60 protein-coding genes and 1 pseudogene (1 of these 61 only partly in view) are annotated in these 54177 nt (G+C 63.5%); 28 read left to right on the forward strand and 33 right to left on the reverse strand.

The features are described from left to right. The first annotated feature begins 222 nt into the window (after nt 1–222). Nucleotides 223–534 carry a hypothetical protein gene (locus tag EOA13_RS24545; protein ID WP_164780301.1) on the forward strand — a complete coding sequence of 104 codons (312 nt, stop codon included), beginning with the start codon at nt 223–225 and terminating at the stop codon, nt 532–534. Between the two features lie 308 nt (nt 535–842). Here the strand turns inward: EOA13_RS24545 and EOA13_RS24550 are convergent, their stop codons facing one another. Further along, the gene (locus EOA13_RS24550) at nt 843–1442 is read right to left on the reverse strand and encodes a YdeI/OmpD-associated family protein (RefSeq protein WP_127296246.1); all 600 of its coding nucleotides are present in this window, start codon (nt 1440–1442) and stop codon (nt 843–845) included. Nucleotides 1443–1694: 252 nt separating this feature from the next. On the opposite strand from EOA13_RS24550, the gene EOA13_RS24555 reads away from it, so the two are divergent. Further along, on the forward strand, nt 1695–2309 hold the full coding sequence (locus EOA13_RS24555) for a hypothetical protein (RefSeq protein ID WP_127296247.1): 615 nt from the start codon (nt 1695–1697) through the stop codon (nt 2307–2309). A gap of 21 nt (nt 2310–2330) precedes the next feature. On the opposite strand, the gene EOA13_RS24560 is transcribed toward EOA13_RS24555, so the two are convergent. Next, nucleotides 2331–2804: a cupin domain-containing protein gene (locus tag EOA13_RS24560; protein ID WP_127296248.1), complete on the reverse strand. Its 474-nt coding sequence runs from the start codon at nt 2802–2804 to the stop codon at nt 2331–2333. A 65-nt stretch (nt 2805–2869) separates the two neighbouring features. Between EOA13_RS24560 and EOA13_RS24565 the strand changes: the two genes are divergently transcribed. Both EOA13_RS24565 and EOA13_RS24570 read left to right on the forward strand, forming a co-directional pair. Then, entirely contained in the window at nt 2870–3331 is a 462-nt protein-coding gene (locus EOA13_RS24565; RefSeq protein ID WP_127296249.1) for a MarR family winged helix-turn-helix transcriptional regulator, read from the forward strand. Between the two features lie 129 nt (nt 3332–3460). Then, nucleotides 3461–4189, forward strand: coding sequence for an SDR family oxidoreductase (locus EOA13_RS24570; RefSeq protein ID WP_127296250.1), 729 nt, complete (start codon nt 3461–3463; stop codon nt 4187–4189). On the opposite strand, the gene EOA13_RS24575 is transcribed toward EOA13_RS24570, so the two are convergent. Further along, nucleotides 4186–5178, reverse strand: coding sequence for a LysR family transcriptional regulator (locus EOA13_RS24575; protein ID WP_164780303.1), 993 nt, complete (start codon nt 5176–5178; stop codon nt 4186–4188). The genes EOA13_RS24570 and EOA13_RS24575 overlap by 4 nt on opposite strands. A 16-nt stretch (nt 5179–5194) precedes the next feature. Beyond that, nucleotides 5195–6100 (reverse strand): S1C family serine protease, encoded by a 906-nt coding sequence (locus EOA13_RS24580; protein WP_127296251.1) that lies wholly within the window; start codon nt 6098–6100, stop codon nt 5195–5197. Nucleotides 6101–6295: 195 nt separating this feature from the next. Here EOA13_RS24580 and yghU point away from each other — a divergent pair, with 195 nt between their 5' ends. Next, a complete protein-coding gene (gene yghU / locus EOA13_RS24585) occupies nt 6296–7162 on the forward strand; it encodes a glutathione-dependent disulfide-bond oxidoreductase (protein ID WP_127296252.1) in 867 nt (288 codons plus the stop codon). Nucleotides 7163–7247: 85 nt separating this feature from the next. Here the strand turns inward: yghU and EOA13_RS24590 are convergent, their stop codons facing one another. From EOA13_RS24590 to EOA13_RS24600, 3 genes are all read right to left on the reverse strand, one after another. Next, nucleotides 7248–7550: a DUF1236 domain-containing protein gene (locus tag EOA13_RS24590; protein ID WP_127296253.1), complete on the reverse strand. Its 303-nt coding sequence runs from the start codon at nt 7548–7550 to the stop codon at nt 7248–7250. A 613-nt stretch (nt 7551–8163) separates the two neighbouring features. Next, the gene (locus EOA13_RS24595; protein ID WP_348629764.1) at nt 8164–8382 is read right to left on the reverse strand and encodes an exopolysaccharide production repressor protein; all 219 of its coding nucleotides are present in this window, start codon (nt 8380–8382) and stop codon (nt 8164–8166) included. A gap of 105 nt (nt 8383–8487) precedes the next feature. Further along, on the reverse strand, nt 8488–8703 hold the full coding sequence (locus EOA13_RS24600) for a hypothetical protein (protein ID WP_127296255.1): 216 nt from the start codon (nt 8701–8703) through the stop codon (nt 8488–8490). Between the two features lie 15 nt (nt 8704–8718). Here EOA13_RS24600 and EOA13_RS24605 point away from each other — a divergent pair, with 15 nt between their 5' ends. Further along, complete coding sequence (locus EOA13_RS24605; RefSeq protein WP_127296256.1) at nt 8719–9006, forward strand: hypothetical protein; 288 nt, start codon at nt 8719–8721, stop codon at nt 9004–9006. 467 nt (nt 9007–9473) lie between these two features. On the opposite strand, the gene EOA13_RS38010 is transcribed toward EOA13_RS24605, so the two are convergent. Continuing rightward, a complete protein-coding gene (locus tag EOA13_RS38010) occupies nt 9474–9692 on the reverse strand; it encodes a hypothetical protein (RefSeq protein WP_164780305.1) in 219 nt (72 codons plus the stop codon). A gap of 1031 nt (nt 9693–10723) precedes the next feature. Between EOA13_RS38010 and EOA13_RS24620 the strand changes: the two genes are divergently transcribed. Next, nucleotides 10724–11023 carry a DUF1236 domain-containing protein gene (locus EOA13_RS24620; RefSeq protein ID WP_031213630.1) on the forward strand — a complete coding sequence of 100 codons (300 nt, stop codon included), beginning with the start codon at nt 10724–10726 and terminating at the stop codon, nt 11021–11023. Nucleotides 11024–11093: 70 nt separating this feature from the next. Further along, on the forward strand, nt 11094–11339 hold the full coding sequence (locus tag EOA13_RS24625; protein ID WP_127296312.1) for a hypothetical protein: 246 nt from the start codon (nt 11094–11096) through the stop codon (nt 11337–11339). Between the two features lie 265 nt (nt 11340–11604). Here EOA13_RS24625 and EOA13_RS24630 read toward each other — a convergent pair whose 3' ends face one another. Both EOA13_RS24630 and EOA13_RS24635 read right to left on the reverse strand, forming a co-directional pair. Then, the gene (locus EOA13_RS24630; RefSeq protein WP_127296258.1) at nt 11605–12156 is read right to left on the reverse strand and encodes an isochorismatase family protein; all 552 of its coding nucleotides are present in this window, start codon (nt 12154–12156) and stop codon (nt 11605–11607) included. A 6-nt stretch (nt 12157–12162) separates the two neighbouring features. Next, nucleotides 12163–12369, reverse strand: coding sequence for a WD40 repeat domain-containing protein (locus EOA13_RS24635; protein ID WP_245490471.1), 207 nt, complete (start codon nt 12367–12369; stop codon nt 12163–12165). Between the two features lie 191 nt (nt 12370–12560). Here EOA13_RS24635 and EOA13_RS24640 point away from each other — a divergent pair, with 191 nt between their 5' ends. Together EOA13_RS24640 and EOA13_RS24645 are read left to right on the forward strand one after the other, a co-directional pair. Further along, a complete protein-coding gene (locus EOA13_RS24640) occupies nt 12561–12650 on the forward strand; it encodes a putative RiPP precursor (protein WP_127296259.1) in 90 nt (29 codons plus the stop codon). 215 nt (nt 12651–12865) lie between these two features. Then, nucleotides 12866–12961: a putative RiPP precursor gene (locus tag EOA13_RS24645; RefSeq protein WP_127296260.1), complete on the forward strand. Its 96-nt coding sequence runs from the start codon at nt 12866–12868 to the stop codon at nt 12959–12961. A gap of 34 nt (nt 12962–12995) precedes the next feature. Here the strand turns inward: EOA13_RS24645 and EOA13_RS24650 are convergent, their stop codons facing one another. From EOA13_RS24650 to EOA13_RS24710, 12 genes are all read right to left on the reverse strand, one after another. After that, nucleotides 12996–14192, reverse strand: a complete 1197-nt coding sequence (locus tag EOA13_RS24650) for a hypothetical protein (protein ID WP_127296261.1) — start codon at nt 14190–14192, stop codon at nt 12996–12998. 193 nt (nt 14193–14385) lie between these two features. Further along, a complete protein-coding gene (locus tag EOA13_RS24655) occupies nt 14386–15156 on the reverse strand; it encodes an exodeoxyribonuclease III (protein ID WP_127296262.1) in 771 nt (256 codons plus the stop codon). 4 nt (nt 15157–15160) lie between these two features. Next, nucleotides 15161–15805, reverse strand: coding sequence for an alpha/beta fold hydrolase (locus EOA13_RS24660; protein WP_127296263.1), 645 nt, complete (start codon nt 15803–15805; stop codon nt 15161–15163). Between the two features lie 209 nt (nt 15806–16014). Beyond that, nucleotides 16015–17130 (reverse strand): tetratricopeptide repeat protein, encoded by a 1116-nt coding sequence (locus EOA13_RS24670; RefSeq protein WP_127296264.1) that lies wholly within the window; start codon nt 17128–17130, stop codon nt 16015–16017. Continuing rightward, nucleotides 17127–18032: a Ku protein gene (locus EOA13_RS24675; RefSeq protein WP_024501732.1), complete on the reverse strand. Its 906-nt coding sequence runs from the start codon at nt 18030–18032 to the stop codon at nt 17127–17129. The genes EOA13_RS24670 and EOA13_RS24675 overlap by 4 nt, the downstream gene beginning before the upstream one ends. Before the next feature lie 236 nt (nt 18033–18268). Continuing rightward, nucleotides 18269–20752 (reverse strand): DNA ligase D, encoded by a 2484-nt coding sequence (gene ligD / locus EOA13_RS24680; protein WP_127296265.1) that lies wholly within the window; start codon nt 20750–20752, stop codon nt 18269–18271. Between the two features lie 45 nt (nt 20753–20797). Continuing rightward, complete coding sequence (locus tag EOA13_RS24685) at nt 20798–21022, reverse strand: hypothetical protein (RefSeq protein WP_023813316.1); 225 nt, start codon at nt 21020–21022, stop codon at nt 20798–20800. A gap of 219 nt (nt 21023–21241) precedes the next feature. Beyond that, the gene (locus EOA13_RS24690; RefSeq protein WP_127296266.1) at nt 21242–22381 is read right to left on the reverse strand and encodes a glycosyltransferase family 9 protein; all 1140 of its coding nucleotides are present in this window, start codon (nt 22379–22381) and stop codon (nt 21242–21244) included. Nucleotides 22382–22538: 157 nt separating this feature from the next. Then, nucleotides 22539–23762, reverse strand: a complete 1224-nt coding sequence (locus EOA13_RS24695; protein WP_127296267.1) for a GNAT family N-acetyltransferase — start codon at nt 23760–23762, stop codon at nt 22539–22541. 12 nt (nt 23763–23774) lie between these two features. Continuing rightward, nucleotides 23775–25004 (reverse strand): GNAT family N-acetyltransferase, encoded by a 1230-nt coding sequence (locus EOA13_RS24700; protein WP_127296268.1) that lies wholly within the window; start codon nt 25002–25004, stop codon nt 23775–23777. A gap of 8 nt (nt 25005–25012) precedes the next feature. Beyond that, nucleotides 25013–26320 (reverse strand): hypothetical protein, encoded by a 1308-nt coding sequence (locus tag EOA13_RS24705; RefSeq protein ID WP_127296269.1) that lies wholly within the window; start codon nt 26318–26320, stop codon nt 25013–25015. Further along, nucleotides 26317–27486 carry a glycosyltransferase gene (locus EOA13_RS24710; protein ID WP_127296270.1) on the reverse strand — a complete coding sequence of 390 codons (1170 nt, stop codon included), beginning with the start codon at nt 27484–27486 and terminating at the stop codon, nt 26317–26319. The genes EOA13_RS24705 and EOA13_RS24710 overlap by 4 nt, the downstream gene beginning before the upstream one ends. Before the next feature lie 355 nt (nt 27487–27841). Between EOA13_RS24710 and EOA13_RS24715 the strand changes: the two genes are divergently transcribed. Further along, the gene (locus tag EOA13_RS24715) at nt 27842–29011 is read left to right on the forward strand and encodes a DUF1972 domain-containing protein (protein WP_164780307.1); all 1170 of its coding nucleotides are present in this window, start codon (nt 27842–27844) and stop codon (nt 29009–29011) included. Continuing rightward, the gene (locus EOA13_RS24720; protein WP_127296272.1) at nt 29008–30270 is read left to right on the forward strand and encodes a cellulase family glycosylhydrolase; all 1263 of its coding nucleotides are present in this window, start codon (nt 29008–29010) and stop codon (nt 30268–30270) included. The genes EOA13_RS24715 and EOA13_RS24720 overlap by 4 nt, the downstream gene beginning before the upstream one ends. Here EOA13_RS24720 and EOA13_RS24725 read toward each other — a convergent pair. Continuing rightward, a complete protein-coding gene (locus tag EOA13_RS24725; protein ID WP_127296273.1) occupies nt 30233–31564 on the reverse strand; it encodes a VpsF family polysaccharide biosynthesis protein in 1332 nt (443 codons plus the stop codon). The genes EOA13_RS24720 and EOA13_RS24725 overlap by 38 nt on opposite strands. 1 nt (nt 31565) lies before the next feature. Next, nucleotides 31566–33668: an exopolysaccharide transport family protein gene (locus tag EOA13_RS24730; protein ID WP_127296274.1), complete on the reverse strand. Its 2103-nt coding sequence runs from the start codon at nt 33666–33668 to the stop codon at nt 31566–31568. A gap of 249 nt (nt 33669–33917) precedes the next feature. Here EOA13_RS24730 and EOA13_RS24735 point away from each other — a divergent pair, with 249 nt between their 5' ends. The 4 genes from EOA13_RS24735 (at nt 33918) to EOA13_RS24750 (ending at nt 38402) form a co-directional block, all read left to right on the forward strand. Then, entirely contained in the window at nt 33918–35414 is a 1497-nt protein-coding gene (locus EOA13_RS24735) for a formyl transferase (RefSeq protein ID WP_127296275.1), read from the forward strand. 118 nt (nt 35415–35532) lie between these two features. Continuing rightward, the gene (locus EOA13_RS24740; protein WP_127296276.1) at nt 35533–36723 is read left to right on the forward strand and encodes an NAD(P)/FAD-dependent oxidoreductase; all 1191 of its coding nucleotides are present in this window, start codon (nt 35533–35535) and stop codon (nt 36721–36723) included. Between the two features lie 427 nt (nt 36724–37150). After that, entirely contained in the window at nt 37151–38182 is a 1032-nt protein-coding gene (locus EOA13_RS24745; protein ID WP_127296277.1) for a hydroxyacid dehydrogenase, read from the forward strand. A 103-nt stretch (nt 38183–38285) separates the two neighbouring features. Continuing rightward, entirely contained in the window at nt 38286–38402 is a 117-nt protein-coding gene (locus EOA13_RS24750) for a hypothetical protein (RefSeq protein WP_023813303.1), read from the forward strand. A gap of 75 nt (nt 38403–38477) precedes the next feature. Here the strand turns inward: EOA13_RS24750 and EOA13_RS24755 are convergent, their stop codons facing one another. Then, nucleotides 38478–38687 carry a hypothetical protein gene (locus tag EOA13_RS24755; protein ID WP_023813302.1) on the reverse strand — a complete coding sequence of 70 codons (210 nt, stop codon included), beginning with the start codon at nt 38685–38687 and terminating at the stop codon, nt 38478–38480. 667 nt (nt 38688–39354) lie between these two features. Between EOA13_RS24755 and EOA13_RS24765 the strand changes: the two genes are divergently transcribed. Next, on the forward strand, nt 39355–40080 hold the full coding sequence (locus EOA13_RS24765; protein ID WP_127296279.1) for a Crp/Fnr family transcriptional regulator: 726 nt from the start codon (nt 39355–39357) through the stop codon (nt 40078–40080). On the opposite strand, the gene EOA13_RS24770 is transcribed toward EOA13_RS24765, so the two are convergent. Further along, nucleotides 40081–40365 carry a hypothetical protein gene (locus EOA13_RS24770; protein ID WP_081734951.1) on the reverse strand — a complete coding sequence of 95 codons (285 nt, stop codon included), beginning with the start codon at nt 40363–40365 and terminating at the stop codon, nt 40081–40083. Between the two features lie 229 nt (nt 40366–40594). Between EOA13_RS24770 and EOA13_RS24775 the strand changes: the two genes are divergently transcribed. The 3 genes from EOA13_RS24775 (at nt 40595) to EOA13_RS24785 (ending at nt 44070) form a co-directional block, all read left to right on the forward strand. Continuing rightward, nucleotides 40595–41341, forward strand: a complete 747-nt coding sequence (locus EOA13_RS24775; protein ID WP_127296280.1) for a helix-turn-helix transcriptional regulator — start codon at nt 40595–40597, stop codon at nt 41339–41341. A gap of 163 nt (nt 41342–41504) precedes the next feature. After that, the gene (locus tag EOA13_RS24780) at nt 41505–41810 is read left to right on the forward strand and encodes a hypothetical protein (RefSeq protein ID WP_023813297.1); all 306 of its coding nucleotides are present in this window, start codon (nt 41505–41507) and stop codon (nt 41808–41810) included. A gap of 235 nt (nt 41811–42045) precedes the next feature. After that, nucleotides 42046–44070, forward strand: coding sequence for an acyltransferase family protein (locus EOA13_RS24785; RefSeq protein WP_127296281.1), 2025 nt, complete (start codon nt 42046–42048; stop codon nt 44068–44070). A gap of 108 nt (nt 44071–44178) precedes the next feature. Here EOA13_RS24785 and EOA13_RS24790 read toward each other — a convergent pair. Then, nucleotides 44179–44771: pseudogene (locus EOA13_RS24790) on the reverse strand (DUF6456 domain-containing protein). A 243-nt stretch (nt 44772–45014) separates the two neighbouring features. Between EOA13_RS24790 and EOA13_RS24795 the strand changes: the two are divergent. Together EOA13_RS24795 and EOA13_RS24800 are read left to right on the forward strand one after the other, a co-directional pair. Continuing rightward, nucleotides 45015–45296, forward strand: a complete 282-nt coding sequence (locus EOA13_RS24795) for a DUF982 domain-containing protein (RefSeq protein ID WP_127296282.1) — start codon at nt 45015–45017, stop codon at nt 45294–45296. Between the two features lie 53 nt (nt 45297–45349). Further along, nucleotides 45350–45712, forward strand: coding sequence for a DUF982 domain-containing protein (locus tag EOA13_RS24800; protein ID WP_127296283.1), 363 nt, complete (start codon nt 45350–45352; stop codon nt 45710–45712). 250 nt (nt 45713–45962) lie between these two features. On the opposite strand, the gene EOA13_RS24805 is transcribed toward EOA13_RS24800, so the two are convergent. Both EOA13_RS24805 and EOA13_RS24810 read right to left on the reverse strand, forming a co-directional pair. Then, nucleotides 45963–46613 carry a GcrA cell cycle regulator gene (locus EOA13_RS24805; RefSeq protein WP_127296284.1) on the reverse strand — a complete coding sequence of 217 codons (651 nt, stop codon included), beginning with the start codon at nt 46611–46613 and terminating at the stop codon, nt 45963–45965. A gap of 114 nt (nt 46614–46727) precedes the next feature. After that, entirely contained in the window at nt 46728–46994 is a 267-nt protein-coding gene (locus tag EOA13_RS24810) for a hypothetical protein (RefSeq protein ID WP_245490472.1), read from the reverse strand. 212 nt (nt 46995–47206) lie between these two features. Here EOA13_RS24810 and EOA13_RS24815 point away from each other — a divergent pair, with 212 nt between their 5' ends. Together EOA13_RS24815 and EOA13_RS24820 are read left to right on the forward strand one after the other, a co-directional pair. Beyond that, the gene (locus EOA13_RS24815; RefSeq protein ID WP_127296285.1) at nt 47207–47911 is read left to right on the forward strand and encodes a helix-turn-helix transcriptional regulator; all 705 of its coding nucleotides are present in this window, start codon (nt 47207–47209) and stop codon (nt 47909–47911) included. 160 nt (nt 47912–48071) lie between these two features. Then, nucleotides 48072–48260, forward strand: coding sequence for a hypothetical protein (locus EOA13_RS24820; RefSeq protein ID WP_127296286.1), 189 nt, complete (start codon nt 48072–48074; stop codon nt 48258–48260). Nucleotides 48261–48329: 69 nt separating this feature from the next. On the opposite strand, the gene EOA13_RS24825 is transcribed toward EOA13_RS24820, so the two are convergent. Then, nucleotides 48330–48599, reverse strand: coding sequence for a hypothetical protein (locus tag EOA13_RS24825; RefSeq protein WP_127296287.1), 270 nt, complete (start codon nt 48597–48599; stop codon nt 48330–48332). 185 nt (nt 48600–48784) lie between these two features. Between EOA13_RS24825 and EOA13_RS24830 the strand changes: the two genes are divergently transcribed. The 4 genes from EOA13_RS24830 to EOA13_RS24845 all read left to right on the forward strand — a co-directional run bounded on the left by EOA13_RS24830 (nt 48785) and on the right by EOA13_RS24845 (nt 50992). Next, entirely contained in the window at nt 48785–49147 is a 363-nt protein-coding gene (locus EOA13_RS24830) for a hypothetical protein (protein ID WP_127296288.1), read from the forward strand. A gap of 89 nt (nt 49148–49236) precedes the next feature. Continuing rightward, a complete protein-coding gene (locus EOA13_RS24835; RefSeq protein ID WP_127296289.1) occupies nt 49237–49818 on the forward strand; it encodes a hypothetical protein in 582 nt (193 codons plus the stop codon). Beyond that, on the forward strand, nt 49815–50426 hold the full coding sequence (locus tag EOA13_RS24840; RefSeq protein WP_127296290.1) for a hypothetical protein: 612 nt from the start codon (nt 49815–49817) through the stop codon (nt 50424–50426). The genes EOA13_RS24835 and EOA13_RS24840 overlap by 4 nt, the downstream gene beginning before the upstream one ends. Next, on the forward strand, nt 50423–50992 hold the full coding sequence (locus tag EOA13_RS24845) for a hypothetical protein (protein ID WP_127296291.1): 570 nt from the start codon (nt 50423–50425) through the stop codon (nt 50990–50992). Before EOA13_RS24840 ends, EOA13_RS24845 begins: the two co-directional genes overlap by 4 nt. Nucleotides 50993–51028: 36 nt before the next feature. On the opposite strand, the gene EOA13_RS24850 is transcribed toward EOA13_RS24845, so the two are convergent. The 3 genes from EOA13_RS24850 to EOA13_RS24865 all read right to left on the reverse strand — a co-directional run. Next, on the reverse strand, nt 51029–52312 hold the full coding sequence (locus EOA13_RS24850; RefSeq protein WP_127296292.1) for a hypothetical protein: 1284 nt from the start codon (nt 52310–52312) through the stop codon (nt 51029–51031). Nucleotides 52313–52601: 289 nt separating this feature from the next. Then, entirely contained in the window at nt 52602–53618 is a 1017-nt protein-coding gene (locus EOA13_RS24860; protein WP_127296293.1) for an ABC transporter permease, read from the reverse strand. After that, nucleotides 53615–54177, reverse strand: the 3' end of a protein-coding gene (locus EOA13_RS24865; protein ID WP_127296294.1) for a sugar ABC transporter ATP-binding protein. It continues 1000 nt past the right edge of the window; the window shows 563 of its 1563 coding nt (coding positions 1001–1563); the start codon falls outside the window, past its right edge — the gene reads right to left on this strand; the stop codon is at nt 53615–53617. Before EOA13_RS24865 ends, EOA13_RS24860 begins: the two co-directional genes overlap by 4 nt.

A 54177-nucleotide genomic window follows, 5' to 3' on the forward strand; every position in this document is an offset into this window, starting at 1 on the left:
GGGGGGGGGGGGGGGGGGGCGCGGCGCTGCAAAAGACCCCCACCCCGCTCCGCTGCGCGGAGCGACCCTCCCCACAAGGGGGAGGGTGAAGACGCCCCGCCAGACACACTCCAGAAACAAGATTCAACATCCGGGAAAAACTCGCGAAAACATCGCCTGTCATAACCACCCTCGCGGCGGCCAAGCGGGCTGCTGCACAACGCGAAGAAATGGTCCCGAAACATGCAACGAGGTTCGACCGGATGGATCGTTGCCCTGACAGGCATTTCGCTCGCCATGCTGGCGGTCGCACAATCGGGTGCGGACGCAGCGGTCACCCGGAGCGAATATTGCAGCCAGCTCGGCCTTCAGCTCGACGGGGCCATCCAAACGAAGGCCGCCCCAGGCACCAGCGCAAGCCAGATCGCCGAGGCAACCGCGCTCCAGGACAAGGCGAACCGGTTTTGTGCCGAGCGCAAACAGGCCCAAGGCATCAGGACCTACGCCAACGCCCTGAAGCTTCTTGGCGTGACACCGGTCGACTTGAACCAGTAGTAGTATCTGCCTTTGAACCATCAAGCACGCCAAGGCTGCTTGGTCGCCCCTCCTTCCTGACTTCCTCCCGGGAAAAGGCCGCACTCGCAAAAGCGAGGGCGGCTTTTTTCTTGGCTACGCAATGCCGGAGGAAATGCGCGGCAGACACCTGTCAAATCCGCATAAAAACAGATGCTTATAACAATTCGGCGATTCAGATACTGAAGCACTTCACGCGACGCTGAGCGCCGATCACAATCTGCCCAGGAATCGGGTGGCGGGCCGCATGCGAAACGCATGCCCCTAGCCGCAGAAAGAGCCTGAGCGGCTTACTTCCTGCCTTGCGGATAGATCGTCTCGCCGCGCTTCAGCATTGCCACAAAAGCCTCGATCTTCTTCTTGCGCCCGGCCTCGGTCTTCATATTGTGGGTGCGGAAGGCGAGCGCGAAACGGTTCTGCGCACTGAGCTTTGCCAGCATCGCCTTCGCAGCGGGTTCGGCGTCTATGGCAGCCTGCAGATCATCCGGGATCTTCATCTCCTTGCCGCTGCCATAGGCGCGCGCCCAGCGCCCGTCGGCCTTCGCCGCCTCGACCTGTTTGAGCCCATGTTCGGTCATGCGGCCCTCAGCGACCAGCCGCGCGACATTGTCGATGTTGATCAGGCTCCAGATGCTCTTCCTGCCGCGCGGCGTGTAGCGCTGCAGGAAGCTCTTGTCGTCCAGCCCCTTGCGCACCGCGTCGATCCAGCCGAAGCACAACACCACGTCGATGGCTTCCTTGGGCGTGATCGACTTCAGTCCCGACCCCACCTTGTGAACCTTGATCCACACTTCGGTTTCCGTGGCGTGGTGCTTGCCGAGCCATGCGTAGAAGCTGCCCGGATCTGGGAATTCATGGACCTTGTCGGGATCAACCTTGACCGGCGCCATTAGCCGGCCTGTTTGTTCAGTGCCGCTCGCGCCACCATAGTTCCTGCTCCCACTGTGGTCTTGCCCCCCGCATTGCACCCATCGTCATTGCCCGGCATGTGGCACAGATCGCTGTCAGTTGTCGTCAGTTGCGCCACCACAAAGCAAAGGAAAGCATCGCCGCGGGACTTCGTCGGGGAGAAGAGAGGGCGCGCGATATTCCATCGCCATGCTATAGGACCGCAAGGTGTCAGTCTGGGGGAATATGCCACCATGAAATCTCTGCTGCTCGCTTTTCTATCTTTGCTGTTGCCGAGCCTCGCCCTTGCGGAGCCGATCGAAACCCGGAAAATCGTCACGGCTGTGACTGGCGACTTCAATGGCGACGGCGCCGTCGATCTTGCCATGGTGGTGGAGACCGAGCCCCGCCACCCGATGGATGTCCACTTCTTCCTCAGGGACAAGGAGCACAATTACCTCAAGCCCGTCGAGATCGTGCACGAGCAGATCCACGGGGAATGGAACGGCTACGACCGGCCGGGTTACGAGAACTCCGACACCGAGCCGGAACTGACGATGCTGCCCAACGGTTCGATCAAATTCTACCTGCCGGCGATGCCGGTCGGCAGCGAACGGACCGACATGACGCTGACCATCGCCTGGCGCGACGGTGCCTTTATCGTCGCCGGCTTCGCCTATGACCATGATGACTATTTGAAGGAGAATGCCGAAAGCGCCTGCGAGTACAATGTGCTGACCGGCAAAGGCACCGGCAGCGAAAAGCAGCCGGACGGCAGCACCAAGCACAAGACCGTCTCGGTCGAAGGCCAGGCCATCGCCTTCAAGGACTGGAACCCGGGCGCTGCCTTCACCGCTTGCGGCGAATGACCGGCGCCTCTTCGACCGACTTCAGCGTGGTGGCGGCGCTGCCGGCGTCAGCCCGTGGCGGCGCATGATGTCCATCATCCTGGCCTTGTCCGGCGGACCGCCGGCGGCGGCGTAGAACATGGCGAAGATCTCGCGGAAATAGTCGGGGCCGATCGCCGCCGGCGTGACGACGCACAGCGCCGTCGCGTCCTTGATGCCCATGTTGTCGAACCGGTGGACGGCGCCGCGTGGAATGCACAGCGCCTCGCCCGGGCCGACCTCGATCGCCTTGCCGTCGACGGTCCAGGTCAGCACCCCGTCAATGCCATAGATCGTCTCTTCGTAGTGATCATGGCTGTGCGCCGGCGCCAGCAGCCGCATTCCGCTAGCCACCTTCAACTCGAAGGCGGCGATGCTGCCGTTCGAACTGTCGCCCGTCACTAGGAAACGAATCGACAGCCCTTTGTCGCCGATGGTCTCATTGGCTGGATTGACCTGAAGATTCATGACTGACATTGCGCAAACCCCTCCGGTAAATTACATTTACTAGCTATCAGTAAACTCAATTTACCGGATCGTCAATGGCCACCTCGACGGAAGTTCTGCAGACCAAGACCGAGAACCTGCTGATCGGCGCCCTGCTGCGCGTGCCGGCACAAGCGATCCAGCGGCGGCTGATCAAGGAGCTCAACGCCGCCGGTTTCGACGAATTGCGCTTGCCGCACATGGCGGTGCTGCAGTTTCCCGGCCCGGACGGCGCGCGGCCCGGCACCATCGCCGAGCGTGCCGGCATGAGCAAACAGGCCGTCAACCAACTTCTCAGCAGTCTCGAAGGTTACGGCTATCTCATCCGCTCCGACATTCCCGGTGACGGCGGTGCGCGCGTGGTGCGGTCCACGGAACGCGGTCATGCCGCCTTCTGGAAAATGGTCGATATCCTGCGCGACATCGAGGAGGAATGGCGCATCGAACTTGGCCCGGCGCGCTTTGCCCAGCTGAAAGCTTTGCTGTTCGTCGTCTGGGAAAGTCCTCTGGTGCGCTGAGCGAAAGACGGCGCTGGTCCGCCCTGCTCCATCGGCCTTTCCGATGACGCTATCGGTTTCTTCCGTTTCCTTCTGTCACGCCGAACTGCCAATCCCTGCCCTTGTCCATCCAAGCAAAGGCAGAGTAAAATGAACATCTCGAACCAGAAAATCCTGATCGTCGGCGGCGGCTCCGGCATGGGTCTGGCGCTGGCCCGGCGCTGCGTCGAGGCCGGCGCCGAGGTGATCATCGCCGGGCGCGGCGAGAACCGGCTGCGGCAGGCGCGCCAGGCGCTTGGCAATCCCGCCGGGCTGGAGACGGCCGTCGTCGACATCGCGCGCGAAGACCAGGTCGCGGCTCTGTTCGCAGGGATCGGCAACGTCAATCACATCGTCAGCACCGCCGCCGACATCGAAGGCGCCTACCAGCTGCTGCCGGAACTTGACCTAAAGGCAGCGCAAAAAATGGTCGATAGCAAGCTCTATGGCCCGCTGCTGCTCGCCAAGCACGGCGCACCGCGGCTGGCAGCGATGGGTTCGATGACCTTCGTTTCCGGCATTGCCGCCTACCGGCCAGGCGCGCGCGGCTCGGTCGTTGCCGCTGTCAACGCAGCGCTCGGAGGCCTCGTGCGGGCGCTGGCGGTGGAGTTGGCGCCGATCCGCGTCAATGCCGTGTCACCCGGCTGGGTCGACACCACGATCTGGGCGCAGGTGGCCGGCGATCGCAAGAACGAGACCCTGGCCGCGATGGCCGAGCGGCTGCCGGTCGGGCGGATCGGCCAACCCGATGACATCGCCGACGCCATCGCCTTCCTGATCGGCAATGGCTTTACCACGGGAACGACGCTGCATGTCGAGGGCGGCCACCGCCTGGTCTAGACCGTCGTGCTTCCGTCAGGAGTTGTTTGTAAACAAGGCCTTGGAGGGTTCGCCGATTCGAGTCCTGAACCAGCCTTGGCGGACTGCGGGACCGGCACGAGCGTGTCGCGCGCGGCAGTGAGCAATTGCTTGAGTGCCGGCGGCTGGACGCGCCGGCGGCGCCAGGTCATCGCCAGCGGCGCCGTCCGCACCCGGCCGGGCCATGGCAGTTCGACGATGTCGCCACGCGCGATCGCATCGCTGACGGCCAGGCGTGGAATGAGACCGAGCCCCGCGCCGGCCGCCACCAGCCGCGCAATGGCGCCAATGCTGCCGACCTCAGCGGCAAGTTTTGGCGTGGCAACGCCCGCCTCGGCAAAGGCTGTGTCGAACATGTGTCGGTAGACGCATCCGGGCTCCGTTGCCACGAAGGAGTGTGTGGCAAGGGTGGCCAGATCACGCTCTGCACTGCCTTGCCCCGGAGCCGCGACCAGCACCAGCGGTTCGGCTGCTATGGTGCGCCTGGCGAAGCGTTCATCGGACGCGTGCTTCGCGAAATCACGGCGGTCGAAGCAGAACGCGACATCGATCTCGCCGTCCTCCAGCTGGCGCAGCAGCGCGCCGCTGCCAGCCACCTTCATCCGCACAATGATATCGGGATGGCCGGCGTGGAATCCGGGCAGCCAAGGCGCCAGCCTGGCCGACGCGATCGTCTCCAGCGCGCCGATGGTCACCTGTCCGCTTGTCGAACCTGCCGCCGCCTGCACGGCCGCGCGCGCCTCGCCATCGAGCCGCAACAAATCCTCGGCGATCGGCTTCAGCGCCAGCCCTGCCGTCGTCAGCTCGAGGCCGGACTTCGCGCGCGTGAACAGGGCCGCGCCAAGCTCCGTTTCGAGCGTCTGGATCTGATCGCTGACGCTCGATTGCGCGAGGTGGACCACTTCTGCGGCGCGCGTGACGCTGCGGCTCCGCGCCACCGCCAGGAAGGTCTTGAGCAGTCTTGGATGCATCGCGTGGCTGACGCGTCTACTGCAGTTGCGGCTTTTTCAGAAAACTGCCGCGGTCGGCCGATTTGACGCGCAGCCAGGTCTCGCGGCCGTCGCGCAGCACCCGCATCGGAATCTCGGCCCCCGCCGAGCCGCTCTCCCACAGCTTGCGATAGAAATCGGCCAGCCCGTCGACCGCGCCGTCCCGGATGTCGGAGATGATGTCGCCCTGGCGCAGGCCGGCCTTGGCCGCCGGGCCGCCCTCGGTCACGCTCATCACCACCACTCTGCCGTCGCTTTCGGCCGACAGGGCGCCGAGCCACGGGCGCGGCGGCTTGGCCACCTGGCCGCGTGTCAGGAGATCGTCGAGTATGGGCGGCAACAGATCGATCGGCACCACCATGTTGATGTCGGCGACCTCGCCGTTGCGGCTCATCTGCAGGCGCAGGGAACCGATGCCGAGCAGCGAGCCGTCAGCGCCGAACAGCCCGGCACCGCCCCAGGAGGGGTGCGCCGGCGCAATGAAGATCGCCTCGTCGAGCAGATACTCCCAATAGCCGGCGAATTCCTGCTTGGTGACGATCCTGGCCTGCACCGACTGGCCGATGCCGTCGGCCAGCACGACCGCGTCGCCGATCCTCGCCTTGCCGGCATCGCCCAGCGCCACCGCCGGCAGGCCGAGCGGCGCCAGCGCCTGCACCAGGCCGAAGCCCGATTCCTGGTCATAGGCCAGCGCATGAGCGGGGATGACGCGGCCGTCATGGCTGGTCAGCCAGACCTCTTCCGCCTCCGTGATGAGATAGCCGATGGTCAGCACCAGCCCGTCATTGCGAATGACGACGCCACTGCCTTCCCTGAGCGTGCCGAGCGCCCCGGCCGTAAAGGCGTCTTCGGGAACAATGGCCCGCACGGCAACGACCGAGCGCGGATTGGGATTGATGGTCATGCTTTTGTCCTGGATGGGCTTTGGTGACATCTTCTATAGGTATGCCACGCAGGAGAAGGCGCAAGGGTGAGGAAGTGCCCAATTGCCGATGTTGGCTCCGCGGGCATCGATAATAGTTCAACGCAAGTTGAACTTACACATCCGCAGCCCTAGTTTATGGCGACCTGCCATCCTTCCCCGACACGAGGCCACGAAATGACCGACTACACACCGCCGAAAGTATGGACCTGGAACAAGCCGAGCGGCGGAGCCTTTGCCAGCATCAACCGGCCGATCGCCGGGCCGACGCATGACAAGGAACTGCCCGTCGGCAAGCATCCGTTGCAGCTCTATTCGCTGGCGACGCCGAACGGCGTCAAGGTCACGGTCATGCTGGAAGAGCTTCTGGCGCGCGGCCACAAGGGTGCCGAATACGACGCCTGGCTGATCCGGATCAACGATGGCGACCAGTTCGGCAGCGGCTTCGTCGAGGTTAATCCAAACTCCAAGATCCCGGCCCTGATGGACCGCAGCGGCAAGACGCCGGTGCGCATCTTCGAATCCGGTTCGATCCTGGTCTATCTCGCCGAAAAGTTCGGTGAATTCCTGCCTACCGAACAGCCGGCGCGCGCCGAGGTGCTGTCCTGGCTGTTCTGGCAGATGGGCTCGGCGCCGTATCTGGGCGGCGGCTTCGGTCACTTTTATGCCTATGCGCCGGAAAAGTTCGAATATGCCATCGACCGCTTCTCGATGGAGGTGAAACGCCAGATGGATGTGCTCGACCGCCGGCTGGCCGAGACTGAATATCTCGGCGGCAAGGACTATTCCATCGCCGATATGGCGGTGTGGCCCTGGTATGGCGGGCTGGCGCTCGGCCGCATGTACAATGATTCCGCCGATTTCCTGTCCGTGCAGGAGTACAGCCATGTGCAGCGTTGGGCGAAGGCGATCGACGCCCGCCCGGCGGTCAAGCGCGGCCGCATGGTCAACCGCGCTTTCGGCGAGCCTGCCATGCAACTGCATGAGCGCCACGACGCCAGCGACTTCGAGACCAAGACGCAGGATAGACTGGCCGCCGAATAGGCCATCGCGGATCGCGAAAAGGAAACCCGCCACCGACGCGACGTCGGGGCGGGTTTTTCCCAAGGTCCAATGCTGCGGGAACGCCTTAGTGCAGCACTTCAACGATCTGGCGGGTCTCCGGGTCGACAAGGACCGTCTGGTCATTGATCACCGCGACGCGGTATTTGACGTCGGGCACCTCACGCAGTTCGACAGTGTCCGGTACCGACGAGCCGAGCTTGAGTTCGACCCCCAGAAGGTTCACCGAGGCAAGCGGTTCCCTCTTGATGTATTCGCGAACGACCGTCTCCTGCTCCGGCTGGACGACGACGACGCTCTCCGCCAGCGCCGCACCAATGCCGCCCATCAGGACGATGGCAGCCGCCGCGCTTGTAAGATAAAGTTTCATGACCGTCTCCTAGTGACAATTGAATTCCGCCCTCCATGAAAACTCCACCGTTGCCATCCGGTTCCATCGAACTTCAGAATTGAAGATGTTACGATTTCGGTCAGGATATTGATTTGTTGCTGATCAAATGTTCGGCAGGCAAGACGGAAAAGGTTGAAAACTTGCACAATATGTACGGATATTTAGGAGTGAAAAATTCTATCTGCAGTCTGACTGGCCAGCCAACCGGCCTCGCATCCCTCCATCTGGACGATGGAAAGGCTCCGGCACGAAAAAATCTCGCCCGCCGGGAGCAGAGGGGAGCCAGGATAGCATCGATGGAGGTGACAACCTCATCGGTAATGCCAGAGAACGCGAAGCATCAGCGCTTGTTCCCAACCTGACGGCCTGAGTACGACTCGAAGTCGGTCGCGCATCCATCATGTTCCCATGGCGCTGTGCCGAAATTTCCAGCAGGAATATGCTCAGAGGGTGCCGTGCCTCAGTGACCAAATACCTTGCCGTCGGTCGTGATCGCGCTGGTGGCGACGTTCGCCGAGTTTGCCCCGCCGCACACGCGAGTGGACGGCTTGGTATGGAACTCCATTCCTGATCGGCCCCGGTTACCCCGGTCTCAAAGCTGGACACCGTCGCGATGCAATGGCGGGAAGGCGTCTACCGGATCCTGGCTCGGCGCGATATCGTGTGCGCGCCTGAAGATCAGCCTCACGATGAGCACGAAGTAGCCGACCTGCAGGACAAGCAGCGTCGCTATCGTCCAGGCAAATGCCTCCCAGAAAGAGCCGGTAACCGTATAGGTCCAGACCGCGACGATGATGGCCGTGGCTGACATCCCTACGAGAAACTGTCCAAAATACATGGTTTCCCAAAACCGTCGAAACCGCGGCGGTTCCGATCGGCCCCTGCCTCATTCCCATTTCCCGCGGACAACATCCCATTATTTTAGCAACTTCGCAAGTAAGCGGCCGGTTGCCGCTACGCGCTCTCCATTCCGCGGCGACTTGGCAACGATGGCGATCCGGGGCGCGGCGGCGGTGCCGGCGGGGCTGGGCTGACGCGCCAGCCGTCGAAAATCCAGAAGCACGCCCGCTCTTTGCACTTCGAGCAGGGGAACAAATGCCGGCACGCCGAGTTTCGCCTCCAGTTTTTTCAAGGAAAGGAGGCCGGCATGGCACCGCGCAACAAACCAAGCGCCGACATCGAAGATGACGCACCGCAGGCGGACGGGCCGACCATCGAGCAGCAGGATTGGGATGCGATCAAGGGCGGCGAGATCCTGCCAGAGTCCGTGCCGGAAAACGGCGACATGCGTTACGGCATCGAAAAAGACGGCGATCTGCCCGACGAGGACGACGATAACGCGTACCAAGACAGCGACGACGCCCTCCCTGATGATGAGGAAGAAGCCTCAATCACGCGCGATCAGACCCGCGAGGGCCGATTCGACGAGACGTGAGCCATTCGTCGCCCTGACTGCCTGTTGTTGAACTTGCCAAAGCCACATTTTCTATGCCCGGTTCGCGGGCAAATGTGCTTGGCCGGCTAAGTTTTCCGCCTAGGCATTATATCAGATTTACCTAAAATAGCGGAACATCCAAGGGACATTATCGGAACTGAACAAGGCCCCTTGGACTTTTGCGCACGACGGATAAGACCTTGGTCCTACAGGAAAAAGCAAAAGCCCGACGTGACCGATTGAAGCTTCCAACGAGGGAACATCGGGGCCGTGTTCGTCGTTTGTCGAAAGCGGCCCCGCCGGGTGCCATGCCTGGAGAACAGCGCGATGCCCCACCGATCCACCATCATCAAGACAGGCCATGGCCCAGGAACGGCGATCGCCGTGCTCATGGTTGGATTAACGGCGGTGGGCATCGTGTTTCTCCTACTCGGCAGTTCGCTCTACTTCAATGAGCAGCCTGCGGATCAACGTGCCCTGTCTTCGCCGCCCGCTCGATCGATACACGCGGCCGATAGCAAAGCGGCAAACTGAACGAGCAACTGCTGAGCCATAGCGAGATTGCCGCCGCGCAGGTCCTCCAGACTTAGGCCAGGAAGATCCGCCATTGCCGCTGCCTGCAGTGCGGCGGCCGTGCTGGTGATCATGGCAGCGAAGCGGACAGCTTCGGACGGTGTTTTTTCCACCGGAGAAGTTTTGGGTTGCTTGCATTAACATTAGACATGCCTAATATAATTGTGGCCGGCGACCGCCAGAAGTCGGCTGGCCCGGCGGCCTCCCTTTGCACCTAGCTGCCGGGCCATTTCTTGTCCTCGCCTTGCCGCCTTCGCCTTTGTGGGCGCGGATTCATCTTCGCGCCGTTTCGCCACGTATAGCTTCAGCCTCGACAAACAGCCTTCAGCTCGGCAGCCGCAGGAAAGATGCGGACGCCGAGCCCATCGCACTGATCAAATCGTTAGGACGTGCAGGCTAGCTGCTAAAATCGAAGGACGACCGAAGGGCCACGTCTGCGATAGCACCGGACGCGACGGCGACCATGCCGCCAGTAACTGCGGCAGACCCGTCTCCAACGCCGCCCGTGCCGGCGCCGGCGCCAGCCCCGATCCCAGTCCCGATCCCAGCCCCGATCCCAGCGTCGATGGTCGACCGGCTGCACCTCCGCATGCGCACCTTCGTCGTCGAAGGCCTCCGTTTGTGACGCCTCAATTTCATCGAGAATGCCTTTTCCGGCGCCTGGAACACCGGCCGCTGCCTCGATCGGGCGAATTGCCCCTGCAAGGGCCGCTGCCCCGGCAATGCCAAACATCGCCGTCAAGAAGGATCGCCGATCCATAGTAACCTCCCAACGTTGCATAAGCTGAACGAAGCGCTCGGCTGCCGAATGAGCAGGCCGGCGCATGGTGAAAATAGAGGATTCGCCAACCGCCGAAGCGGCTTGCGAATCCTATCAGCGCAGGAAGGGACGTTGCTGCGCCGATCGACGACATGTCAGCCAAGGACTACACTTTTGTCCATCTGTCTCTCCGAATTCCGGGAGACAAACAGCCGTGAACAGAGAGCCGTTCCCGTCGGTAAGACCAATGCGCTCGCAGACCAGACTTAAGTCGCACGTCTCATCCGACCGAAGCCCCAGCGGAGGAACATTTTCATTTGGCTCAAGTTCAGTTGCCGTCAGCGTTGAACGATCCTGTCATGCTGACTCGCAAGGAGAAACGGTATGAAAATGCACCTAACGGGCGCCGCAGCGGCGCTATTGCTGTTGGCCGGTGTCGGCGCCGTTGCCGCTCAGGACGTTGTCATTCAGCCTGAACAGGACACGGTCATCCGCGAGTATGTGAAGAAGCAGCCCCTCGCTTCGGTCAAGGTTCCCGGTGTGGAACTGAATATTGGTAGCGCGTTGCCGGACACGGTCGAACTTCATGAGATCCCCGATGTCAAATACCGCTACGTGGTGGTCGACAACCGCACCGTCCTGGTCGATCCGGGCACCCGCAAGATCATCAAGGTCTACGATTGAATTTCGAACTGTCCAACCCGCCGCCAGCCATGGCGGCGGGTTGCCCAGCTTCCAATCAGGACGAGTGAAGATGATAAGCAAAGCTGTGACATCCCCTGTTTTGGGCGTTCGCCTGGCCGATCTCCAAGCCAGGATGCGTGATGCGCGGGTGACGGATGCCGAAATGAAAACCTTTCAAAAGGTCGCGGCCATCATGGAAGATCGTCATGGTCGGATCGATGCCGACGACCTGATTGCGGCATCGTTCCTCGCCGATCCGGTGCAGGACCCGGCAAACGCCCTGAGCGACATCCCGACAAGCCAGCAGACTTTTTGACTCCCTGACCGGGAAAGCGCGCCGAAAGTCTCAGCCGAATCCGCACTTTTGCTCCAGCCTATTCCGCTTTCGCGGAAGTTTCGAGCGGCCCGCAATGTGCAATGTTGCTAATGCGGCGGTACGAGCCGCCCTGGTTGACGCGGGCGCCCGAGCCATCCCAACAATGCGCCCCCCCGTCCGCGTCGACCACGGCAGCCGCCTGTCTTCCCTCGCGAAGTCTTCAAGCCGGCTGCCTGATAATGCGGCCTGCGGCGACGGTCGGGCTTCAGCCGCCGACAAGCGCCTTTGTGGTCACCAGATTGGCGCCGGCCTCGGCGAATTCGCCATTGTGCCTGATGATGACCTGCTCGGCACTCTCGCTGGCATTGTCCAGCGTGCTGTGCGCATCGGAGACCACGGTCACGCCGAGCCCTCTGGCGATGGCGCCCTTGACCGTCGCGGCCACGCAAAAATCGGTCTGTGCGCCCAAGAGCACGACAGCACTCGCACCTTGCCCGGCCACCCAGTCGCCGAAGGCAGGATTGCTGAAAGCATCGCGCACGGATTTGGCAAAGGTCGGCTCGTCTGCCGCTTGGCCAAGCGCGGGCCAAACCGGCCAGCCCGGTTCATCCGGTGCCAACGGATCGCCTTCGGGTCCGTCATGCCTGATAAAAGCGATCTTGCGCCCGCCGCGCCGCGCCCAATCGATCACCGCCTTGGTGCGCTCGACAATGCCTGGCGCATCATGGATCGGCGGCTCGTGCACACCGTCGAACATGCCGGTCTGTAGATCGATGACGATGAGCGGCGCATTGTCCGGGAGGCTGGGTGCTGGCATGGGTTTTTACATAGCACGGCGGACAGGGTGATCAAGGTTTCGCTCATTCCGGCGCGCCGGCAAACAGCACCACGCCGTCGCCGCCGGTGGCCGGCAGTCGCGGATGGTGCGGTCGTTGCCGCCGGTCAGCACCGCGCCGTCGGCGGCGAAGGCCACCGCAGAGATCGGGCCGGTCTGGCTGTCCAACATTGCGATCCGGTTGCCGCTGTCCATCTCCCACAGCCGCGCCGTGCCGTCGAGCGAGTCGAAGACCAGGCGCGCTGGCCGTCGGCCGGCAGCGCCAATGCGTTGCCGTGGACAGTGAACACGGCGCCAGTATCGCCAGGAGGCCCGCCGTCGGCCCCGGCTTGGTCGACACATGTCGCGCATCTGCCATCATCGCCGAGGGATCAGGAGAGATCGCTATGAAGAAGACTTACTCGAAGCCGGCTTTCGTCAAGAAGGGCAAGCTTTCAGCCGTTACGGCAAACGGCTCGACCAGCGCCACGATGTAATCAGGCACACTCTTGGCCGTATCACGCCTGGCGCGGAGCAATTCCAGGAAAAACACCGAAGGCTTCGATCCGGAATGGCGTAAAACAAAGAATTGGAGGGCGGGCGCCTTGCCGCGCCTCCTTGGATTTATTGCAGTTTGCCGATTTCAGCCCGCACAGTTGACAGATGGCCGCAGTCTGGCATCATCGGATCGGGATTTTTAGGAGAGTCTGATATGAAAAAAATCTATGTGAAGCCATCGTTCTTGAAAAAAGGCCGGTTGTCGGCGGTCACTGCGGCCAACGGCTCCTCGTTGCCGATACCGCAATAATTTCAGCACCACCTGCTCCTGGCGCGTCCAAACCTCAACGCACCAGGATCAGGTCGTCCAACACCATTTGCCAATAGTGCTTCGTCGACAGGCGAACACGCGTTACAGCTTTGAGCATCGGGGCGTAGTGCAGCGGCGTCAGCGCCGACAGCGTGACCTCGTCGCTTGCAATCAGCTGCTCGCCAAGCCAGCTTTCGATCAGCGCCACCTCCCCTTCCGACGCCAGCCAGGCGGCGCTCAGCATGACCGAGTGAAAGCCGAACGGCCGTTCGCAGCTGAATTCGGCCGGCAGCCCGCTGCTGGTGTAGAGCACATGGTCGCCGGAAACATTGCCATTGACATAGCCCTGGCTGTCCTTGGTGAAGTCGCGGGCCATCGCATTCAGGTTGCGCCACGCCAATCCGGCATGGCCAGCCGGAATTTTCCTGAGGCTGCGCGACGTCACATCGTCGAAATCGATCGTTTCGAGGGCGACATCAGTGTCGATGCCGGCGCGTTGCGGCGACAGCAGGCCGAGATCCGCCGAGTAGGGCGATAGCGTCAGCCGCCGCTTCAAGCCGCCGCCGCTGACGCTGACCGTGTCGGCTTCTTCAGCCAGGTCGAAGCTGAAGACGGCACCCGGCGCCAGTGCCCGCTTCTCCAGGACGTACCCATTGCCCGACACGGAGAGGGTCGCTGGTCCATCGCCGGCGACGCGCCCGCTGACCCGGCGCGGCGGTGCCAGACCGACCGGCAGCAGCATCTCCTGCGATACCATCCCGGCCGGCGAACCCGGCAGCGGCAGGAAGTGTCGGGACTGAATGTCATTTTCGCTTTTCGCCTGCCAGCCGGGCGGCACCGAAACCACAAAGCGCCAGTTGCCCGGCTTGCGGATCACGGCCTTTCTGCTTTTCACCGACATGGGAAAATTGGCAAAGCCGGCATTGTTGGTGCGCGCGGACGCGGCGAGCTTGCCGGCTTCGTCATACAGCCGCACCATGATCCCGGCCATCGGCCGGTCTCCGGCGCCGTATTTGCCGTCGCGATCGACGTCGAAATAGACGAAGGACGAGTAATTGAGCATACCCCCGCGGGCGTTCCAATCGGTACGGACGGCATAGTCGGCAGCCGGATTGGTTAGCCGCCGTCCCTTGCGACGGCTGCGCTTCCGCCACAGCAGCCAGGACGCGACAGCAGCCGCAAGCACCACAATGGCGGCGGCCAGTATCTGGACAGCGCCCAAGTCAGGCATGGAGCCTCGCTTCACAAATCTCGTGGGGGGTTGCGTTCACGGGCGATCCGGCTGCGTTGGAGTACTTTGCCGACAGGTTATTGCATGTCGGCCAAAAGCGAACCCCGATTGGGACAGCAACATGCATCGAGACAAAAGACTTTAAGCGCGCTGCAGGGACCCCTTCAAGCGCGACGCAATGAAAGCAGTCGCCTTACTTCAATTCCACCCACACCGGCGCATGGTCGCTGGCGCCGTCCTCGCCGCGCACGTCGCGGTCGATGCCGGCGGCGGTCAGGCGGCGTGCCAGTTTCTTCGACAGCAGGATGTGATCGAGCCGGAGGCCGGCATCGCGCGGCCATCGGTTGCGGCGATAGTCCCAGAATGTGTAAAGCGTTTCCTTCGGATGCTTCTTGCGCAGGGCATCAAGCCAACCCTGGTCGAGCAGGCGCTGGAACGACGCCCGGCTTTCCGGCTGCACCAGCGCGTTGTCGTCATAGGAGCGGGTGGCGTAGATATCGCGCGGCTCGGGCACGATGTTGTAGTCACCGGCCAGCACCACCGGCAGGCCGGTCTCGAGCAACTGTTCGGCATGCATCTCCAGCCGCGCGTGCCAGGCGAGCTTGTAGGCGAATTTCGGGCCGGGCTGAGGATTGCCGTTCGGCGCATAGAGACAAGCGACGATGATGCCGTTCACCGCCGCCTCGATATAGCGGCTCTGCCTGTCGGCATCGTCGCCGGGCAAGGCATCGCGGGTCAGCACTGGCTCGGCACCCCGCGCCAGGATGGCAACACCGTTCCACGTCGGCTCGCCCTTCCACACCGCGCCATAGCCGGCCGCCGCCAATGCCGAGCGCGGAAACTGCATGTCGCGTGCCTTCAGCTCCTGCAGGCACACGACATCGGGCTTTGCCACAGCCAGCCAAGCCAGCAAATTTTCAAGCCGGCTGTTGATGTTGTTGATGTTGAAGGAGGCGATCTTCATCGCTTCAGGAAGCGATCCGGCCCAACCACGCCTTCACCGTCTCGGCCAGCGTCTTCAGATGGTCGGCCGCCGAAAATCCCGAGATGCTCTTGCGTGGCTTGAGATCATGGTCGCCATCCTCCAGCCAGATAATCTCGATGCGATCGGAAAGGCCATAAGTCGCAACCTCGTCCCTGGTGCCGAACTCGTCGCGCGTGCCCTGGAAGATCAGCGTCGGCGTCTTAAGGTCGGCGAGGTGTTTTGTCCGCAATTGCTCGGGCTTGGCCGGCGGATGGAAGGGATAGCCGAGGCAGACCAGCCCTGAAATTTCGCCCTTGGCAAACATCTCGTCGGCGACCATGGAGGCGACGCGCCCGCCCATCGACTTGCCGCCGATGATCAGCGGCCCCGTCACGCCCTTTGCCCTGAGGTCGGCTATCGCCTTGATATATTCCGGGTTGACCGTCTCGGCCCGCGGCGGTGGCTTGCGGTGGCCGTAGCGGCGCGCGGCCATGTAGTGGAATTCAAAGCGCGCAACCTGTAAGCCGGCCGCGGCCAGCGCCTTGGTGGTGGCGGTCATCGAAGGAGAATCCATCGACGCGCCGGCGCCATGGGCGAGCAGGATGGTGGTGGGCGCGGTGTCGGGACCGTCGAAGAGGAAGGCGGTCATGGGGCGGCCTTTCCACAAAGGCCGAGTTTATTGGCACCCCCCTCTGTCCTGCCGGACATCTCCCCCTCAAGGGGGGAGATTGCGCGCTCAACCGCTTTCGCCAATCTCCCACTTTGCAAGAAGGAGGGGGACGCCCAAGCTTCCGATCTCCCCCCTTGCGGGGGAGATGGCCGGCAGGCCAGAGGGGGGTGTTCAAGCGCCAGCATCCCTCACCCCGCCGTCCGCGCCAACTGCAGATCCACGAACTGCACGCCCTTGGCTGCAACCCGTGCCCATTCGGACTCCGCGTCGAGTTCGAGATACCGCACCCATAGCCGGCGCGCCTCCAGCAGATTGCCCGCGTCGAATTCCAGCCGGGCCAGATTGAACACCGGATCGGCATAGGTCTTGTCGAGCGCGATCGCTTTCTGCAGGTGCCTTCGCGCCGAGGCTTCGCGACCTTGCTCGCTCATCAGTCCGGCCAGGTTGAACCACGCCTCGACGAAGGCTGGGTCGAGTTTTATCGCATTGATATAGTCGTGCGCGGCGTCCGCCGCGTGGCCGCCGGCGCGCAGGCAGTTGGCGCGGTTGAAGGCGGCAATCGCATCGCTCGGATCGATGGCCAGGCAGCGCTGGTAAAGCGCGGTGGCCCTATCATGGTCGCCCTGCTCCTCCGCCGCTTCCGCCTCGGCGAACAGCTCCTCCAGCGTGTCGTCACCCTCTGCCCCGGCTGTTCCGAGATCGAACAGCAACTGCCCATCGAGTTCGCTCTGGCCGCCTTCGAGATAGATGGCATCGGCGCGCCCATGCTGCGAGCCGACATTGAGCGACTTGGCAGTCAGCGACGCCACCGGGCCGGAGCGGTGGACGGAGCGCGCGATCGCCCCCCATGTCGCGCCGCCGGCGATGAGCCCGGCATATTTGCGCGCCAGGATCAGGTCGCGGAAGGAATAAGGTTCTGAGTCATGCTCGAACGCATCGAACAGCGACAAAAAATCGAGGTCGGAGCCTGATAGCCGCGACTGATCGATCAGCGATTGCCGCGACAGCGAAGACGCTTCCGGTGTCTTCATCAGTCCGAGAAGGCGCAGGAATCCGTTTTCGCTGATCAGCGTTCGACCGGCCGCGCGCTCGGCGGCGACACGGCGCTCGATCCCGGCATCGCCGTTCCTGGAGAGCCCGGCTTTGGCCAACAGTGTCCGGCCGAAGACGACATGCGTGGTGCGCCTGGTGATACCGCGCCGCAGCTGGCCGTGTCGGCGTTCCACTTCCCGCGCAGCCAGCCTGAGCGGAAAAGCCGCCAGCGCGCCTATCGTGCCGAAAACAGCGCCGGTCGGTGCCGTCATTTCTTGCTCTTGCCGACCGCCTTCAGCAGATTGGCCTTCAACGGATTTTCAGCAGCACCACCCGCTGCCGCCTTCTTCGCGGCGGGCTTGGCAACCTCGTCGGCCTTGCTTTTCGACTTGGCCGGCGGCTTCGATTGCGACAGGCTCGCCTTGAGCGCATCCATCAGATTGATGACATTACCGCGCTCGGGTGCCGCCGCGATGATCGGCTTGTGGCCTTTCAGCTTCTCGCGGATCATCGTCATGAGTGCCGCCTCGTAGCGGTCCTCATAGTTCTTCGGATCGAAGGTGGTTTCCTTCTGCTTGATCAGTGCTTCGGCGAGCTGCAGCATTTCGGGATCGGGCTTGCCGGCTGGGATGTTGCCGAAATATTCAGCCGTGCCACGCACTTCGTTCGGATTCCTCAAGGTGCACACGAACATGCCGTTCTCGCGCGCGCCGATCGTCACCACCCGCTCGCGGCTCGACAGCACCAGGCGTGCGATCGCCAGCTTGCCGGATTTGCGCATGGCTTCGCGCAGCACGGCGAAGGTCTCTTCCGCCATCGCGCCGTCAGGCGCCATGTAGTAGGGCGCGTCCTGATAGATGACGTCGACCTCGTCCTCGTCGACGAAGGCCTCGATGTTCATCGTGTGATTGGATTCGATGCGCACCGCATCGAGGTCGGCATCATCTATGATGATGTACTGCTTGTCCTCGTATTCGTAGCCCTTGACCAGATCGGCACGCTCGACGAGCCCCAATTCGGGGTCGACCGGTTTCATGTTGATGCGGTTATGGGTCTTCTTGTGCAGCTGGTTGAAGCTGATGCGCTCGCTGGCGCTGGTGGCGGGATACAACCGCACCGGACAGCTGACGAGGCTGAGTTTGAGGTAACCTTTCCAACTTGCCCTGGGCGCCATGAAACACTCCTACGCGGCCACGCACTGACATTGACTGCAGCGCTTTCGTCCGAAGGACGAACGAGGCTGCGTAAATCCTACACCGACCCCGCACAATACAGGCAAATCCCTGACGAAATCTTCCGCCACGTCTTTGAGGTCGTGGCGGAGAGAATAATTCAAATTGTCGGAAGCGTCGATGGCGTTGGGTTCCTCGCCCCGCAACGCTCTCCCCCATTTCCTGGGGGCCGAGGAACCTAGTTCTTCAAGGTCGGCAAATCCCGCGCGAACTCGTCGATCTCGGCCCACGGATCGCCCGACGTCGCCAGCAGCCCCGGCAGGGAGGAATAGTTCAGATCCTGCGGCGCATCGATGGATTCGAGGTCACTCCAACTGACCGGCGTCGAGGCCGGCAGATTGGTGCGGGCGCGCAGCGAGTAAGGTGCTGCCGAGGTGTGGCCGCGCGCATTGCGGTGATAATCGATGAAGATGCGCTTCTTGCGGTTGTCCTTGCCCATGGTGGTGGTGAAAGTATCAGGCGCCGTTGTCGCCAGATGCGTCGCGATCGCGCTGGTCGCCTGGTGCAGTTTCTTCCAGTTCTGCTTGCCCGTCACCGGCACGGTGATGTGGATGCCGCTGCCGCCGGAGGTCTTGGCGAACGGCACCAGCCCCAGGCGCTCCAGCTCGCTTCTGATATGCACCGCAGCCTCGACCACCTCGCGCCAGGTGATCCCTTCTCCCGGATCGAGGTCGAGGACGATCTGGTCGGGTCTGTCGAGGCTGGTGCGGTGGGTGCCCCAGGTGTGGAACTCGACGACGCCGAACTGCGCCAGCGCCAGATACCCTTTCGCGCCTTCGACCGAGAGATAGGATTTGGTCTCGCCCTCCGAATTTGTCGCCTCGAATGTCACCACCGAGGGCGGCATGCCGGTGAAGGCGTGGCGCTGGAAGAAGCAATCCTTCGGCAGGCCGGTCGGGCAGCGCACCAGCGACACCGGCCGGCCGAGGATGTGCGGCAGCATGAAGTCGCCGACCAGCGCATAATAGACGGCGATGTCGAGCTTGGTCGGGCCGGTCTTGCCGAACAGCCGGCGCGTCGGGTTGGTCACCCAGATGGTGGCAAGGTCGGCCTCGGCGATCAGCCGCTTGCGTTTGGACGAGACCGGCGTCGACAGGCCGACATCCCTCAAACCGCGGAAGACGCCGTGGCGCAGTGCGTTGTCCGATGTGCGGTTGGCGTAATGGATGCGCGCCGACAGCAGCGGCCGCACCCAGTTCATCTCGCGCATGATTTCGCGCGGGACGCCCTCGGGCGGGGTGGCGCCTTCCCGCAGCGGCTCCAGCCTGGCGAGCAACTCACCGGCGGTGACGGCATCGAAACCGGTGCCGACCTTGCCGCGATAATGCAATTCACCACCCTCGAACTCTGCCATGCCGAGCGCCGCCAGCCCTTCGGCCGCATCGGAGATGGTGAAGCCGGCGATGACGAAGTCGTCCGACAGCAGTGCCTTGGTCTTGGTCCAGCTTTTGCTTCGGCCGCTCTGATAGATGGCCGTGGCGCGCTTTGAGACGACACCCTCCAGCCCGAGTTCCGACACCTGGTCGTAGAGCCCCTGCCCCGAACCTTCGACATGGTCGGAGAACTGGATGGCGGAATTGGCGCCGACGCCCGACAGCATCTGCGCCAGCAGCGCCTTGCGCCGGACCAGCGGCGCCTTGGTCAGGTCCCAGCCGTCGAGGTGGAGAAGATCGAAGGCGTAGAAATGGAGCTTGTTGCCGGCGCCCTCGGCCAGCGCATCCTGCAGCAGCGCGAAGCGGCTGATGCCCCGGGCGTCGAGCACGACGATCTCGCCGTCGATGATGGCGTCGCGGCACGGCAGTTTGGCGAACGCATGCGGCAGGTCGCCATAGCGCTTCGTCCAGTCGATGCCGCCACGGGTGATCAGCTTGACCACGCCGCCAGCGAGATGCGCCATGGTGCGGTAGCCGTCGAATTTGATCTCGTGCAGCCAGACTTGTTTGGTGTCTTCGCCATCGGGCGGTTTTGGCACCTGCGTCGCCAGCTGCGGCTCTATACGGGCAAGCATGGGGGCCTTGAACGCGCCCGGCAGCGTGCCGGGCTTCAGCGATCCCTGTCTGGGCGCAGGTTTGGCAGCGGGCTTCGCCGGCGCCGCCAGTTCCTCGATGCGCAATCCGGATTTGACGCTTTCCGGCCGGGCCGTGAGGATGTCAAGCGCGGTGTCGGCGGCGAGGTCGCGCTCCTTGAACAGCAGCCAGTTCTTCTTGTTTTCGTCTTCGCCGGGTTTCGGCTTCAGCCGGGTCAGCATCCAGCCGCCATTGAGCTTGTCGCCGGCCAGCCGGAACTTGAAGGCGCCGGTTCGCAAGCTCTTTTCGACGTCGTCCATCGGCGCCCATGTGCCGGTATCCCAGACGATCATCGGCCCGCCGCCATATTCGCCCTCGGGAATGACACCCTCGAAGTCGATATATTCGAGCGGATGATCCTCGGTCTCGACCGCCAGCCTCTTGTCGGCCGGATTGAGCGAAGGCCCGCGCGGCACCGCCCAGCTCTTCAAGACATCGCCGACCTGCAGGCGCAGATCATAATGGTCAGCGGTGGCGTGGTGCTTGTGGACGACGAAGCGGTTGCCGTCGCTGCTGAGGAGCCCGCCAACCGGTTCCGGCGTCTTGGCGAATTCGCGTTTGGCGCGATAGGCTTTGAGCTTTGGTGGAGTCGTCATCGCCAGGATCGAAGCACGGCGGCCAGGAACAAGCCAGTCACGCTCTCAATCGTCAGCGGCCGGCGTCAACTCGAGCTCCGCCGGCGACAGTCCTTGCTGCAACTGGCTCAGCCGGAATTCGTCGACCCAATAGGCCTCGCCGTCGACCAGAACCCGGGCCTGGTAGGTGCCTGCCGAAAAACGCTGCGCGGTGATGTAGACCTTGTGACGATCGAGCGCCTTGCGCACCGCGGCGCGCTTGGAATTCTGACCTGTGACGGGACTGAACATGACACTGCCCTCGGTCGCCCCAGACACACAACGCGGCCGCTGCCGGCAGCCTGACGACTGGGGTCAAGGATGGCGGAGACGCGCCGTCCTGTCAATTTCGCGGACAGCGCAGGATGCGGCCCGGTTAAATTTACCAATCTTTTGAATATGCTTGGGCCTTGGCCTGAATCAAGACGTGAAGCACGCGAAGATGAACTGTGCACCACCGCGCCGCCAAAACTAGCGTCCGTCGCTGCCGCCCTGCGACGCGGCCGGCGTGCCCGAATGAGCAGATTTTTGAACTTCCGTGCCGATGAGATCGAGTGTCGCCGCCGCAACATCGGCAACCTGGAGCCGCTGGACGCAATAGACCCCACCGGCGTTGTTTTCTTTACACAAACCTGGAGCGATGCATGGGCAAGGCATGGGCGGCTGGAGCGTCCGGTTGGGGACACCGAACGGGCCCCATTGCTCAGGCGACGTCAGACCGTACAGCCCCACCGCTGGAGTTCCGACAGAGGCCGCGATGTGCATCGGGCCGCTCTCATTGCCAAGAAAGATCGACGCTTCGGCCAACAATGCCGTCAGCACCTCCAGCGAGGCCTTTCCGACGACACTTGCGACCGGCGATGCTGCCACTTCAAGGATCCTTTGCGCGGCAAGCCCTTCATCCGGCCCACCAACGAGGAGGGATCGCAGCCCGGTTTTGGCGTATACCTCATCGATGACCGCAGCAAAATGTTGCGGCGGCCAGCAACGGCCTTCAAACCTCGCGCCGGCATGCACGGCCACATAGGACTTCTTCGCCAAAGCGTTTTCCGCAAGAAGCCTGGCACACTCTTCCTGGGCAGTCCTGGTCGGCTGCAGCCGAGGCGTTGGGTCCTGATAATCCAACCCGAGGGCGCTGAGTGGAGACAGGTTCCTGTAGAGATAATGCGGTCCGCCATGTCCGAAGGTCGCGGCGAGCACGTTTGCAAGCTGGATTTCCCAGAACTTCATCGGATGCTCGGAAGGATCGAAACCGACGCGAAGTGGAGCCCCGATCAAGCGATGCATGATCCGCGAGGTTTTTGAATCGGTAAGGTCGATGCTAAGATCGAATTTCCGACGCCGCAGATCAGAGATGACGCCACGATGGTCGCTCAAACGCTTGAGCAGAGTCCTTCCTCTGCCACGGGATTCAAAGCCAACGGCAACATCGGCGATCCCTTGCGCGACGATGAACTGCTTGAGACCCGGCGCACAAAGCATGGTCACCGATGCTTGCGGATAAGAAAGACGCAGATTGCGAACCAAAGCAGATGTCAGAACGACATCTCCAATGTACTTCGTTTGAATAATGAGGATGGAACGAATCCCATCTCCTAAACTTGCATCCATCGATATGATCTGCCGAAAACGCTAACTTAAAAAATCTGCCGAGGACACTCATTTCTGAACGGCAAGCGGCGCTTTCAGATATAGAGCCAACCAACCCAGTCAACAAGCTTGCCGGCCTTGGTGCCTCTTTACATCGGTCGTCGGCAAACGCTCGTACTCAGTCCTTCAATCGCCGCAAGCGGCGCGTCAGGCCCTGGACGGCCTTGAGCAGCCGGGGACGCGACCGCGTCATGCCTTCGACCCGGCTGCGCAGCAAAATGGCTGCGTTCGCAGCCCTGCCCCGCACCGTCACCGGTTCGCAGATCTCGGCCAGTACCGAGCTCGAGGCACCGATATGTTGCTTGTAGCCCTGGCCGCCGACCGACAGGTCGAAATAGTCGAAGCCCCGCTCGCATCCCCACACGATCAGCTTGCCCATCGTCGTCAGGCCAGGTGAGACATTGGCGACCGCATTCTGGTCGATGCCGAGCAAGAGGGCGTGAAGTGTGCCTTTTCTCACCAAAACATAGATGGAGGCAAGCCAGGCTTCACCGACGCGTAGTCCGAAGAGCCGCACCGATCCGTTGGACAGCCCTTGCAGCGCCGCGGCGCGGTAGAAATCGACGACCGGGGCCTGCGTCAGGAGGTCGAAACGCCCGAGCTCACGAAAACGCTTGAGCCGCAGCTCCAGCAGTGCATCCAGGAGCTCCTCGGCCAGGTCAGGCGTATCGGCCTCGACCAGAGCGAGGCCGCCAAGCTGTTCGAAGCCGCGGCAATGCTTGCGGAAGGCCTTGGCAAAGGACGGCTTGCAAATCCGCTTGATGAGCGTCTCCGGGTCGCCATGCAGGACGAGGCCGGAGGTGACCTGGATGGAGTCGCGCGCCACCGAAAGCAATGCCAGCGGATTGGCCACGCCGTGGACCTGCTGCGGAATTCCCGCAATATGGATGCGATCCCCCGATGGCAGCACGGCACGGACCGCTGCCCACATGGCGTCGGCACTCTGCCTGGTCCACGCTCTCCCATCCGCCAGCAGCGGCACCGCGTAGTCGCACACGCGGCAGCTCAGCCATTCGATCACGTGGTGGCCGAGAGCCCGGCGCCGCATCAGCGGCAGCAGCATGGCCGGCGCGCCGGTCACGGCGTCACTCACCTCGACGAGGACCAGATCCGCGTCTTTGGGCATCAGCCGTGCGGCGATTCCTTCGACCCAGGCATAATGCTGGTGGGCAGTGCAGACGCCGTGAGCTTCAAGGAGCAGCCATAGGAGCCTTACAGTGTCGAAGCTGGTGTGCAGCCGAGCCGTGAAGTGCGCGGTTGCATCAACGTTGGCGACAGTCGGGGAAAATGGCCCACCGGGCAAATCCCTTATCGGAGTCGTTCCCGCCGCGTAGCTTGCCACATGCTTCTCCCATCATTCTGATCCCCCACGCAGGCGCCGCAAACCCCGCATCAGTCCCTGGAGCCTCTTCAGCAGCCGAGGTTTGGAGCGCACGAACACCTCCGCCCGGTTGCGGATCTCGATGGCTGCGCTCACGGCGCTGCCTCGCACCGTAATCCCGTGGCAAAGCTCGCGCAGGCCCGAACCCAAGGCACCCATATGTTCCTTATAACTCTGGTTGCCTACCGACAGGTCGAAATAATTGAAATCGCGCCCGCGCGCCCAGCTCATCAACTTGCCCATGATCAGAAGTCCCGGCGAGACATTGGGCACCGCGCCCTGATCGATTGAGATCAGCAGAGCATGAACGGTGACTTGATGGATCAGCAGGTATTGGACCGCGATAAGAGCTTCACCCACACGCAACCCGAAGAGCCGCACCGACCCATCCGACAGGCCCTCGAGAGCGGCGTTTCGATAGAAGTCGACAACCGTCGCCTGCGTCAGCAGGTCGAAGCGGCCCAGTTCGCGAAAGCGGCTCAGCCGCATCCGGACCAGGCCGGCGAAGATGACCTCCACTAGGGCCGGCGTGTTGGCTTCGACCAGTTCCACGCCGCCAAGCCGTTCGAGGCGACGCCAGTCCTTGTTGAAAGCCTTGACGAAGGATGGCCGGCATAGGCGCTTGAGGACGGTTTCCGGATCGCCGTCGATGGCGAGGCCGAAGCTGGTATGCAGGGAATCGCGCGTGGCCGCCAGCAGGGCCAGCGGATTGGCGACACCGCTGATCGATTGCGGAATTCCCCTGATCTGGATACGGTCCGCCGGTGGCAGTACGGAACGCACCGCGGCCCACGCGGCCTGCGCCGACTGCGTCGTCCACGGGCTCGCATCGGCCAGCAACGGTGCCGAATAGTCGCAAACGCCACAGCTCAGCCACTCGATCACCCGATGGCGGAAAGCCGGTCGCCGTATCAACGGCACCAGCATTCGCGGCACACCCGTCACGGCGTCGTTTACCTCCACGATGAGCAGTTCCGCACCTTCCGGCATCAGCCGCGCGACGATCCCCTCGGCCCAGGCATAATTCTGGTGGGCGGTGCACACACCGTCCGCCTGGAGGCGCAGCCAGAGCGGCCTGGCCGCTTCCAGGCTGGTGTGGAGCCGCGCCGTGTATGCATCGTTGGCGACGACGATGGCCGGATGGGAGGACTGGCCATCGGGCGAGCCGGTCACCGCAGCAATTTGCACCGCCTGGACTGCCATGTTTTTTCCTATCGCTTTGCCGTAGCGAACGGCAGCGTGCGCCGCCACGCGCCCAACCGGCTGTCGCGCGCCTCGTCGGGATGCTCGATATTCCACATGCGGTGATGCGCGAAATACCACGATGCCACGAGCACGAACATCTCGGAGACCGCGGAACCCAACAACGCCCACGGCGGAGACGCGATTGCCAGCAGGGCCGCGATCAGCGCCAGGCCGACGACCGCGCCGCCCGTGGTGATGAACGCGACGATCCGAAAATCGCCGAGTATTTCAAGCACGATGCGGGGCATGATATAGAGCATGATAGGGACAAAATTCGCGATCACGAAAAGTCCGATGAACCAGGTCGAAGCGTCTTGGAGAGCCTGGGATTTTATCATCGGCAGGACGAACATGATGGCGCATCCATAAGCAAGGCCGCCGAGCCCCATGACGAGCGCCCAGATCTTGGCCTGCGTCCAGACACGGCCTGTTTCATTGTTCCGCATCAGCCTGGCGAGATCCGGCTGCGTCATGTTGACGAAAGCAAGGCTGATGATGCGCAGCGGGGCAAACAGCACCAGAACCGCCGCCAGAGGTGCGTAGGCGGCAGGACCGGCAATGCCGGCGACCAGCAGCGCCAGACATTGACCCTGGATGTTGGTGGTGGTCGCGCTGAATGCCGACCAGCGCAGCTGGGGCCAGAGCCTGACATAGCGTCGCCGCGTCGGCATGCGGAAGCTGATGCGAAGCGAGCGCCGAGCCAGCCGGACCAGGACGAAAATGCCGAACACATTTGCCGCGGCCAGTGCATAGAACACGGTCTGCAGCGGGTCTTGGACCAACCATATCGACAGCCCGGTCAGGACACAGCCGGCGACTGTAAAAGCGCCATCGCTGACGGAGACGACAACCTGCTGGCGCCGTGCGAAGAAAGCCGTGCGCATATGGCTGCGCAACGACCAGGCACCGACGAAGCAGCCGGCGGCAATTCCGCTTGGATCGCCAAGAACATGCATCAGGACTGCCGTGCCGACGGCCATCAGCAAAGCCACGATCAGCGCCGCCGTTCCGAACGCCACGTCATAGGTGTCGACGCCGGCGCTGTTGGTGCTCTTGCTCATCCAGATGCTGGCGGGAACGGCGGTGAGCGACCTGATATAGGACAGGCCGACACCGCCCATCACCATGCCGATGGCGAAGAGGCCGTAGCCCTGCGCCGACAGCATGTGCAACAGCATGATATTGAGGGCAAAATGAAAGCCGCTCTGCATCGCCTCGCCGCCGATCATCAGCACGAGGCGTCGAACCAGATGGCTCGGAAACGTTAACTTCACGGCCGCGTCTCCGCTTCGCGGGCAGCAGGCATCCTGCCCGGCCGCGCGATGGTCGTCTTCAGCTTGCCGGCGGCGATCGCGGTGATCGCCGCGGCCGCGACCGGCTCGCTGAAGATTGCCTCGTAGCGCGCGCGCCCGGCAGCGACAAACCCGCGCCAGGCCTCAGGGGCGAGGATGATCTCCTGCAATTTCGCGCCAAGAGCTGCTGCGTCGCCGGGCGGAACATGCCAGCCGGTCTCCCCGTCGCTGACCACTTCCCCCAGCCCGCCGATCGCCGACACAAGCGGCGGCCGGCCGTAAGCCATCGCCTCTATGGCGACGCGGCCCAGCGATTCCGGACGCCGCGACGGCACGGTGACGATATCGGCCCATCGATAATGCTCCGAAGGGTCGGGAATGAAAGGCAGGACTCTGACGCGCCCGGTAAGCCCCATGGTTTCGACCAGTTCGGCAAGCGCATGCTCGCGCTCAGTGCTTTCGAAGGCGCCGCCGACCAGCCGCACCTCGATCCTCGCCTGGAGTTCCGCCGGCATCGAGGCGATCGCCTCCAGCAGGATTTCCTGCCCCTTGATCCGGTTGATACGGCCAAGCAGCAGCACCCGCAATGGGCGCTTGCCGTCATATGTCATCGGTTCGACCGCCGCCGGCCCGGCAACACCGTTGTAGACGACATACGCACGCGCCGCCTTGGGATCACCAAACGCGGCGCGTGTCGCGTGTGAATTGAAGATCAGATCCGCGTGGCTCCAGCGCATCAGGCCGACAAGTACCCTGCGCATGGCGCCTTCGGGGATTTCGTGGATGTGCAGGACGGCCTTGTGGGGAAGAAGGCGTGCGGCCAGCGCGTAGTCGGCCACGATCGAGGTGTTGACATATACGAGGTCGCAATGCTTGAGGCGCCGCCACGCCCTGAACACGGCAACCGGCAATCGCGCCATCTCGACGGTCGCAAGGCGCGCAATGGCCTGGCGCCTCAGCACCCAGAGCGGTTCGAAGACGATCCGGCTGGCATGCGCTTCCAGAATCCGCACGATCGGCCCGCTACGCGGCAAAACCACTTCGATGTCGGCCGACGGAAACGCGGCGCGCAGCGCGGCAACGCTCTCCGCGAAGCTGCGGTCAGAACCATAGAGTTCATAACCCTGATGAACGCAGGCAATCCGCATCTTTATATCCCGCCGGGTGCTACAACCATCGCGCTGGGCGATTGTGGCAGAAGCCCGTCCGCAAGAATCATGCCTGGTTCGATACATCAGACTATCGGCTGATATACCCGACTATCGGTTCGATACGCCCGACTGCCGGCCGTACGCCCCAGGCATTGCTTCGTTTCGATACAGCTACGCACAGAAGGGTTGACCGAGAATGAAACAACCATCGGCTTCAACACCGTTTTTTTACAACCCCGCGCGATGATCCCTCGCAGGATACCGAAATCGGGAGGTGGCACGGAAGTTGCCACCTGCTCATTATAAATTAAGCAATATCTAATATATGAGACATGTGAAAGTGCCGCCGGCCATGAAACCAGAAACGCCCGCCATTCTGATCCTGGGGACCCGCGGCATACCTGCGGCCCATGGCGGCTTTGAAACCTTTGCCGAAAAACTGGCGCTGTTTCTTGTCGGGCGCGGTTGGAAAGTCGGCGTCTATTGCCAGGATGAGGTCGAACGGATCGACCAGAGGGTGCGCAGCGAAACCTGGCGCGGCATCGAGCTCATTCACATCCAGGTCGCCTCCAAGGGACCGCGCGCGACGCTGGAATTCGACTGGCAATGCGCCCGCGACGCCGCCCGGCGACCGGGTGTTTGCCTGGTGCTCGGCTACAATGGCGCGGTCTTCCTGACCTGGCTCAGGCTGAAGCGACGCAAGATCTTCACCAACATGGACGGCATCGAGTGGCGCCGCCCAAAATGGGGAATGGCGGCGCGAACCTGGTTCTGGCTCAACGAATGGATCGGCGCATGGGCCTCGCATCGGCTGGTCGCCGATCATCCCGCCATCGCAGATCACCTGGCGACACGCCGGCCGCGCAGCGCAATCGCCACCATTGCCTATGGCGCCGATCCGGTGACATCAGCGCCCGAGGCGCCGGTCCGGGCGCTCGGCCTCGAGCCCGGGCGCTATCTGGTCTCGATCGCCCGCATCGAACCCGACAACAACATCCTGCCGATCGTCGAAGCTTTTTGCTCCGCCAAGCGCGACATGAAGCTGGTGGTGCTGGGAACGCTGTCCGACGACATCCCCTATCATGTCGCTGTTCGCAAGGCGGCGAATGGCTCGGTGGTCCTGCCGGGCGCCATCTACGACCAGGCGACGGTCAAGGCGCTCAGATACCACGCCCGCGCCTATCTGCATGGCCACACGGTCGGCGGCACCAACCCCTCGCTGGTCGAGGCGCTGGCGGCCGGCAACATGGTGATCGCCCACGACAATCCCTACAACAGGTGGACCGCGGGGGCGGCGGCGATCTACTTCACCGACAAGGACAGTTGCGCCGAGCGGATGCAGCAGGCGCTGGATGATGATGCCCTGGTCAAGGCCTGCGGCGTTGCCGCCAGGGCGCGCGCCCGCGAAGCCTTTCGCTGGGACGATGTCCTGCTCGCCTATGAAAATGAGGCCTATCATTTGCTCGGCGTGACCACCGCCAAGACCGCCGCGATGGACCACGCATCGCCAGGGACCGTATGACAGGCTGGTCGCGCCGGCGGGTGCTGCGGACGGCGCTTTCCACCGCGGCGGCTCTCGGCTCGCTCCCGGTCGCGCCAATCGCTCGCGCCGCCGCCGGGCCACGGTTTCGGCGCGGCGTCAATGCCTGGCCCTGGTTCTCGCTGACGCGCGAATTTCCCGCTCCGCGCACCGACTACGGCTGGCCGCCCTTCCAATCGCAACGGCCGGTGCCGACCCCGGACGACCTGCGTCGGCTGCGCAGGACCGGGCTCGATTTCATCCGTCTGCCTGTTGATCCCGGCCCTTTCCTGGCCGCCGACGCCACCACGCGCGGCCGGTTGCTGGACATGCTGGACGCGGCTGTCACGGCCACTCTCCACGCCGGTCTCGGCATCATCGTCAACATCCAGGCCAATGCCGCCACCCATTATTGGAACCCCGACCGCATGGTCTCCAGCACCGCGGCGCCCGCCTTCGATCTCTACCGCGGGCTAGTCGGCGAGCTTGCCGGCAGGCTGGCGCGGCTCCAGCCCGGCAGGGTGGCGCTCGAGCCGGTCAACGAACCGGCGCAGGCCTGCGCGTCGAACGTCTGGTTGCAAATTCAGCTCGCGCTTCTGACCGCGGCAAGGGCATCGGCAGCGACCCTGCCGCTGGTCGTCACCGGAGGCTGCGGCTCGATGGTGAGCGGACTGACCGCGCTCGATCCGGCACCGCTGTCGCCCTTCGAGCCGATCCTGTTCACCTTCCACTTCTATGAGCCCTATCTGTTCAGCCATCAGGGCGCGCCCTGGATGCGCGAGCCTGTCTACCGGTCGCTCAACAATGTGCCGTGGCCGGCATCCGCCGGCTCGCTGGAACAGACGCTGGCATCGGTCAGGGCCCGCATGGCGCAGGACACCGAAACCCCTGAAGACGCCAAGCAGGCCGCCTATGCCGAAACCGAGCGTGTGCTGAAGGTCTATTTCGACGCCCAGCCCGACCGCTGGTTTGTCGACAAGTATCTTCGCCAGGTTCGCGACTGGGGAGATGCGCATGGCCTTGCGCCGGAACGCATCATCATGGGCGAGTTCGGCGCGCTGCGCACCGACGCCCGCTATGTCGCCGCGCCCAACCCGGATCGCGGGCGCTACATCGCCGATGTCAGGCGGAGCGCCGAGAAACTCGGCTTCGCCTGGGCACTGTGGGATCTCTTCGATGGCATGGGCATGATGGACGACACCACCCGGGCACTGGACCCCGATATCATCGCGGCGCTTGGCCTGACCATGCCGGCGGACTGACGGGCCTGAACGCTGCCCGCGTCGGCCGGTAAAGCACCAGCGCCAGCACCACGAACTTGGTCAGCAGCGTCGTCTTCGACGCGACGCTTTCCGAGGTGTTGATCAGAATGACCCAGCCCAGCATCGGCAGCCAGATGCCGGGATGGCAGCGGCGCGCCACCTCGAACAGGAACAGCACGAAGCCGAACGTCAGCAACAGGGTGAAGAAGGCGCCCTGATAGAGGACGGTGCGGATGATCGGATTCTCGATGCCCTGTTCGAGACCGTTGATACGGCGCAGACTGTCGATCAGCTCGACATCCGGCCCGACGATCAGATCGCGTAATTCCAGGTGCTTGAAGAGCTCGAACATCTCGACGCGGGCATTGGCGCTGCCGCTGTCCGACACGAAGCGCTCCAGCAGCGCGTCGAAAAAGCCCAGATATGCCGCCACGATGATGACGACCGGCAGCAGCGCGGCAAGCATGAAGCCGAGTGCCGCACCCAAGAGATTGACGCGGCCCTGGCGCAATTTGGTGGTGCCCTGAAAAAGCAGGTAGCAGCCGCCGAGCACCACCGTCGTCACCATCGCCGTGCGGCCGCCGAAGGCGACGAGTGCCGCGCATTGCAGGCCGATCAACCCTATCCGCACAGGCATCGACAGGGATCTGGCACCGGAGAGCAGCGCAAGCACATAGATCGACGTCACCATGGCATTGGCAAGCGGATGCCCCTGCAGCGCGCTCGAGCGCAGATCGGTGGTAAACGCCACGCCGTCCAGGCGATAGGGGAAGATAAGCGTCTTGGTGGCGAACTCGAAAAGGGCAAGCAGCGCATTCGCCGTCATGACCACGTGAATGACGGTCTGCAGCCCGGCGAATGTCCTTTCGTCATCCTCGCTGAGCATCAGCACCAGAAGAGCCGCGGCCACGAACGTATCGATCATGCCGGCCATGCCGGGCCGCTGCCTTGCGATGACGACGAACAGAAGCACGATCGATATGGCGGCCATCAGCGCGCTGGCCGGACGCCTGTCGGCGACATGCACTAGATAGCCGACCGGATTGCCGAAGGTGCAGGAGCGCCAGGCAAGCAGCAGCACGATGAGATAGGTGGACGGGTGGATCTTGGTCGCCGGGTTGCCGAACAGGCCATCATAATTGTAGCCGACCAGCCACAGCATGCCGCCCGAGATGCTGAACAGCACCGCTACCGCCGCGATCAGTCCGAAGCGCGTCAGCGCATCGAGCGACGTGCCGGCGCGGGGTGCGGCAACACCATGGTTCGAAGCGCTTGCGCTCCAACTGGCAGCCATATCAGGCGGCCTCGTCGACCAGCAAGGCGGCCGTTGGCAACCGCCCCATCACGGAAACCGCCTGCGCGGTCGTCGTGACGTCGCGCATCGGGGTGGCGTTCAGCGTGGCGACGAGCACGATCTCGTCGGCCATGGCGACCAGCGGCGAGGCATTGAGATTGTCGGCCAGCGCGCCGCCGTCGATGACGACAAGCTCGAAGCTCCGGCTGGCCCGCGCCAGCATCTGCTGCGCAAAATAGATGCCATGCGCTTCCTGGAAGACCGTCTTTGAGCGGCCCCTACCCAGCACGGCAACGTTACTGCCGGCGGCGTAATGGCTGACGGCCTCGAAGGCATACTCGCCGCGCAGCACATCGAGGATTCCCGGCTGCGGATCCTTCTGGTCGCCGCCGCCGGCATTGGCATCGATGAACAGCACACGGCTGCCCCTGGACGCCGCCGCATTGGCCAGCAGCCGCGCCACCCGGCTGCGTTGCGCGCCCTCACCCGGCGACGATGTCACCAGGATGGAAGGCACCAGCGGCCAGTCCGCCGGACGCTGGCCCGAACTGAACATGCGCCTCAGCGCAAGGCCGACGACGGCGTCGGTTTTCTGGCTGGAGGCGGCGGCCGAACTTGCGCCAGAAGGCCACCAGCGCCACCCAGTGCCTGACTTTGCCGGCACCACGCCCAGCACCGGCGCGTCGATGGCCGATTGCATCTGGGTGCTGGAAAGCACCGTCGGCGAGGAATATTCGGCGATCAACGCCAGACCGGTGCCGAGCCCAAGGCCGCCGAATATCGCGCCCAGCAACAGCAGCGGCAAAGGCGGCCAGCTCTTCTTCAAGGCGGGCATGGCGTTGGAGATGATGCGCGCATTGGTGCTGTCGACATTGATCTGCTCGCGCGTCTCCTGGGCACGCTGGAGATAGTTCGAGTAGACGGAACGCAGCGCCTCGAGATCGCGCTGCAATTCGCGCAGCCGCACCGAGGCCTGGTCGGTGTCGAGCGACTTGCTCTTCATGCCCGCCACCTTGGCTTCCAGCGCCTGCTGGTTGGCCAGCGCCCGTTCGTAGTCGGTCTCGGTGGCGGTGGCGATGCGGCCGAGTTCGCGCGCGATCAGCTGGCGCGTGTCGCGCAGCTGCTGCTGGGCGGCGATCAGCGAAGGATGACGCGGCCCCAGCTCCGTGCCGAGCTGCGAGACCTGGTCGACCAGCGTCGCCTCCTGTGCCCGCAGGCTCGAGATCACCGCCGAGCGCATCGCTTCCGAGGTCGCGTCCGCCGTGCCGCTCTGGCGGCGCATCTGGTCGACCTGCGCCTTCAGCGCTGCGGTGCGGCTCTGCGCCGCCGCAAGCTGCGTGTTGATCTCGGTCAGTTCCTGGTCGCTGACCAGATTGCCTGCCGCCATCACCATGTTGTTGGCGGACTTGTAGGCCTCGACGGCATTCTCGGCCTGCTGGACGCGTTTGCGCTGCTCGTCCAGCCGGGCGGTGATCGACTCGGAGGCGTCCCTGGCCATTTTCGCGCGCGCGCTCGCCTGGTCGACCAGGTAGGCCTGCGCGATAGCGTTGGCCAGGAGGGCGGCCTTGTCGGCGCTCTTGGCGGTGACTATGACGTCGAGGACCAGGACCTTGTCGGCCCGCTTCACCGCCAGGCGCCGGCGCAGCGCGTCGAGTGTCTGCACCGACCTGTCGCCTTCGGCCGATGCCGAACCGAGCAGGCGCGACAGCAAGCCCTGCCCGTTGAATTCCGGATCCTGCGTCAGGTTTGTCGCCGCGATCGCCCGCATCAGCACGCCTGTCGACTGGACCACGCTGACCTGGCTCTCGACCTGCGTGATGCCGCCATCGGGTGAGATACGGCTGGGATTGACGTCGTTGGTGACCACCTGCAGGTCCTGCGGATCGATGAGGATTTCCGCCGCCGAGCTGTAGAGTGCGGGCGTGAGAAGACCGTAGAGAAGGGCGACCAGCGTCAGCAGTGCGACAGTGCCGAAGATCCAGAACCGGCGGCGCACCAGGATGCGCTTCAGGTCGCCCAGTTCGACAGTCGAAGCTGCGTATGATCCCGCGCGTGCCGCATCCGGAGAGTGTTGCTGAGGAACCATGGGCAGGGATGATTGCATGGCTGCCTCCGACAATACTCCATATGCCGGCAAGATCAGTTTGCGGCGATAACCTAGCTATTCCTCCAACTGTTAAAACATTGTTAATTATGTTGAGAGGTGACGTGAATTTTGGCACGCGGTTTGCTTAAAAATATACATATCGAGGTGTTGGCTACGCAGCGAGCGGAGACGGATGCAGATGGGGTTACAATTTGACCGGACCGGCTTGGCCGGCAAGGCCGGGCACCGCCTTTTCGGACCTCCACCATGCAGATAAGTCTACGCCTGGACGGCGACTGCGTCCGCGCCTTTCATCTCACGCTGCTGGAGCGCCTTGCCGCGCTCGGCGACGTCGAACTGTCCGTCGATGTCAGGCCGGCGGGCGGCGGCATTCCGCGCAGCGCCGCGGCCCTGTTTCAACTCGAAACGGCGATACACGGACTGGCCCATGATGGACTGGCCAAGCGTGTGCCGCTTTCGGCGCTCGCGCCCTATCGGCGGTCCCCCGCTTCGCCCGACCTGGTCGTCGATCTCTGCGGCGATGTCAGGCTGGAAAGCACACGGGTCTGGCGCGTCACCTATGACGGCGCCAGCGGGGAAGCGGCCTTGCTGGCCCTGATCCTCGCCGGCCGCACACCGCTTGCCCGCATCGAGGAGAACGGCGTTGCGATCGCCGTCGGGCGTCTGGGCACAGAATATGGCGGCATCGCGCTGGCGTCCTTCCAGGATATGCTGGCGCGCACAGCAAGCCTGATCGTCGCTGCCATGTCAGGCGCGGCAAAGTCGGTGCCCGATCTGCCAGAGCCGGCGCAGGCAGGCAGCCCGCCGCCAATGCCCTCGGCCGGCAAGCTTGGGGTCAGAGCCGGCAAGGCGCTGGCGCGGCGGATCGTCCAGAAGATCTATCACCTTTGCTACAACGCGCCGCATTGGAAGGTCGGCTGGCGGCAAACCGGGGGCTCCGATCTGTTCGACCTGCGTGCGCATCCGGCGTCGGGTTGGCAAGAGCTGCCGGACGATGGCAACCGCTTCTACGCCGATCCGTTTCCCATCCTCTACCAGGGCCAGCTGACCCTGTTCGTCGAGGACTATATTCACCGGCTCGGCAAAGCCATCATCTCCGCCGTGCCCTTCGGCCCGGCAGGCCCGCTCGGTCGACCTGAACCGGTGCTGGATCTGCCCTACCATCTCTCCTACCCCTTCGTCTTCGAGCGCGACGGCGAGGTCTGGATGGTGCCGGAAAGCTGCGCCAACGGCACCGTCGATCTCTACCGGGCCACCGCCTTTCCCGGCGGATGGGTCAAGGAGGCGACGCTACTGTCAGGCGTCGTCGCCAGCGACGCCACGCTTGTCGAGCATGGCGGCGCCTGGTGGCTGTTCGCCACCGTCCGCGACGGCGGCGGCGCCTTCTCCGACACGCTGCATCTGTGGTCGGCGCCGGATTTTCGCGGCCCCTGGACGCCGCACCCCAAAAATCCCGTGCTGATCGACATCGCCTCGGCGCGGCCGGCCGGCCGCATGATCAGGCGCGGCAACGACCTGCTGCGCCCGGTCCAGGACTGCCGCAGGAGCTATGGCGCGGCGCTTGGCATCGCACGCATTTCTCACCTTGATTTGATCGGCATGGAGCAGGTCGTTGAAACCATCTTAAATCCAGGTGCGCTATGGAGCGGGCGTAAACTTCACACGCTCAACGAGGCTGGCGGCTTTGAGTTCATCGACGGGTCGGCGATCGCGCCGCGCTGGAAGCAGCGGGTCCGCGATTAACCTAAACATTGGTTACTACCAGGCACGCGCCCCGGTTGCTTGCGGTTGATTTAGGTCCGGAAGATATTTTCTACCGGAGATTGTGAAACGTGCAGTTGCCACCAGAAAGAGCAGCAGAATGAGTATCTCAGAGGCCGGCCCGGCCGAAGTCGATGTGGCGATCGTCGGTGCCGGAATGGCTGGGACCACGTTAGCCATGCTGTTGGGAAAAGCCGGGCGCAAGGTGGTGCTGATCGACCCGCACCGCGTCCACCACGAGGAGTTCCGGGCCGAGAAGATCGGCATGGATCAGATGCTGCTGTTCGAAAAGCTCGGCCTTGATGCGACACTCAAGCGTCTCGTCACCTCGACGACCGACACGCATGTGTTTCGCCTCGGCCAGTTCTTCGCGCATGAGAAGAAGGCTGAATTCACATTCTCCTATGGCGCGCTGATCAATGGCCTGCGCGACGCCTTGCCTCGGCAAGTACCGCTGACGGTCGGCAAGGTAACCGAGGTCTCGACTGGACCGAACCGGCAGCGGCTTGTGCTGGCCGACGGCACCATCATCGATGCCCGCCTGCTGGTGGTGGCAACCGGTCACGGCGAGGCGGTGCGGCGCGCCGTCGGGGTGCAGCGTATCGAGCAATCGAAGGCGCATTCATTGTCGATGGGATTCGACCTCGCCATCTCGCCGCGCGATTTCGGTCATCAGTCCGTCACCTGCTACAGCAGGCGGGCTGCCGACCGTATCGCCTACATCAGCATCTTTCCCCTCGGCGACAAGATGCGGGCGAACATGTTCCTCTATCGCAATGTGGCCGAAGCGTGGACGCGGGCGTTCCGCCAGGAGCCGCAAAAGATGCTCTGCGAACTGATGCCCGAAATAGCAGCGCGATGCGGCAACTTCGAAGTCGCTAGTCCTGTCGAGGTCAGGCAGATCAGTCTGAGCACCACGCAAGGCCATCGCCGCGACGGGGTCATCTTCATCGGCGATGCTTTCTGCACGACGTGTCCGACGCCGGGCGTCGGCATCGGGCGCGTGATGACCGATGTCGATCAGCTCCATTCGGTTCACATTCCACGCTGGCTCGAAACACCAGGCATGGCGGCTGACAAGATCAACGCTTTCTATGACGATCCGGTCAAGGTGGCTGCCGATGAGGATGGCATGCGGGTGAGTTACTATGCCAAGTCGATTACCGCCGACAGCGGACTGGAATGGCGCGTAAGGCGCCTGCGCAACAACACCGCGCGCCGGCTGATGATCATCGGCCGCAAGGTCCGGCATCTGGGACAACGGCGGGCACCCGTGGCCAATATGCGATAGGGCGCGCGACCAGTCGCGCCCTATCGATTGCTGCTATTGCCCTTGTCAGGCGAATGCGTCAGGCGCCAATCAATCACTGAGGATCGGCGGAGGTGTCGATGGGGCAGTTTGGGCCGTGACGCCCGAAAGCCTCTCGCGCTTCTGCAAGGTTGGTTTCTCGTATTTCTTCACTGTAAAGTGCCCTCCAAATTAGTACGGTGCCAGCAGAACCAATTCCCTGCCCCGTGTCAATTGTGTCATTACTGGTCCTTACGTCGTTCCCGCGCCATCGTGGTCAAACGATTCTTCACTGTTGCATTGCCGGCACATATCGGCTCCGACAGGGCACCTCATCCCAGCGCCAATCGCGCTCTCCTTGCCTCTCCGCGCGATGTTGTAAATCGTTTCATCCAAGGTATTTTGGCCATCGGGAACAGAGGGAATAGTCATGTCCAACAGCGCCTTGCCGCTGGTTATCAGTGCGCCGGAACCACGCACACTCGACCTGATCTTCACAGCCCGGCAGCTGGCGCGGCTCAAGGCGCATTATCGCATTGTCGAGACGACCGCTGACGGCGTCGCGAAACTGCCGGCCGACGTGCTGGCCGAGGCGCGCTATATCATCGGCCAGCCGCCCATATCGCCCGAAACGCTCGACCGGATGAAGGCGCTGCGCTGCGTCTTCAATGTCGAGACCAACCTCATCAACAACATGCCCTACGAGACATTGTTCGCGCGCGGCATCCATGTCGTCACCACCGGCCTGGTGTTCGCCGAGCCGGTCGCGGAGCTTGGCCTTGCCATGGCGCTCAACCTCGCCCGCGACATCGTCGATGCCGATCTCGCTTTCCGCCAGGGACAGGAACTGTGGGGCGGCGACGGCAACCAGACGGCGCGGCTCCTGTCCGGCGCGGATGTCGGCATCATCGGTTTCGGCGATCTCGGCCGGGCGCTCAACCGGCTGCTGTCGGGCTTCCGCACCCGCACCAAAGTCTTCGATCCCTGGCTGCCGCCATCGATCCTCATCGACAATGGCGTCGAGCCGGTCTCTCTCGACGAGGTGCTGTCGACCAGCGACTTCATCTTCGTCGTTGCGTCGGTGACCAGCGAGAACCAGGGTTTTCTCGGTGCCGACGCCTTTGCCGGCATGCGCAAGGGCGCCGCCTTCATCCTGCTCAGCCGGGCCGGCGTGGTCGACTTCCCGGCGCTGATGGCGGCGGTGAAGAGCGGCCACATCGTCGCCGCCAGCGACGTTTTCCCCGAAGAACCGCTGGCGCGGGACCATCCGGTGCGCACCCTGCCCGGCTTCCTGCGCTCGGCGCACCGTGCCGGCGCGCTCGACATCGCCTTCAAGCGCATGGGCGATATGGTGCTGGAGGACATGGACCTGATCGACCGCGGCCTGCCGCCGCTGCGCTCCAAGCGCGCCGAGCGCGAGACGGTTTCGCGCATGCGTTCCAAGCCGGCCGACAGGAATTGAAGCGTGGATTTTCGTCCCGGTCGGCCGACCCTCGACAAGCTCGGCTTGACAAGAGCGCGGCCGGCGACGACGCTCCCGCAATCGAATTTTGCGGAGGGAAGCCATGAACATGAAGAAGATCTATGAAAAACCGATGCTGCTCAAACGGCAGAAACTCTCTGCCGTGACGGCGCAGCAAGCCGCTTCAGGAGTGACAGGTCCGACAGGGCCGACAGGCTGACGCCTCGCGGCGTCCAATAAAGGCAGCATTGGACGCGCCTGCGGGTCGGCGGCGAAACGGCAGTCGCTCGCAACTTCAGTGTTCATGGCTGCTCTTCGCTCTGCGGGCAACCGCTTCCATAAAAGAGCGTGCGGCAGCGTCACAAGCCGTTCTGGACGGTCCGTTCGCGGACAGCACGACCTCCGCGGCCTTCCGCGACATGCCGTATTTCCGGGCGAAGATCGCAGCGTCGTAAGGTTCGTTTTTGGCTGCCGGTGTCGCGGACGTGATCCTGGCCTTGGTCATTGGCGGGTCCGCCTGAAACTTTCGAGCAACTCGCCTTCATTGCGGCAGCCATTCTGAAACAGCGAAAACACCGTGGCTGCCAGCCGCTGTACGTCCGACTCCCTTGACATGCGGTCAAGTTTGCGCTCCAGGCAGACCCGATCGAAGACGCGCTGGCACAGCTGCAGATCGGAAGGATGGAAACCGGGATTGCGCTTATGAAGGCTCGACATAAGAAGCCCCTTTCGGAGCAGCGACCACTTCCTTTGACGCTGTGGATCAAAAAATGAAATCGGACCGAGCAAGAGTCAACATCGGCCTCATCACAGTAAGTATCGTACAATTCTCCCGCCGGTCTGCCCCTCTTTTTTCGAACGGTTCTCAGGCCCAGCGCGACATGGCGCTTTGTCATTAGCCGGCGGATTTTATCGGCCCTCACCATGATCCGGCGCTCTCAAGAAATATGTCGGTTTTGTACCAAGTGGCGCTTGGTACGTTTCCGACACTAACATTCAGGCCGATCTTTTCATATGCGAACGGGCGTTGGGGGGCGCCGTGCTTCGAATTTCATATCGCATTGATATCTTTCTTCGTTCAGAGCCCCTATACACAGGCCATCGTCCGCACGTTTTTACGGGCACGGACGGCTGGGAGATTGGATGGCTCTTGCCCTGTATTGGGCCACGCCATGTCTGATCTCACCAAAAACCATCAATACCGAAACCAACTGCTGCGACGCATGCCTGCGGATGATCTGGCGTTGCTCGAGCCGCACATGCAGCGCTGCGACTTGCCGTTGCGCATGATGCTGGTGACGCCACAGATCCCGATCGAGGCCGTCTACTTCATCGAACAGGGCATCGGTTCGGTGGTCGCCAGCACGGCGAGCGGCCAAGAGGCCGAAGTGGGCTTCATCGGCTTCGAAGGCATGACGGGATACTCCCTGGTGATGGGCGACGACCGTGCGCCGCATGCCTGTTATGTCCAACTCGAAGGCGAGGCGATCCGCATCGAAGCCGGCGCTTTCAAGGCAGCATTGGCGGCAAGTGCGACCTTGCGCATGTTCCTGCTGCGCTTCGTCAACGCTCTACAAACCCAGGCCGGCTGCACCGCGCTCGTCAACGCGCGGCTGAAGCTCGAGGAGCGGCTGGCGCGATGGCTGCTCATGTGCGACGACCGCGTGCCGGGCGAACATCTCGCCATCACGCACGAATTCCTGGCCATCATGCTTGGTGTCAGGCGGCCAGGCGTCACCGTCGCTCTCCAGTTGCTCGAAGGCCGCGCGTTGATCCGCTCACGTCGGGGCGAGATCGTCATTCGTGACCGCGCCGGGCTGCTGGAACTCGCCAATGGCAGTTACGGCGAAGCCGAGGCCGAATATGCAAGGCTGATCGGCGAGATCGGCGCGCCCTGATCAGGAGCGGTCGCCGCCGGCATCCGGCTTGCCCGATGTCGCTTTGCCGGGCGGCGCCGCACCGCCTTCAAATGCGCCTCGGCCAATCGGCCCATCCCTGCCGACCGGCAAGCCGGCATGCTCCAGACTTGCAAGCTTGCACTTCGTCTGCTCGGCCGCCGCTCCGACAAGGCAGTCGATGGTGAACATGGCACCGGCGTGCTCGCTGGCCGCGACCGCCTGGCGGATCTTCGTCAATTGCGCTTGTGTGTAGTCCAGAAGCTCGACCAGGCCGGTATGATCCAAACCGCCCTCCATTGCAGGATGTCGAGAGGCCGATCTGAGGTCGCTCTTGCCACCGAAATACGCCCATTTGCGGGGCTTGCATAGCTGGACTGTCAAAATCGTACAGTCTACGCGCCACGGGATCCTCGCCCTATTGGCCAAAGGTCCATCTTCGCACCCTCGCTACGTCATGCAAGTGTATATAAGCCATCGCTTGAATACTGGTCCGTACGTCTGTCGGGGAGATGTCGTGCCAATCCGCGAGAATCTCGCCGCCAATCTCAGGCGGCTGGTCCAACGCCACGCTTCCGTCAGCGCGGTGTGCCGTGAGCTTGGCATCAACCGCACCCAGTTCGAGCGCTATCTGCAAGGCAAGGCGGTTCCCAACAAAGCCACCGCAAGGCTGATCTGCGACTATTTCAAGATCGACGAGGATGAGCTGTATCGTGAGCCGGCCGCCGCGGCAGCCAAGGGCGACAGCAATGCAACGCTGCGCGAGGCACTGTACGAGAACATGGTGCGGCCGCCGTCGCCTGCCATCGCCGGAGGCACCTATTTCACCTATTTTTCGATCCCCGGCCGACCCGATTTTTTGATGCGCTCGGTCACCTTCGTGCGGCGCGAGGCCGATCTCGTCACCTTCAGGCGGGTAACGCGCTGGGCTCCGGGCGATGGCCAGGGTGGTTCGAGAATGCCCGGCAACCATTACGGCGTGGCGATCTCGCGCCTGAACTGGATCTATTTCACAGGCATCAACCGCCGCCAGACAAGCGAGCCCTCGATCATGACCGTACAGTGGGCTCCCATCTCCGAACCAGTTCTGGTCGGCAGGGCGATCGTCCTCACCGGATCGGGGCCGGCCTTTGTGTCGGTCATCATGCGGCAGGACGTCACCAGGATCAGCATGAGGCGAGCGATGCTGATGGCCCATATCGTCAGTCTCGACGACCCCAGCGTCGATCGGCTGGTGGTCAGTCTTGCACGAGAGACCCACTAAACTCGCTTTCTACGGGAAAAACCGGGGAAAGTTTCAAGTTTTTCGACTATATTTTTCTTCGTTTCGGGATTTTTGCGCAAAAAATGCCGGAACTTTCACCCAAACCTGTCGTTTTCCAACTGATCGTTGCTTCGACGATCCCAAGCAACAGGAGGAGTACACCATGAACATCAAGATGATCTGTTTCGGCGCGATGACGCTCTCGATGGTTGCCGGCTCCGCGCTTGCGGCAGGCGACACCGGCACGTCGGCTCTCGACGATCCGGCCAAGATGCAGCCCTTCTACACCGATAGCGGCATGAAGACGATGGTCAGCAACGACGACTTCGTGAAAGCCTGGAAGGCCCTTACGCCGGACGACCAGACCGCGATGATGAAGGCCTGCGAGGACGAGGCGAAGGACGCCACTGCGGCCAACAGCCATCCGGAATTCTGCAGCAGCGTGAAAGCGAACGGCGGCAGCAAGTAGCAATCCAGCGAACCGATTAGAAACAGCCCCTTCGCGGGGCTGTTTTGCGTCTGCCGCAGGGCGCGGCCAAGCCCGCCACGCAAGCCCGGCCGGCGCGCCGGCCCATTTCCATTCCTGCTATGTTGCACTGCGACAAAATTGTTTTATGTTGCACTGCGATAAATTTGTTGCATTGCGATATCGGCCTGCCCGGCCGACGTTGCGCAGGGGCTGGGCCTTGCACGAAGGAGCCGTCGTGGCAGCATCGTTCCGGTCGGACATACAAGGATTGCGCGCGCTCGCTGTCGGCGGTGTCGTCGCCTACCATTTCGGCCTCACCGCGCTCCCCGGCGGCTTTGCCGGCGTCGACATCTTCTTCGTCATCTCGGGCTGGCTGATAACAACCCACCTCATGCAGGAGATCGGCGAGACCGGCCGGCTCGACCTTTGGCGCTTCTATGCCAGGCGCGCGCGGCGGCTTCTGCCGGCAGCTTTGTTCGTCATCCTGGTTACGCTGGCTGCCGGCTACTTCATCCTGGCGCCGCAGGAGCAGGCGCTCTATTCGCGCGGCGCCATGTTCGCCTCCGCCTATGCCATCAATCTGTGGCTGCTGCGCTGGTCGTTCGACTATTTCGCCGCCGACGCCACCAGCAATCCCTTCATCCACTTCTGGTCGTTGTCGGTGGAGGAGCAGTTCTATCTGGCCTGGCCGGCGCTGCTTCTGCTGGCCGCCTGGCTGCGGCCGGGCCGGCGAACGGCCGCAGCCGTGATAGGCGTTGCCGGCCTTGCCTCCTTCGCCGCCTGCCAGTGGCTGACCAGCGCGGCGCCGGCCTGGGCCTTCTATTTCTCGCCGCTGCGCGCCTGGGAGTTCGCTGCCGGCGGCCTGGCGACGCTGGTCCCCATGGCTTTGCTGCAGCACCGCATCTGGCTGCGGGCCGCACTTGGCTGGCTCGGCCTGGCGCTGATCGCGACGGCCTATCTCCTGTTGAGCGAGGACCTGCCCTTCCCCGGCTGGTACGCGTTGCTGCCGGTAGCGGGCACCGTGCTGGTGCTGCTGAGCGGCGTCGGCGGGTCGCAGACCAATAGACGGACCGGCTGGCAAGCCCTTGGCCCGGCTACCGCTTTGTCCCTGCCGCCCTTGCAATGGATCGGCACGCTCTCCTATTCGCTTTATCTCTGGCATTGGCCGGTCATCGTCTATGCCGGGATGCTGGCGCCGGACCTTTCCGTGCCGCAGCGCCTTGGCTGTGGCGTGCTGGCGCTCGCGCTGTCGGTGCTCACCTATCATTTGATCGAAGACCCGGCGCGGCGCGGCGCCTGGATGGCGGTGGGCGCCCGCGCCTTTCCCAGGGTCATTCCAGACGCAAAACCGCTTCGCGCTTTTCCCGGCCTTGTGCTGGTTCCCGCGCTGATGCTGACCGGCACCGGCGTGGCGGTCGCCTATGCCAACGCGCATTTGGCTCAGCACAACATCGGCCCCGAGCAGCGCGGCATCGAGCAGGCGGTCGAAAGACCTTCCATGGCGCGGGCCGTCGACAAGAACTGCCTGGCCGACTTCCAAACGGTGACGCCGAAACCCTGCATGTTCGGCCCGGCCGATGCCACCCGCACCATCGTGCTGTTCGGCGATTCGCACGCCGACCAGTGGTCGACGCCGCTGATCGAGGCGGCCAAGCGCAACGACACAAAGGTGGTCACCTACCTCAAATCATCGTGCCGCGCCTCGCGGCTCTCCACCTTCAACACCGTGCTGAAGCGCGACTACACCGAATGCGACGCCTGGCGCGAGCAGGCCATATCAGAGATCATCCGCCGCAAGCCGCGCCTGGTGGTGATCTCCGAATTTTCCATCGGCAATCTGACCCGCGACCTGCCCGCCGCCGAACGCACGGCCGAAGTAGCGCGCTGGCAGGCCGGCCTGCGCTCGACCTTGCAGGCCTTCAGCCGGGCCGGTGTCGAGACGGCTGTTATCCGCGACACGCCGATTAACGCCAGCTTCGCCGGCTCCTGCGTGGCGCGCACCCTGTGGTGGCGCGAAGCCCCCTCGCCGCACTGCGATACGCCAAGGGCGAACGCCGGCAACGACAGCACCGCCGCCGCCGAGCGCGCCGTGGTGACCAGCGTGCCCGACACCCGCTACATCGACCTCACCGACCAATTCTGCGGCCCGACCACCTGCCACGTCGTCATATCAGGCAAGCTGGCGTTTCGTGACAGGCACCACCTGGCGACGGGCTTTGCCGAGACACTGGCGGGGCCATTGGAGAGGGCCTTGTTTTAGGCGCCTGGGTATCTGCGCCCGGTCCGCATTGTTCATCACATCTTGCGAATCTGTGGAACGGGCTTGATCACGGATCCAGCCGGCATCGCCGGCCGGATCCATTCACCCTCACCGCCTCATCATCATCCCATAATGCACTGCCAACAAATCCAGCCCACCTTCAGCAGCTTCGTCACCACGTTCCGGCCCTCGCCGGTCTCCTCGGCCAGGCGCTTGAGGGAACCGTCCGCGCAGCAGACTTGTCGCACCACGGCGGCCACCTCCCAATGGCCTAGCGCTCTTGTGGCGGCGGCATGTGCGCGGCCGGCGTCGAGAACGCTGTCGGCGATGCCGCCGCCCTCGCGGCCGCCGTCGACGCGCTCGCTCCAGCGCATCGGCTTGACATCAGCCTGCTGGCTGCAGCGGAAATCCTCGCGGTAGCGCAGGCCTGCCTCGCGCTGCTGGCGCGACAGCGAGGTGATGCCGATAAGCGCATCGATGGCGCGCACCCGCACGATGCCGCCGGTGGCGGCGTGGCCGTCATTCGACACTTCGTAGACACGGGCAGCCTCCAGCGTGCCCGCCGCCAGCCGCTTGCGGCCGAAGGCGTCATCCCTGAGCGCGAAATCATGGCCGATCTCGCGGCGTATGCGCACCTGCTCGGCCTCGCCCTTCGGCAATTTCGGCGCCTGCGGTTTTGCGGGTATGGTCTTTTTGCTCATGGAAGGCTCCTGGTTGGCTTGGGATGATGGAGGACGGCAAAGCGGCGATCCTTCGCGCTGTTGGGCATCTCCCCACATGGTCGGCAGGGCGGAGAGGGCCGCCGTTCGGTTGGCCTTCGTTGAACCGAAGGTCTCACCTCATCGCCGCTGCGCCAGCATCCTTGCCGACCGGCATCCAGGCCGATGGAACCGGCGCGAGCTTTTCGACGTTATGTCGCGTCCATGCCAAGGGGAGGTTCGCCGATGACAGCCTTCATGCCGGTTACCGTGCGCTTTTGCGATAACAAAACCATGCTGGTCAGTTCGGTGGCCGGGGCCGCCGAGGCACTGCGTCACCAATGGCCCGACAAGACAGCACCGGGCTTTGTCGAGGCTTCGCGGCTGGTTGCGCTCGCCGTCGACGGCATCTGCTGCCAGCGCATCGCGTTCGACGCCTTCACCAGGGCGGCCAAGCAACAGAACATACTGGTGGCCAGGCCCAAAAGCCGCGCCCATGACTGGCTGGATGCGGTGGCCAGCCCGTGAGGATCGCACGCCGGCCGAAAATTGATGCAACCGGCCGCCAGCGGGGTGCGTTTATGGATGCGGTAGACAGAGCCGCGCGCAAAGCGAAGGTGAACGCCGTGGGTACGATGAAAACCGGAGTGCCGCTCAAAGTGCGGGTGGAGGATGAGATCGAAGAGATTGACAGCGTCAGCGAAGCCGCGGATTTTCTGCAGCGCTGGCCGCTTGAGCGACGCGGCCATGTCTACCGCAGTGCGCTGAACGCCTGCAGCGCGGCGATCGCCGCGCAGATTTCCGAACCCGACGCCATGAAGGTGTTTACCGGCTTTGCCCGGGTGACCGGCATATTGGTCGACGAGGGCAACCCGGCCATGGCGATGGACGCAAGGAGCATGCAGAGCCGCACCCCCAAGCAAGGCCGGCAAATGCCGAAGTAAGGTTCTGGCGATTTTGCTCCGGGCTTGATTCATCTCAGATCCTCCACCTTTGTGCGGCGAGGCAGCCCCCTCACCCAGCCTCCGCTTCGCTCGCCTGACCATTCCGGGGCGAGCCACGTGTCTCGTCCGTCCTTCGGACCCCCGAGGGGAGAGGAGACTTGCACCGTCGGGTGCCCTCCTCTTCTCCCCAGCGGGGAGAAGGTGGCCGAAGGGCCGGATGAGAGGCTGGCGCAGCAATGGGAGAGCGTGCTCATCCCGCCACAAATACGCGGCGCTGGAAGCGCGCCTGATGGTAGGTGCAATAGCTTTTCAGCGCCGTGGTGCGCATGCCGCAGCACAGCATGTCGGCGCCCGGCCGGCTGCCTGGCGCATCGTTTTCAGAATCCTCCTCCACCGTCAGATTCAGCGGCGCGCGGCAGCGTGAAAACAGGCAATCGATGAAGCGCATCGCCACGCCATGCGGCTGCCGGCCGATGGCCGCGCGCGGCGGCGCCGGCACCTCCAGACGATAGGCTACGCCGTCGGCGATCAGCACGCCCGCCTCGCGCACGAACGAATGGGAGCGCCTGGGCCGGGCCACTTCACGCGCATGGATGTCCTTGGCGGCAAGCACGCCATGCATCTTGCCGACGGCAGGCGTCGCATTCGCCGACATGCCATCGGCCCGCTTGCTTCCAGCGCGCTTGCCCCCGGCCTGTCTGGCTCGCGGCGGCGGCCCCTTGCCATTGGCAAAGCCGATCGCGCCCAGCATGGCGTTACGATGCACGATGCCGATGATGGCGTCGCGCGACACCGGACTGCCACGCAGCGCGCTGAACGCGACTGCGATCCTGGAGGCTGAAAGCCCGTCCTTCAGCCAGCGGCCGATCTCGTGCAATTCCGCGTCGCTATAGCTTGCCATATCCAGTTCCATCCAAAGGTCGGCCGCGCGCCGTCGGGCAGCGTCAAGGTTCCACCCGGTTGGCCGGGCCGCAGTCAGGTTGTTTTTCAAGAGCCGGCCGTCAGCCGGCCAGCCTCAGCCGGATTGGGCCGATTTCCCGCCGGCAAGGTGCAAAAGCCGCGCCTCGGCCGTGTTTCTGTCCAGGGCGGAAACCGCCCTGCCCGTTAGCCTGTCGAACAGGATGACGGTGCCGTCCTCGGTGCGGATGCAGGATCGGCCAGCCGAAAAAACAGCGCCGGCGCCATGCCGGCCGAATTGGGGACCGGAGCCGCTGGGAGCGGCGGCTCCGGCCGTTCCGGTCGCCGGAGACAGGCGGACCGGACCCGAGGCTGGTGCAGTCAAGCACTGAGCCTCGGGCTTCATCCCGGCCGGGGAGGAGGACGGCCGGGGCGGAAGGGAATGGGCGGCGGTTGTGACCGCCGGATGGGCCTCGCGTGAGGCCGGCGACTCGGCGCCATCAAAGCTGGACAGGTTTTGCATGACCAGATATAAGCATAACTTAAAAATATATGCAAGCCATTCTTTCATAGACGAGAGCCGCTTTCATCGCTCACATGGGTGCCATGGCAAAAACGGAACTGTCGATCAAGGTTGGGGCGGCAATCCGCAAGGCGCGCAAGCAGCGCGGCCTGGTCATGCGCCACATTGCCGAGCACAACGACACCGATGTCGCCGCCGTCGGCAACTGGGAAACCGGCCGCAACCTGCCCAAGACCGAGAACCTTTTGAAGACCGCCGCCTTCCTGCGCGTCGACCCTGTGGCGCTCGGCAAGGGCGAGGTCGTCTTCCTCGACGATTCCGGCCCGGTGGCCGATGCCGAGATCGTCACCGATGCCACCCCCCTGCCCGCCGGGCCGATGGATATCCAGGTGCTGGGCGCCGCCGTCGGTGGCGATGACGGTGACTTCACCTTGAACGGCGAACCCGCCGGCTACGTCCAGCGCCCGCCGGGCATCCGCAACCTCCCCAAGGTGTTCGCGCTGCACGTGCTTTCCGATTCCATGGTGCCGCGCTACGAACCGGGCGACATGATCTATTGCGGCGGCCGCGATGCCGTACCCGGCGACCATGTGGTGATCGAGATGTTTCCGGAAGAAAACGGGCACATCGGCAAGGCCTTCATCAAGAAGCTGGTCAAGCGCACCGCCGCCGAGTTGGTGGTCGAGCAGTACAATCCACCCAAGACGCTGACCTTCAACCGCTACGCCATCAAACAGGTCTTGCGGGTGATTCCGCTGAAGGAATTGCTGGGGTATTGAAGGGCGGGCGGCGCTAACTCCGCAGGGAGAGACGGTGGCGCGCCTCCCTGGCATCAATTGCCACGGTCGCAGCCTCAAAACCCCGACTGATTGCCCAGTGGCAAACAACTACATACATGGATATTGCCAGGAATTTCCGCCGCTTGCCTTGGAGAATTCGATGTCCGGATTTCTTATCGACCAGTTGGAGCGCCTCAAGACAGCAAAAGCAGAGGAGCTGCTGAGAGCCGATCGGCTGGAGGACGGAATGGCAGCCAACATCGCGCCACCTCCCGCGATTCCCGATCATCCGATAAAAACCGTCCGGGATCGAAATGGAACGTTCAAGGTGACGGCACCCAAACCTTGACGCGCCAGCCCTGGCGATCTCGGGCACGAGCGTCATGATGGCTCCAAGCAGAAGCGTGGATCCCTCCTGTCAGGCCCGTCTCGAACTGCGCATCAACACCTCGCGCTGGCGCTCGTCGACGAACGCCGCCTGGATCGACACGTTGGCGCCCGGCAACCCGTCGGCGCGACAGATCACACAGCGCATGCGCTCCGAAAGCGCTGCCAGCGGCGTATTCCCGGTCACCCCGAACCTCTTCAGCTGATCAGGTCGCCACCACCTGTTGCGGCCGCAATCGCCGCACTCGACCGATATCGAGACCACATGCGCGATCACCGCTTCCTTGCCTGGCAATGCCATCGCCCCTCCCTCGCCTTTTGTTCCTGATTTGTTCGTATATTCCTGCGTTTTGCGACGGGAGTCGAGTCGCGCTTTTCAAACATTTCCTAAAGTTTTTCTTCTGCATATGTTTGAGTTATGCTTATATCAACTCGTAAATGTGAGTCGGGGCGTAAGCCACCGCCGCATCAAGCCCAGGAGTGACGATGGACGCCGCCGATTTCGCCCGCGCCTGCGGTTACACCGGCGACAGCCCTGCTCTCCTCGAAGCCTTCCAAGCCATCCGCCGCAACGGCATCGCCCACGCCCGCCTGGATCACATCAGGCGCAAGGCTGTTATCGACGCGTTGAAACCGTCGGAGGCGCTGTTCCTGGCCGCGATTGGCCCGGCGCTCTCAGCGGAGGAGGCCATCGAGGACGCCGTCCGCTTCATAGCCTGCTGGCGCAACATACCGCGCTGGCGCCAGGAGCGGCGCTTGCCCGACCTGATCAGGGCCAAGCAACAACGGCTGGTGGCACGGTATTTTCGTCGCCATGGCCATCTTCTATGGGCGCGCGAAGCAGCGTGAGGCTGGACCAGCCATTTGCGGGTTCCATCAGCAATTTTTTCTTTCTAGACTGCGCAGGGGTGGCTGATCGTCGACGTGCATAGTTTGGAATGTTCAAGACTGCCCGTTCAAGATTTCAGACCTGGATAACGGCCGGCGCGGGAACCATCGCCGCCCTGCTCGTCGCCGGCCTGATGGGCGCGTTCGGCGCCCTGCCCGCCCACGCCCCGCCGCAATTGCCGTCCGATGCCGCCATCGACGCCGGGCGCTGGCGTGTCCAGCCGGTGCGCGCCTATGTCAGCCGTGCCAAGATCCATGGCGTGCCGCTGAAACCAGGCCAGAAGGCGTTGGTGCTGGAGGCCGACATGACCAACCGCACGGCGCAATCCGACAAGGCCTATTTCAATGTCTTCACCCCGGACGGCCTCGCTCTGCCTGACGGCCTGCCGATGATCGCGCTGACCCGCGATCAGACGCTGACGCCGGAACTGCATCCCGGCATGACCGAGCGCATGGCCTATGTCTGGCCGCTTGCCGGCGACGCCATCGTGCCGGCAAATCTCAGCTTCGGCATCACCACCGAGATCTTCAAGCCGCGCGACAACCTCTACGGCACGCCCGGCTGGTTCAATCCCACCCGGCTCGGCACCGTCACCATGCCGGTCGCCGACCTGCCCGAGAGCGGCTCATGAATATCCGGGCCATCGGCAATCTCCTGATCCTTTGCGCGACTGTGGCGCTCAGCTACGGCATGCAGGTGTCCAAGCCGCATTATGCCGAGCTCACCGCGCCGATCCCAATCGACGGCGCCATGCACGGCATGGTGCGGGCACGCAGCTTCGATGTCCGCCTCGACAGAGTGGTCTTCGCCCGCACGCTGAAGACCGACCAGTTCGGCCAGACCAGACTTTTGACCACAAGCGGCCTGTGGGCGGTGGTGACGACCAGTCTCACCGCCACCAGCACCTCCACCACGGTCGCCGACGGCACCTGGCAAGGCCCGACCGGCCTGCGCTACCACCAGACGGAGCGGCTCAGCTATCGCCAGGACATGCCACCCCATGCCGTCGATCCGGGCTTGGACAGAAGCGGCCTGTTCGTGTTCGAGGTGCCGCCGGACCAGATCCGCGGCGCCAGCCTGCTGGTCGCCGCGCGCCAGTTCGCCCCGCTCGACGCCCAGGCCCGCATCAGCCTCGACGCCGTTCCGACCGGCGCCGACGGCCAGCCGGCGGATGTCTTGCCGCTATACGATCTCGACGCCCCGGCACCACCGCAGGGCCAGACGCAGAGCAAGACATGAGCGCGGTTTCAACCGACATCGACCCAGCCGGCGGTGGCGAGAAAAAATGGCGCCGGCGCGGTCTTATCGCACTCGCCATTTTGCTACCGCTGACGCTCGCCGAAACCAGCTATGACAGCGCGCGCGAATGGCTGCATGGCGAGGACCTGATTGCCAGGGATGTCGAGTTTGGCCAGTCCGTGCCTTTCGGCGGCAGCGACTGGCGGCTGGCCGATTTGCGCGGCGGCAAGGCCGGCCGCTTGCCCGAGCATGCCTTCGCCATCATCGCCACCTTCTCCGTGACGGTCGGCAACCCCGATCTGCAAAAGCAATGGCTGGGCTGCAAGGTGATGCTGACCGATGCCGCCGGCCGCCGCTGGCTCCCGGACTTCATCAGCGGCGTCAGCCTGCCGGACGGCGTGATGAACTGCACCTCGGCGATCTTCTCTGGCGCCAGGAAAGGCGACGTCATCACCGTCGGTGAAACCTTCATCGTGCCCGAAGACGCCGTCAAGACCATCCGCCCAGCCATTGGCCTGGGCAGCGAGCGGCCGTGGTATCTGCGCTTTCAGAGGCCGCCGAAATGACAACGTCCTTCTCGCCGTTAACGGGGAGAAGAGAGCTCACCTCCCCGCCCCCTTCGCCGTCGAAAACGCCGTCTCCAGCACGGCGGCAAGAAAGCATATGCGCAGCGGTTCGATCAGGATGCCAGTGGAGGAATCCTGGAACGGGCTGCCGAACAGCAGCGTCACGCCATGCGAGAAAATCTGCCAGATATCGAGTTCGTGCGGGCCGATCAGCCGCGTCGCGCCGAGCCACAGCCACGCAGCGCCCCAGTCGAGCAGCCGGTAGCCGACGACCAGCGTGCACAACAGCACGAGGCTGGAGCTGACCGTCAGCCGCACGCCGTTGGCGATCGGCAGATAGCGCGAGCGATAGCCGGCGATGAAATGCTCGACGAAATCGCGCAGGAATTTCGGCAGGCCGGCATAGCGCTGGCCAGCGCGCTCCAGCCGGCCGTGCACGCGCAGCAGGGCGGCATCGTCGCGCACGTCATAGCCATAGATCAGCGCCGCCATCACCAGCCAGATCAGCGGCAGCAGCATGAAGAAGAACAGGTTGACGGCAGCCGTCGACGGCGCGATCGATTCGACCGGCACCATGGGTGCGGCCGAGGCCATCCGCACCGGGCTCGCCAGCCCGTCGACTGACGCTTGCAGGGCCGACCAGAAATTGCGGCTCATCAGCCATTGCAGCGCCGTGTCCTTCCAGCGGCTGATGACGTAGAGACCGACGAAGATCCAGTTGGTTTCGCAGATCACCACGACGATCTGCCAGAGCGAGGCGGTCTTCGTTTTCGTCTGCATGAATTTGGCCAGCCGGCGGATCAGCCAGGACACCGCCACCGAGACCAGCAGCCAGCGCGAATCGAGCACGTCGAGCACATTGGCGCTCTGGCCGAAATCGGCCTGGTCGAGCGTGGCGCGCGAATATTGCCGCACGATGTCGCCCAGAAAGCCCCAGGCAGCGTAATAGGCGAAGAAGGGCAGCAGCGCGATGGTGATCATCCGCACCAGCCGCGAGCCGCGCCGGTCCGCCTCGGCACCCGGCTCCGTTTGCGCCTCAGCGGTTGCGCCCTTGTCGGCGGCGCGCTGCGCGGCCAGCACATGCGGCAGGCCGGGGCGCAGCACATGGAACATCGCCACCGTCACCACCAGCTGCGCCAGCGCCACCAAGGTCAGCATCGCCAGCCCGGCGAAGTGATTGGCAAGCGCCACCTTCGCCGCCAGCTGCATGAGGAGGTCGCCGATCAGCACGCCGGCCAGCACCAGGGCGACAAGCTGCGGCCAGAACCGCCGCAGCAGCGAAAAACTCAAGGTGATCGGTCTGACGATATCGGCAAACATGAGGTTCTCTCACGATGCCACCCGCCAAAACCTTTCTAGCAAAGCATGATTGTTTTGCAAGGAATGGGGCAGGGTCTCCTGCCAGGGGCAGGGCTAGGCGCCCCCCTCTGTCCTGCCGGACATCTCTCCCACACGGGGGGAGATTGGATGTCATGACTGCTTCGCCAATTTTCAACGTTGAAGAGGAAGCGACGAGGACGAAGCTGCCAATCTCCCCCCTCCCCTCGTGGGGGAGATGTCCGGCAGGACAGAGGGGGGCGCGAAGGAACGCAAACCTGCGTCCCGCCGCTCACCGTCTTACCCTCGACTTCAGCCAACGATCGAACGCCACCGCCAGGATCAGAATGAGCCCGATGACGATGCTCTGCGTGTAGGACGACACGTTGTTGAACTGCAGCCCGTTCTGCAGCACGCCGATCAGCGCCGCCCCCACCACCGTGCCGCCGACAGAGCCGATGCCGCCGAACAGCGAGGTGCCGCCGATGACGACGGCCGAAATGACAGTCAGCTCATAGCCGATGCCGGCCACCGCTTCCGATGAGTTGAGCCGCGCCGACAGCACGAAGGCCGCAAGCCCGGCGAAGAAGCCGACGATGACATAGACCGAGACCAGAATGCGGTCGACGCGCAGCCCCGACAGCCGTGCCGCCTCGGCATTGCCGCCGACGGCATAGACGGCGCGGCCATAGCGGGTGTAGCGCAGCACGATGTGACACAGGATGGCGGCCGCAGCGAAGATGAGCGCCGGCACAGGCACGGGGCCGATCAGCCCGGTGCCGAACCAGCGCATCGAGGCGTCGAAGCCCGAGATCGGGCCGCCATTGGAGATGGTCAGCGTCAGCCCGCGGAACACCGTCAGCCCGCCCAGCGTGACGACGAAGGGCGGCACTTTCAGCCGGGTGATGACAAGCCCCTGCACACCGCCTGCAGCGGCTCCCACCACGACGGCGGCCAAAAGGGCGGCGAACCAGCCGAAACCTTGCGTGCCGCTCGTCGACAGCGACAGTGTGTTGGCCGTGCCGCCCTTGGCCACCACGGCGGCGACCATGCCGCAGAAGGCGAGCAGCGAGCCGACCGACAGGTCGATGCCGGCGGTGAGGATGACGAAGGTCATGCCTAGCGCGATCAGCCCGGTGATCGAGATCTGCCTTGTGATGTTGAACAAATTGATCGGGTCCATGAAACTCGGCTTCAGCACGGTGAAGACGATGATCAGCGCCACCAGGAACAGCAGCGGTCCGAAGCTCATCAACAGCCGCGCGAAATCGATGCCGCCGCGCTGGTCCTGTTCCCCCGCCACGCTCATAGTGTCTCCTTGCGGTCGAGTGCCATCAGTTCCATCAGTCTTTCCTCGTTTGCCTCGACGCCCGGCATCTGGCCGGTGATGCGTCCCCGCCGCATGGTGACGATGCGGTCCGACACCGCCAGCACCTCGGGCAGTTCGGACGAGATCATCATCACCGCAATGCCGCGCGCCGCAAGCTGCACCAGGATCTGGTGCACCTCCGTCTTGGCGCCGACATCGACGCCGCGCGTCGGTTCGTCGACGATCAGCACTTTCGGATCGCGCGCCAGCCAGCGCGCCAGGATCACCTTCTGCTGGTTGCCGCCCGACAGGCCTTCGATCGCCTGCTCGGCCGAAGCCATGCGGATCGACAGCATCTTGCGAAACCCGGACAGCGCATCGCGCTCGCGCCGCTCGGCCATGAAGCCGAAACCGTTGCTGAAGCTGCCCAGCGAAGCGATGGAGAAATTCGGCAGGATGCCCAGCGCGGCAAAGATCGCCTGGTGCTTGCGGTCCTCCGGTAGCAGGCCGATGCCGAGCGCAATGGCGTCGGCGGGTGATGCCGGGGCTATTTTGTTGC

The organism is Mesorhizobium sp. M7A.F.Ca.US.011.01.1.1 (genome assembly GCF_003998295.1).
Lineage (GTDB): Bacteria > Pseudomonadota > Alphaproteobacteria > Rhizobiales > Rhizobiaceae > Mesorhizobium.

What these genes read in the sequence shown, in the direction of transcription:
- EOA13_RS24545 (WP_164780301.1), top strand. Translation starts at nt 223, where the DNA reads ATGCAACGAGGTTCGACCGGATGGATCGTTGCCCTGACAGGCATTTCG.
- EOA13_RS24550 (WP_127296246.1), bottom strand. Translation starts at nt 1,442, where the DNA reads ATGGCGCCGGTCAAGGTTGATCCCGACAAGGTCCATGAATTCCCAGAT.
- EOA13_RS24555 (WP_127296247.1), top strand. Translation starts at nt 1,695, where the DNA reads ATGAAATCTCTGCTGCTCGCTTTTCTATCTTTGCTGTTGCCGAGCCTC.
- EOA13_RS24560 (WP_127296248.1), bottom strand. Translation starts at nt 2,804, where the DNA reads ATGTCAGTCATGAATCTTCAGGTCAATCCAGCCAATGAGACCATCGGC.
- EOA13_RS24565 (WP_127296249.1), top strand. Translation starts at nt 2,870, where the DNA reads ATGGCCACCTCGACGGAAGTTCTGCAGACCAAGACCGAGAACCTGCTG.
- EOA13_RS24570 (WP_127296250.1), top strand. Translation starts at nt 3,461, where the DNA reads ATGAACATCTCGAACCAGAAAATCCTGATCGTCGGCGGCGGCTCCGGC.
- EOA13_RS24575 (WP_164780303.1), bottom strand. Translation starts at nt 5,178, where the DNA reads ATGCATCCAAGACTGCTCAAGACCTTCCTGGCGGTGGCGCGGAGCCGC.
- EOA13_RS24580 (WP_127296251.1), bottom strand. Translation starts at nt 6,100, where the DNA reads ATGACCATCAATCCCAATCCGCGCTCGGTCGTTGCCGTGCGGGCCATT.
- yghU (WP_127296252.1), top strand. Translation starts at nt 6,296, where the DNA reads ATGACCGACTACACACCGCCGAAAGTATGGACCTGGAACAAGCCGAGC.
- EOA13_RS24590 (WP_127296253.1), bottom strand. Translation starts at nt 7,550, where the DNA reads ATGAAACTTTATCTTACAAGCGCGGCGGCTGCCATCGTCCTGATGGGC.
- EOA13_RS24595 (WP_348629764.1), bottom strand. Translation starts at nt 8,382, where the DNA reads ATGTCAGCCACGGCCATCATCGTCGCGGTCTGGACCTATACGGTTACC.
- EOA13_RS24605 (WP_127296256.1), top strand. Translation starts at nt 8,719, where the DNA reads ATGGCACCGCGCAACAAACCAAGCGCCGACATCGAAGATGACGCACCG.
- EOA13_RS24620 (WP_031213630.1), top strand. Translation starts at nt 10,724, where the DNA reads ATGAAAATGCACCTAACGGGCGCCGCAGCGGCGCTATTGCTGTTGGCC.
- EOA13_RS24625 (WP_127296312.1), top strand. Translation starts at nt 11,094, where the DNA reads ATGATAAGCAAAGCTGTGACATCCCCTGTTTTGGGCGTTCGCCTGGCC.
- EOA13_RS24630 (WP_127296258.1), bottom strand. Translation starts at nt 12,156, where the DNA reads ATGCCAGCACCCAGCCTCCCGGACAATGCGCCGCTCATCGTCATCGAT.
- EOA13_RS24635 (WP_245490471.1), bottom strand. Translation starts at nt 12,369, where the DNA reads ATGGACAGCGGCAACCGGATCGCAATGTTGGACAGCCAGACCGGCCCG.
- EOA13_RS24640 (WP_127296259.1), top strand. Translation starts at nt 12,561, where the DNA reads ATGAAGAAGACTTACTCGAAGCCGGCTTTCGTCAAGAAGGGCAAGCTT.
- EOA13_RS24645 (WP_127296260.1), top strand. Translation starts at nt 12,866, where the DNA reads ATGAAAAAAATCTATGTGAAGCCATCGTTCTTGAAAAAAGGCCGGTTG.
- EOA13_RS24650 (WP_127296261.1), bottom strand. Translation starts at nt 14,192, where the DNA reads ATGCCTGACTTGGGCGCTGTCCAGATACTGGCCGCCGCCATTGTGGTG.
- EOA13_RS24655 (WP_127296262.1), bottom strand. Translation starts at nt 15,156, where the DNA reads ATGAAGATCGCCTCCTTCAACATCAACAACATCAACAGCCGGCTTGAA.
- EOA13_RS24660 (WP_127296263.1), bottom strand. Translation starts at nt 15,805, where the DNA reads ATGACCGCCTTCCTCTTCGACGGTCCCGACACCGCGCCCACCACCATC.
- EOA13_RS24670 (WP_127296264.1), bottom strand. Translation starts at nt 17,130, where the DNA reads ATGACGGCACCGACCGGCGCTGTTTTCGGCACGATAGGCGCGCTGGCG.
- EOA13_RS24675 (WP_024501732.1), bottom strand. Translation starts at nt 18,032, where the DNA reads ATGGCGCCCAGGGCAAGTTGGAAAGGTTACCTCAAACTCAGCCTCGTC.
- ligD (WP_127296265.1), bottom strand. Translation starts at nt 20,752, where the DNA reads ATGACGACTCCACCAAAGCTCAAAGCCTATCGCGCCAAACGCGAATTC.
- EOA13_RS24685 (WP_023813316.1), bottom strand. Translation starts at nt 21,022, where the DNA reads ATGTTCAGTCCCGTCACAGGTCAGAATTCCAAGCGCGCCGCGGTGCGC.
- EOA13_RS24690 (WP_127296266.1), bottom strand. Translation starts at nt 22,381, where the DNA reads ATGGATGCAAGTTTAGGAGATGGGATTCGTTCCATCCTCATTATTCAA.
- EOA13_RS24700 (WP_127296268.1), bottom strand. Translation starts at nt 25,004, where the DNA reads ATGGCAGTCCAGGCGGTGCAAATTGCTGCGGTGACCGGCTCGCCCGAT.
- EOA13_RS24710 (WP_127296270.1), bottom strand. Translation starts at nt 27,486, where the DNA reads ATGCGGATTGCCTGCGTTCATCAGGGTTATGAACTCTATGGTTCTGAC.
- EOA13_RS24715 (WP_164780307.1), top strand. Translation starts at nt 27,842, where the DNA reads ATGAAACCAGAAACGCCCGCCATTCTGATCCTGGGGACCCGCGGCATA.
- EOA13_RS24720 (WP_127296272.1), top strand. Translation starts at nt 29,008, where the DNA reads ATGACAGGCTGGTCGCGCCGGCGGGTGCTGCGGACGGCGCTTTCCACC.
- EOA13_RS24725 (WP_127296273.1), bottom strand. Translation starts at nt 31,564, where the DNA reads ATGGCTGCCAGTTGGAGCGCAAGCGCTTCGAACCATGGTGTTGCCGCA.
- EOA13_RS24730 (WP_127296274.1), bottom strand. Translation starts at nt 33,668, where the DNA reads ATGCAATCATCCCTGCCCATGGTTCCTCAGCAACACTCTCCGGATGCG.
- EOA13_RS24735 (WP_127296275.1), top strand. Translation starts at nt 33,918, where the DNA reads ATGCAGATAAGTCTACGCCTGGACGGCGACTGCGTCCGCGCCTTTCAT.
- EOA13_RS24740 (WP_127296276.1), top strand. Translation starts at nt 35,533, where the DNA reads ATGAGTATCTCAGAGGCCGGCCCGGCCGAAGTCGATGTGGCGATCGTC.
- EOA13_RS24745 (WP_127296277.1), top strand. Translation starts at nt 37,151, where the DNA reads ATGTCCAACAGCGCCTTGCCGCTGGTTATCAGTGCGCCGGAACCACGC.
- EOA13_RS24750 (WP_023813303.1), top strand. Translation starts at nt 38,286, where the DNA reads ATGAACATGAAGAAGATCTATGAAAAACCGATGCTGCTCAAACGGCAG.
- EOA13_RS24755 (WP_023813302.1), bottom strand. Translation starts at nt 38,687, where the DNA reads ATGACCAAGGCCAGGATCACGTCCGCGACACCGGCAGCCAAAAACGAA.
- EOA13_RS24765 (WP_127296279.1), top strand. Translation starts at nt 39,355, where the DNA reads ATGTCTGATCTCACCAAAAACCATCAATACCGAAACCAACTGCTGCGA.
- EOA13_RS24780 (WP_023813297.1), top strand. Translation starts at nt 41,505, where the DNA reads ATGAACATCAAGATGATCTGTTTCGGCGCGATGACGCTCTCGATGGTT.
- EOA13_RS24795 (WP_127296282.1), top strand. Translation starts at nt 45,015, where the DNA reads ATGACAGCCTTCATGCCGGTTACCGTGCGCTTTTGCGATAACAAAACC.
- EOA13_RS24800 (WP_127296283.1), top strand. Translation starts at nt 45,350, where the DNA reads ATGGATGCGGTAGACAGAGCCGCGCGCAAAGCGAAGGTGAACGCCGTG.
- EOA13_RS24805 (WP_127296284.1), bottom strand. Translation starts at nt 46,613, where the DNA reads ATGGCAAGCTATAGCGACGCGGAATTGCACGAGATCGGCCGCTGGCTG.
- EOA13_RS24815 (WP_127296285.1), top strand. Translation starts at nt 47,207, where the DNA reads ATGGGTGCCATGGCAAAAACGGAACTGTCGATCAAGGTTGGGGCGGCA.
- EOA13_RS24820 (WP_127296286.1), top strand. Translation starts at nt 48,072, where the DNA reads ATGTCCGGATTTCTTATCGACCAGTTGGAGCGCCTCAAGACAGCAAAA.
- EOA13_RS24825 (WP_127296287.1), bottom strand. Translation starts at nt 48,599, where the DNA reads ATGGCATTGCCAGGCAAGGAAGCGGTGATCGCGCATGTGGTCTCGATA.
- EOA13_RS24830 (WP_127296288.1), top strand. Translation starts at nt 48,785, where the DNA reads ATGGACGCCGCCGATTTCGCCCGCGCCTGCGGTTACACCGGCGACAGC.
- EOA13_RS24835 (WP_127296289.1), top strand. Translation starts at nt 49,237, where the DNA reads ATGTTCAAGACTGCCCGTTCAAGATTTCAGACCTGGATAACGGCCGGC.
- EOA13_RS24840 (WP_127296290.1), top strand. Translation starts at nt 49,815, where the DNA reads ATGAATATCCGGGCCATCGGCAATCTCCTGATCCTTTGCGCGACTGTG.
- EOA13_RS24845 (WP_127296291.1), top strand. Translation starts at nt 50,423, where the DNA reads ATGAGCGCGGTTTCAACCGACATCGACCCAGCCGGCGGTGGCGAGAAA.
- EOA13_RS24850 (WP_127296292.1), bottom strand. Translation starts at nt 52,312, where the DNA reads ATGTTTGCCGATATCGTCAGACCGATCACCTTGAGTTTTTCGCTGCTG.
- EOA13_RS24860 (WP_127296293.1), bottom strand. Translation starts at nt 53,618, where the DNA reads ATGAGCGTGGCGGGGGAACAGGACCAGCGCGGCGGCATCGATTTCGCG.